This is a genomic window from Mycobacterium sp. (genome assembly GCF_039583805.1).
Lineage (GTDB): Bacteria > Actinomycetota > Actinomycetes > Mycobacteriales > Mycobacteriaceae > Mycobacterium.
The window spans coordinates 1-48189 of record NZ_JAVKSH010000001.1 but is presented as its reverse complement, the minus strand read 5'-3'; the positions used below and the strand labels follow the sequence as shown (position 1 = coordinate 48189).

Genomic DNA, 48189 nt, shown 5'->3' with positions numbered 1-48189 from the left:
CTCGGCGGCTTTGTCGGGCTGGGCTTTGTCGGGCTGGGCTTTCTCGGACTGGGCCGACTCGGCGGCTTTCTCGGGCTGGGCGGCTTTCCTGGCCGGCGCCTTCTTCTTCTTCGGTGTCGCGGCCTCGGTCGTCGGGGTGCCCTCGGCGGCGGCCAGCGCGGCGTTGAACAGCTCCAGCTTGCTCGGCTTGGGCTCGGCGAGCTTCAACCTGCCCTCGGCGCCGGGCAGCCCTTTGAACTTCTGCCAGTCACCGGTGATCTTCAGCAACTTCAGGACGGGTTCGGTGGGCTGAGCGCCGGCGGACAGCCAGTACTGCGCCCGCTCGGAGTCGACCTCGATGAGGCTCGGCTCTTCCTTGGGGTGATAGCGGCCGATGATCTCGATCGCGCGACCGTCGCGCCGGGTCCGGGCGTCGGCGACAGCGATGCGGTACTGCGGGTTGCGGATCTTGCCGAGCCGGGTCAGCTTGATCTTGACAGCCATGAGGCGCTCCTACGGGTGTCACGCTGCAATTCAGCGATCCGGGCGGGATGCCGGGATCCGGTTTTGCCTTGCGTGGGTGACCGCCGGGCAACACTCGAGGGGCGCAGTCGCGCGGCGGACAGCCGCTCATTGTGCCAGAGCACGGTCGGGCGGTGGAAATCCGGCCGCGAGCTGGGCGGCCTGCCTCGCCGAGCGGCACGCCGGCGTGGCGGTCAGCGCCGGGCGGCGCGTCACGGGCGCCGGTCGAAGCACTTGGTCTCGACGCGGCGGCTCATCCGCCAGCCGTCGGCGGTGCGCACGAACTCGTCGTCGTACCACAGCCCCAGCAGCATCGTGGCCGGTGTCGCGCCGCCGAAAACCATTGGGTTGAAGCAGAACGTCCGCGCGGTCGCGGTGTCGCCGTCGACCCGGATCGACGGCAGGCCCAGCATGTGGGCGTAGCTGGCGAAGTTCGGCAACACCTCCGCCAGCCAGGCCTTCACCTGCGGGTAGCGGCCTACGATGCCGTCGAACGCGCTGTAATCGATGTACGCGTCCGGGGTGAACACGGTGTCGAGGTCGTCGAATCGACGCAGATCGATCGCGCTCGAGTAATCCACCAACAGCTGCTGGATTTCCCACCGGTCGGAGATTTCGGCCTGGGTCAACATGCCCGATAGGCTAACCGCCCATGCGGAGGATCCTCGCAGCCGTGGCGGCTCTGCTCGCGGTCATCGGCGGCAGCGCGACGGCCGGGGCCGACACCAGCGTGCAACCCGTCGGCTCGGTGCCCATCCCGGACGGGCCCGCACCGACCTGGATCGTCGCCGATCTGGACAGCGGTCAGGTGTTGGCGGCCCGGGACGCCGACGTGGCCCACCCACCGGCCAGCACGATCAAGGTGCTGCTGGCGTTGGTGGCACTCGACGAGCTGAGCCTGGAGTCCACCGTGGTCGCCGACCAGTCCGACACCGCGGTCGAGTGCAACTGCGTGGGCGTCAAAGCGGGCCGCACCTACACCGCCCGCCAGCTGCTGGACGGCCTGCTGCTGGTCTCGGGCAACGACGCCGCCGACACCCTGGCGCACATGCTGGGCGGTCAACAGGCCACCGTCGCCAAGATGAACGCCAAGGCAGCCGCGCTGGGCGCGACGAGCACCCGGGCGCCCAGCCCGTCGGGCCTGGACGGGCCGGACGGGCCGGGGCTGACCACGCCGCACGACCTTGCGGTCATCTTCCGCGCGGCGCTGGCCAACCCGGTGTTCGCCCAGATCACCGCCGAGCCGTCGGCCCCGTTCCCGGCGGGCCCCGGCGACGACGACCGCCAGATCGTCAACCAGGACGAGTTGCTGTACCGCTATCCCGGTGCCCTCGGCGGCAAGACCGGCTTCACCGACGCGGCGCGCAAGACGTTCGTCGGCGCGGCTGCCCGCGACGGCCGCCGGCTGGTGGTCGCCATGATGTACGGGCTGGTGCACGAGGGCGGGCCGACCTACTGGGACCAGGCCGCCAGCCTGCTCGACTGGGGTTTCGCCCTCCCCCCGCAGTCGGCCGTCGGCACGCTGTAGGACAGCCGGTCATCGGGCCGGGGTCGCCGCGAGGGTGCTCAGCAGCGACATCAGCAGCGGGATGCGCTGCGCCTCGATCTCCGGTTGCGGCAGCACGGCCCGCACCAGCGCCGCCCCGTCGAAGACGTTGGTCATCGTGGCCACCAGAGCGGGGAAGACCTCCTCGGGAAAGCTGTCAGCGCCGGGCAGTGCCCGGGCCGTGTCGTGAATCTTCGAGCCGTACTCGGCAAGGACGTCGCGCAGCGTGGCCCGGAGCTTGTCGTCGGTGCGCGCGGCGACCATCAGCTCGTAGAGCACCGCGTTGGTGTAGTTGCCGCTGATGTCGCCCAGGATGGTCAGCGCCGCTGCCAGATCCGTCCGGCCGGTGGGCAACCGGGCCACCCGTGTGCTGAATTCGTCGAGCTGACGGCGCAGCACCTCGCGCGCGGTGGCCGCCATGAAGTCGCCCACGGTGTCGAAGTGGCGAAACAAGGCGCCGTCGGACACGTTGGCGCGCTTGGTGATTGCTGCCGCAGAGGCGCGCGCGTAGCCCACCTCGGCGATGGTCGCGATGCTGGCGTCGAGCAGTCGCGCAACGGTCTGCTCGCGGCGCTGCCGCTGCGTTCTGGGCATCTCACACACCGACGCCGGCCGGCCGGCGGTCACCGGCCCGCAGGAAACGTCCCGACTTCGCCGTCGTTGCGTAGCCGTCGCGGAACCGGCCGTCGCGGAACACCACCGCGCCGCCCACGCCGGTCGCGACGACGGCGGCGTCGTTGCGGTTCACCATGCGACGCAAGCCCCCGTAGAACGGCACCGGTTCCTCGTGGTAGCCGTCCACCGAGTCGTCGAGTCCCGCGGGATCGATCACCGCGAAGTCCGCCCGGTCGCCGCGGCGCAGCGTGCCGGCGTCGAGTCCGAACCAGTCGGCCACCTCGGCGGTCAGCCGGTATACGGCCCGGTGCAGGCTCAGGAACGGCGCGCCTGCCCGCTCCGCGTCGAGTGTGCGCTTGAGCAGCCGCAGACCGTAGTTGTAGAAGGCCATGTTGCGCAGATGCGCCCCGGCGTCGGAGAACCCCATGTGCACGCTGGGCTCGGCGGCCAGCTTGTCGAGCTGCTTGGTCCGGTGGTTGGCGACGACGGTGGTCCAGCGGACGTTGCGTTCGCCGTTGTCGACGAGCACGTCGAGGAACGCGTCCAGCGGGTGCAGACCGCGTTCGTCGGCGATCTGCCCGAAGCTCTTGCCGACCAGGGCCGTTTCAGGACATTCGACGATCACCGCGTCGTGAAAGTCGCGGTGCCACAACGTCGGGCCCAGCTTCTTGCGGTCGAATTCACGCCGGAACTCCCGGCGGTAGGCCGTGTCGGCCAGTAACGTGTTGCGCTGCAGTTGATCACGCAGATGCAGTGCTGCGGTGCCCGCACCGAACTCCTCGAACACCGGCAGATCGATTCCGTCCGAGTACAACTCGAAGGGCACCGGGAGGTGCTGGAAGCGCACGCTGGCGCCCAGTACGGCGTTGAGCAGCCGAGTGGCCGGACCGAAGACGCCGGCCGCGCCCGGCATCGACTTGGCGTCCGCCGACACCAGCAGGCTCATCCGAACTGGGTCGCGGTGGCCGAAGATCGTGCTGCTGCACAGGAAGAACAGCAGACCCGACAACGGTTTGGCGACGTCGGGGGCGCTCTGCAGAATCCGGCCGCGCCTGCGCAGCACCGCGATCAGCCTGCGCCGCTCGCGCCAGGTGGCGAACGTCGACGGCAGCGCGCGCGAGCGATAGCGTTCGCCGTCGAGCTTGTCGATCGCGGAATCCATTCCCGACATGCCGAGCAGGCCGGCGTCGAGCGCCTGATCCAGCATGGCCGCCATCGCGTCGAGTTCGGCGTCGGTCGGCCGCACGTGGTCGTCGGTGGCGCGGCCCAGCCCCAATACCGCGGTCCGCAGATCCGAATGGCCGAGCAGCGAGCCGACGTTGGGGCCCAGCGGCAGAGCATCAAGGGCCGCAACGTATCCGGCGGGATCAGACCAGCTCTTCTTGGCTTCCAGCGCGCCCAGCACGAACTCGCGCGGCACCGCCTCGACCCGGCTGAACAGGTCGGCGACATCCGCGGAGCCGGCGTAGACCGTCGACAGCGAGCAGTTGCCCAGCAGCACCGTGGTGACACCGTGCCGCACCGATTCGCGCAAGCCGGGATCGAGCAGCACCTCGGCGTCGTAGTGGGTGTGCACGTCGATGAAACCGGGCATGACCCAGCGGCCCGCCGCGTCGATCACCTCGGGGCTGCCGGTCTCGTCCAGCGGCCCGGCCGACACAGCGGACACCACGCCGTCGCGAATGCCCAACGTGCGCACCTGCGGCGGGGCGCCGGTGCCGTCGAACCACAACCCGTCCCGCAGGATCACGTCGTAGGTCATTGATCTCTCCAGTCGGTGGGGATCTCTCCAGTCGGTGGGGATCTCTCCAGTCGGTGGGGATCTCTCCAGTCGGTCGGGGACCACCGCAGCCTACCAAACGTTAGTGAGTGGTCACAATCTTTTTTTCCCGGTCGGCGGCCGGCGCCAGATGCGCCCGGTCAGAACATCCGCCCCCGCAGAACGATCACGTCCGGCCGGTTCAGCACGGCCGCGCCGTGGCGCGGGTCGCCGGTGTAGCACAACAGGTCGGCCGATGCCCCGTGCTCCAGGCCCGGCCGCCCCAGCCAGCGGCGCGCGTCCCAGGACGCCGCGCCCAGCGCCCGGACCGGGCTCATCCCGATGTCCTTGAGAGCCTCGACCTCGTCGGCGATGCGTCCGTGCGCGATCCCCCCGCCGGCGTCGGTGCCGGCGTAGATCGGCACGCCGGCCTCGCGGGCCGCGGCGATGCGCTGCCGGGCCCGGGCATGCAGGGCGCGCATGTGGGCGGCGTAGGTCGGGTAGCGGTCCGCCGAGTCAGCGATCCGGGGGAAATTGTCGACGTTGATCAGGGTGGGAACCACAGCGGTGCCATGGGCCACCATCAGCTCGATGGTGTCGTCGGTGAGCCCGGAACCGTGCTCGATGCAGTCGATGCCAGCGGTGATCAGCCCGGGCAGCGCGTCCTCGCCGAACACGTGTGCGGTGACCCGCGCGCCATGGGCGTGGGCGGTGTCGATCGCCGCACGCAGCACGTCGTCGGGCCACAGCGGAGCCAGATCGCCGACGTCGCGGTCGATCCAGTCGCCGACCAGCTTGACCCAGCCGTCGCCGCGGCGCGCCTGCTCGGCCACCGCCGCCGGAAGCTGGGACTCGTCCTCCACGTCGATCGGCAGGCCGGCAATGTAGCGCTTGGGCCGGGCCAGGTGCCGGCCGGCCCGGATGATGCGCGGCAGATCGTGGTGATCGTCGAGGCTGCGGGTGTCGATCGGCGAGCCGCAGTCGCGCAGCAGCAGGGCCCCGGCGTCGCGTTCGGTTTCGGCCTGCCCGACGGCCGTGTCGAGATCGACCGCGCCGCCCGGGCCGAGTCCGACGTGGCAGTGCGCGTCGACCAGTCCGGGAATGATCCAGCCGCCCGCGAAGACGGTGTCGGCGCCGGCAACCGGTTGCAGGCTGATCTGCCCGTCGGCGATCCACAGGTCGATAGCCGTTCCGTCGGGTAAGCTGCGGCCGCTCAGATGCAGTGCCACGTGGAGCCGAAAGTTACTTGCTACCAGGAAATTTCAGCTGGGAAAGGTCGAAGTCGACCAGCCCGGGCGGAAGTTCGTCGAGGCCCTCGGGCATCTGCGACAGGTCGGGGAAACCGGCCGGCAGCCCGGCCGGGGTGCGCCTGGGTGGCGTCGGCCCGCGCTTCTTGCCCTTTTTGCCTTTGCCGCCCTTCGCTTTTCGCGACGACGACTTGCGCCCGAAACCGGGCAGCCCCATGCCGCCCATCATCGACGACATCATCTTGCGGGCCTCGAAGAAGCGGTCGACGAGCTGGTTGACCTCCGACACGCTGACCCCGGAGCCGTTGGCGATGCGCAGCCGTCGCGAGGCGTTGATGATCTTCGGGTCGGCCCGCTCGGCCGGCGTCATGCCGCGGATGATGGCCTGCAGCCGGTCGAGTTGGCGGTCGTCGACGGCGGCCAGCGCGTCTTTCATCTGGCCGGCGCCGGGCAGCATGCCCAGCAGGTTGCCGATCGGCCCCATCTTGCGGAGGGCGAGCATCTGCTCCAGGAAGTCCTCCAGCGTCAGCTCGCCGGAGCCGATCTTGGCGGCGGCGGCCTCGGCCTGCTTCGCGTCGAAGACCTGCTCGGCCTGCTCGATCAGGCTCAGCACGTCGCCCATGCCCAGGATGCGACTGGCCATCCGGTCCGGGTGGAAGACGTCGAAGTCTTCCAGCTTCTCCCCGGTGGACGCGAAAAGGATTGGCGCACCGGTGACTTCGCGCACCGACAGCGCGGCGCCGCCGCGGGCGTCGCCGTCGAGCTTGGTGAGCACCACCCCGGTGAAGCCGACGCCCTCGCGAAACGCCCCGGCGGTGGTGACGGCGTCCTGGCCGATCATCGCGTCCAGGACGAACAGCACCTCGTCGGGGTCGACGGCCGCGCGGATGGCCGCGGCCTGGGCCATCATCTCGTCGTCGATCCCGAGGCGCCCGGCGGTGTCGACGATCACGACGTCGAAGTGTTTGGCCTTCGCCTCGGCGAGGCCCTGGGCCGCGACGGCGACCGGGTCGCCGGGGCCCGAGTCGGGTGAGGCGCCCGGGTGCGGCGCGAACACCGGGACCCCGGCGCGTTCACCGACGACCCGCAGCTGGTTGACGGCCGCGGGCCGTTGCAGGTCGCAGGCCACCAGCAGCGGCGTGTGGCCCTGGCTGCGCAGCCAGGCGGCCAGCTTGCCGGCCAGCGTGGTCTTGCCGGAGCCTTGCAGGCCGGCCAGCATCACCACGGTCGGCGGTGTCTTGGCGAACGCCAGCGGGCGGGTCTGACCGCCCAGGATGCCGACGAGCTCCTCGTTGACGATCTTGACGACCTGCTGCGCCGGGTTCAGCGCGCCGGACACCTCCGCGCCCTTGGCGCGCTCCTTGACCCGGCCGACGAACCCACGCACCACCGGCAGCGACACGTCGGCTTCCAGCAGCGCCAGCCGAATCTCACGGGTGGTGGCGTCGATGTCGGCGTCGGTCAGCCGGCCCTTGCCGCGCAGCCCCTGCAGGGCACCGGTCAGCCGGTCGGACAGCGATTCGAACACGCCGCCCAGCGTAGTGGCGATCGCAAGCGCGGCGAAGCCGGGCGCCATCGAGCGTCGAAGTTAATAGGTGTCAGCGGCCGGGTTCTTACCTGGGCACTGGGCAATAATGTAATCGGGATGTTAACGAAATCTAACTGTTAATGGCTCGAGTCGGGAATTTTAAAGCGAGATTTCCAACTCCTCACAGGCGGTCTAATTTCGTTAAGATTCCAGGTAGAACCGTTAAAAGACGGTTATCGCACCGCACTCTTGCCCAAAGGTCCGGCAGCCTTGTGGACGTGCAGTCGGGTAGGTCCACTCTGCTACAGCGGGCCACCCAATTTTTCCGACGGGCGTCCTTGTGAGGAGAACTCCATGTCTTTTGTGACCACACGGCCTGAAGCACTGCTCGCAGCCGCGAGCAAGTTGGAAACCATCGGCTCGGCAATGGCCGCCCAGAACGCCGCCGCGGCCGCCACAACCACTGGCGTGATACCCGCGGCCGCCGATCAAGTGTCAGTGCTGCAGGCGTCGCTTTTCTCCGCGTACGGCCACCTGTACCAACATATCAGCGCTAACGCCAAGGTGATTAACGAGATGATCGTGAAGACGCTCGATACCAGCGCGGATTCGTATGACGCCTCCGAAACCGCCAACTCGGCCGCGGCGGATTCGTCCGGTTCAGGCCTCGGCGGACTCCTCGGTTCGCTGTTTGGGTCTAGCTCATCGTCAAGTTCGTCGAGTCTCACGGGGATACTCGGAAACACTGGGCCCTTGGGTTTGTCCGGGAGCCTGGGGAACATGACGAACATTGGAATCGGGAACTTCGCCGCCGGATTTTCCGACATGCTCGCGCTTGCAGGCGGCGGTCTTCTCGATGCTCCCGCGGCGGGCGTCGCCGATTTGGGCGGCTTGGCGGGCATTAGCGGAGCGGCGCTGGCGGGCGAGGTAGGGCCAGCGGGCCCGGCCGGCTTCGGTGCGATGCCGGTGTCGGCGGCAGTGAGTCAGGCGTCGTCGATCGGGGGGTTGTCTGTGCCGCCGAGTTGGGCCGGGGAAGTGGTGCCGGCGTCGAGCACTGCCCCGACGACGCTGGCGGGCGCAGGATCGACCACCGCGGCCCCGCAAAGCACGCCGGTGGCAACCATGCCGGCCGGGATGCCGTCGGTGGCATCGGCCGGACGCGGAGGGTTCGGCTTCGGGGCGCCACGCTACGGCGTCAAGCCCATAGTGATGCCCAAGCCGGCGGTCGGCTAAGCAATCGGACGGCGAGTTAGACAGCGTTGGAATCGGTTACAAGGTTGGAATCGGTTACAAGGTTGGAATCGGTTACAAGGTTGGAATCGGTTACAAGGACGGGATTACAGAAATGGATTTCGGAGCACTACCCCCAGAGATCAACTCCGGACTGATGTACGCGGGCCCGGGATCGGGCCCTATGATGGCCGCCGCGGGAACATGGAACAGCCTGGCCGCCGAGTTGACCACTACTGCGTCTTCGTATGAGTCGGTGATCTCGCAGCTGAACGGCGAGGAGTGGCTGGGGCCGACCTCGGCGTCGATGGCCGCCGCGGTCGCGCCCTACATAGGGTGGATGAACGCCACCGCTGCCGCCGCTCAGCAAGCAGCCAACCAGGCCATGGCTTCTGCGGCCGCTTTTGAGGCCGCGTTTGCGATGACAGTGCCCCCGCCGGTGATCGCCGCCAACAGGGCCGCGCTCGCGGCGCTGGTAGCGGCGAACATCCTGGGGCAGAACACCCCGGCGATTCTGGCCAACGAGGCCATTTACGCAGAGATGTGGGCCCAAGACGCCGCCGCCATGTACGGCTATGCGGCCTCCTCGGCGAGCGCGGGAACATTGCAGCCGTTGAGCTCCCCGGCGCCGATCACCAACCCGTCGGGCATCGCCGCCCAAGCTGCCGCGGTCAGTGGGGCCAGCACGGGCGGCCTGCAGACGGAGCTGTCACAGGTGATCTCCGGCTTACCTCACGCGATGGGAAGCCTCGCCTCACCACTGGCAAGCGCGTCCGGCGCGTCGGGACTCACCGGAGCCCTGAACTCCATAAACAGCTTCTTCGGCATCCCGTTCGTGCAGGAAATCGTCAATAACACCGTGTATAGCGCGGGTTGGTGGATCCCGATGTCCATCAGCTCCGGGGTGACGTTCGGACACGCCTTTGCCGCCATAGCCCCAATATCAGCTGTCGGCGGCGCCGGCACGCTCGGCGCAGGCCTGGCCGGAGGATCGGTTCTGGCCGGTTCGGCGGGGACGGCAGGGCTTGGCGGCCTCGCCGGCGCGCCGGTGTTGGCCGGCCTGGGCTCGGCCTCGTCGATCGGCGGGTTGTCGGTGCCGGCCGGTTGGTCCGCCGCCACCCCGGCGGAGATAGCTCCTGCGACATTGGCGGGCACCGGTTGGACCGCCGCGGCCGACGAAGCAGGTGCAGTGTCCACCGTGCCCGCCGGGGTGGGGATGCCGGTAGGAGCCGCAGCCGGGCGCGGGGGCTTCGGTTTGGGTGCGCCGCGCTACGGCTTCAAGCCGATCGTGATGCCTAAGCAGGTGGTCGTCTGATGCGCGGCGACGCCCAGCGTGACGAATAAGTCCCGCGCGATCGCCTCACTGATAGCGGAGCTGTCCCCGCTGGGCAACTCAACGCAGAACACATCGTCGACCATCAACCCCAGCGTGATGACTTTTGCCCAGACGATGTCGACTCCGGCGCACTCAAGCGCCTTGGAGAGTCGCGCGAGCAGTCCGGCGCGGTCGATGGCGCGGATTTCGACGATCAGCCGGCCAGGCGTGCTGTCGAACCACAAAATTCGCGGCGGGGTATCGGAGCCGTGGACCGGTACTCCGGTCGGCACGTCACCTGGCGGGGTGGGGTGGGGAGCACAGTCGCGCAGCTCCAGCATGCCCAAGACGTCGAGATCGCCGCTCAGCGCGCCGACGAACTGCTGACGCAGCAGGTCGGCGGCGGCCGGCGAACCGAACAGCGGCGACACCACGAATTCGTTGATCGCGACACCGTCGTGAATGTTCACCGAGGCCGAATGCACTCGCAGCGAGTTCAGCGCCAGTACGCCGGCGGCTTTGGACAGCAGGCCGCGTCGGTCCGGGGCGATCATGGCCACGTGATACGTCCGCGAACCGCTGCCGTGTCCTACCTCGACATGCACCCCGCGGTCGGCCACCAGCGAGAGGTATTCGGGGCGGATCGGGTCGGCTTTCGGTAGCGGCTCACCGGCCATCACCAGTCGGCAACGCCGCACCAGGTCGCCCACCAACGACGCCTTCCAGTCGCTCCACACCCCGGGGCCCGTGGCCAACGCATCGGCTTCGGTCAGCGCGTGCAGCACCTCGAGGACAAGCGGATCTCCGTCAAGCGCTGTGGCGACGGCGGCAATCGTTTCCGGCTCGTCGAGGTCTTGGCGAGTGGCCACTTTGGCCAACAACAGGTGGTGTGCCACCAGTTTCGACAGCATCTCGACGTCTGACGGCCACATCCCCAGCCTGCTACCGATTCGAGTGGCCAACTGCGCTCCGATGCGGCTGTGATCGCCTCCCCGGCCCTTCCCGATGTCGTGCAGCAGCGCGGCCACCAACAGCAGATCGGGGCGGGCCACCCGGGTGGTGAAACTGCTTGCCCGGGCCACGGTTTCGACCAGATGACGATCCACCGTCCAGATATGCACGACGTCGTGTGGCGGAAGATCGCGAACGGCGTCCCATTCCGGGAACAGCCGGCCCCACAGCCCGGTGCGGTCGAGCGCCTCGATGATCGCCACCGCGGTCGGGCCGGCGGCAAGCACCACCAGCAAGTCGTCGAGCGCCTCGCCCGGCCACGGCGTGGGCAGGTCGGCTGCGGTCTCGGCCAAACAGCTCAGCGTGGATGCCGCGATGGGCAGCTCGGTCCTGGCCGCGGCGGCGGCCACCCGCAACACCAGAGCGGGATCGCGTTCCGGCCGCGCCCCTGAAAAACCCCTGCGAGCCAACACGATTTCCCCGGCGTACTCGACCACGCCCTCATCCAACGGGCGACGCAACCGAGGCCGTGCGATCGACATGCCGCGCCGCGGCAACGCGTTGGCGGCCGTCCGCAACCCGGCGTCGACGGAAAAGCTGATGGTGCGAGCCGCATCCGACAACTTCCGCGCCAGGTCGTACCGGTCGCCGGCGTCCAGCGCGGCGCTGATCTCGTCGGCATACTGGGCCATCAGCAGGTCATGCCCACGGCCGGAGACGCGATGCAACTCGGTGCGGACGTCGAGCATCGTGACGAAAGCGTCGCGCAGCGAACCTGCTGTCGGGTTTTCCGGCCGGCGGACGGTCAGTCGGTCCGCCAGTCGGTCGGCCAGCTGGGCTGCGGCCAGTGCGTCGAGCAACTGGACGTCCCGCAGGCCGCCGCGGCCGCATTTGAGGTCGGGTTCGGCGCGGTGAGCGATCTCGCCGCTGCGCCGCCAACGCGAATGCGTCGCTTCGACCAGTTCGCCGAACCGGGAAGCGATTCCGGCCCGCCACTGCCCCCGCACGCCGGCGACAAGCGCCGCCGACAGCTGCTCGTCTCCGGCGATGTGGCGTGCGTCCAGCAGCGCCAGGCCGGCCGACATGTCGGCGTCGGCGACCCGCAGAGTCCCCTCGACGGTGCGCACGCTGTGGTCAAGGCGAATGTTGGCGTCCCACAGCGGATACCACAGCTGATCTGCCACGTGCGCGACGACGTCGGCGGGCATGTCGTCGTGCAGCAGCAACAGATCCACGTCGGAGTGCGGCGGCAGTTCGCGACGTCCCAGTGAACCGGTTGCGACGATGGCGAAACCGCGGCCGGACGTGATGCCGATCTCGGCCGCTTTGTCGGCCAGCCAGGATTCGTGCAGCTGTCCCCACGCCTCGCGCAGCCCCGCCGCATCCAGTCGGCCACCACCTTCGGCCAGCAGCGCTTGCCGTGCGGCAACTAAATCCGTTGCGGCACAGTGATTTTCCTCTGCTGGGTAAACCGGCGACCCGGATGAGCTCATCGCAGTTCAGATCGGCACGGCCACGTCATATGGCGTCGGTGCCGCGTTCGCCGGTGCGCACCCGAACAACGGTGTCCACCGGGGTGACCCAGACTTTGCCGTCGCCGATCTTGCCGGTGTGTGCCGCCCGCACGATGCCGTCGAGGACTTTGTCCGCGGCGAAGTCGTCGACCAGAACCTCGATCCGCACCTTCGGCACGAAGTCGACCGAATACTCAGCACCGCGGTACACCTCGGTGTGCCCCTTCTGCCGCCCGTAACCCCGGACCTCGCTGACCGTCATCCCCAGCACGCCGGCGTCCTCAAGGCTGGACTTGATGTCTTCCAGCGTGAACGGCTTGACGATCGCGGTAATCAGCTTCATGTTTTCTTTCCCCTTCACCCGGGAGTGCCAGAACCGAAGTGCCGACGACCGCGAGGTCGTACCCGCTCTCAGCGTGCTGAGCTTCGTCGATACCCGCGGCTTCGTCCTCCGCGCCCAGGCGCAGCCCGATGGTGTACTTCACGGCCAGAGCCAAGATAGCGGTGAGCGCCGCCGAATAGGTAAGAACGCTGAAGGCGCCGATCGACTGCCTCCCCAGTTGAGCGAACCCGCCGCCGTAGAGCAGCCCGGGCGACACGCCGTCGACCCCGGCGATTGCGACGGTCTCCGGCGCCGCGAACAGGCCGACCAGCAGGGTGCCCGCCAGGCCGCCGACCAGATGCACCCCGACCACGTCGAGCGAGTCGTCGAAGCCGAGCCGGTATTTCAGGCTTACCGCCAACGCGCACACGACTCCGGCGACCGCGCCGATCGCCAGTGCGCCCACGACGTTGACCGACGAACACGACGGCGTGATGGCAACCAAGCCGGCCACGATGCCCGACGCCGCGCCCAGCGAGGTGGCGTGCCCGTCCCGGACACGCTCGGTGAGCAACCAGCCGAGCATGGCGGCCGCAGTAGCGATCGTGGTGGTGACGAACGTCGACCCCGCCGCCCCGTTTGCGCTGCCGGCCGAACCGGCGTTGAACCCGTACCAGCCGAACCACAGCAGTCCGGCGCCGAGCATGACGAAGGGCAAATTGTGCGGGCGCATCGGCGTTTTGGGCCAGCCCTGGCGCTTTCCGAGGATGATCGCCAGGATCAGGGCGGCGACGCCGGCGTTGATATGGACGGCGGTCCCCCCGGCGAAGTCGATGGCATGCAGCTTGTTGGCGATCCAGCCGCCGTGGGCCGAGACGACACCGTCGAAGTCGAAGACCCAGTGGGCGACCGGAAAGTAGACGACGGTGACCCACAGTCCGGCGATGAGCATCCAGCTGCCGAACTTCAACCGGTCCGCCACCGCGCCGGAGATCAGCGCCACCGTGATGATCGCGAACATCAGCTGAAACGCCACGAACACGGTTTGCGGCACGCTGCCGGCCAGCGGGATCTCAACCGCCGGGGTCGAGCCGCCCGGACCGGCCGGGACGGCGTTGACACCGATGAGGCCCTTCAGGCCAAAGTATTCGGCCGGGTTGCCGGCGACGTTGCCGACGTCATCGCCGAAGGCCAGCGAATAGCCGTAGAGCACCCACAACACGGTCACCACGCCCATCGCGCTGATGCTCATCATGATCATGTTCAGCACGCTCTTGGCGCGGACCATGCCGCCGTAGAAAAACGCCAGCCCCGGCGTCATCAACAGCACCAGCGTCGAGCTGGTCAGCATCCAGGCGGTGTCGCCGGTGTTCGGCACGCCCATCGTCGGGAAATGCTCCACGCGCGCTGACCTCCTTCGGCGCCAGGCCATTACGGGGCAGGGAACAGCGACCGCCCGGTGCCAAGACCCTGGACAGACCTTGCGCAATGGTTGTTTCCAACGACGGCACCGCCGGATTTCGCCCCGGTTACGGAGCGCTCACGCGGAGCCGGGTCAGCCGAGCAGCGCGTCGACGAAAGCGGCCGGTTCGAACGGCGCGAGGTCGTCGGGCCCCTCCCCGAGCCCGACCATCTTCACCGGCACGCCCAGTTCCTGCTGGACCCGAAACACGATGCCGCCCTTGGCGGTTCCGTCCAGCTTGGTCAGCACCGCACCGGTGATGTCGACCACCTCGGCGAACACCTTCGCCTGCGCCAGCCCGTTCTGACCGATGGTGGCGTCGAGCACCAGCAGCACCTCGTCGACGGCGGCGCGTTTGCTCACCACACGTTTGACCTTGCCGAGTTCGTCCATCAGCCCGGTTTTGGTGTGCAGCCGGCCGGCGGTGTCGATGACGACGACGTCGGCGCCGGCGGCGATGCCCTTGTCGACGGCGTCGAACGCGACCGCGGCAGGGTCGGCGCCCTCTGCTCCGCGCACCACGTCGGCGCCTACCCGGGAGGCCCAGGTCTGCAGTTGGTCGGCGGCGGCGGCCCGGAAGGTGTCGGCGGCGCCCAGCACGACACGGCGGCCGTCGGCGACCAGCACGCGGGCCAGCTTGCCGACGGTGGTGGTCTTGCCGGTTCCGTTCACCCCGACGACCAGCAGCACCGCCGGGTGGTCGGGGTGCGGCAGCGCGCGGACCGAGCGGTCCAGGTCGGGGCGCAGCTCGTTGACCAGCACCTCGCGTAGCACCGCCCGGGCGTCGGCCTGGGTGCGCACGTTTCTGCCGGCCAGTTCGCTGCGCAGCTGCGCGACCACCGACGCCGTCGCCGCCGGACCCAGGTCGGCGACCAGCAGGGTGTCCTCGACGTCCTGCCAGGAGTCCTCGTCGAGGTCACCGCCGCCGAGCAGGCCCAGCATGCTGCGGCCGAGGGTGTTCTGTGATTTCGCGAGCCGGCCGCGCAGCCGTTCCAGCCGGCCCTCCGGTGGCGCGATGGCCTCGATTTCCGTTGTCGCCGTGGCAGTATCGGGTTCGGGCAGTTCGATGTCGGTGATCGTGCGCTTGGGTGCGTCGCGCGGGATGGCCGCGTCATCCCCGACACCGGGAAACCCGGTGGTGTCCAGTCGCTGCGTTTGGGTGAAGGTTTGGGTGAAGGTAATGCCCGACGCGGCGGCGTAGCCGCCGGAGCGGTCGGGGGCCTGCTCGGGCGCCGCCAGGCTGATCCGGCGCGCGCGGTAGCGGACGAGGCCGAAGCTCAGTGCGGTGGCGACCAGCAGTGCGGCGGCGACCGCGATCGCGATCCAGAGACCTTGAGGCACCGCGCCATTGTTCCAGGGTCGCGAGACGCAGCCGAGCGGCCCCTGACACGGGCGGGGTGCGACGCTCTGGCCGAGTGACTGGGCCTCAGGAGTCTCAACAACCACAGCAGTCGCCAGCCGGAGGACACATATCTGCTCCGGGTTGATATCGCGGGCGATATCGCGTTCGCATCGACGCAGGAAACGCCCGCCTGTGATATCGCATGCGCCATCGCTTTGCAGCACCATGTCATGGTCGGGAGCCGGTGCAGGTGTGGCTACCGGTGCTGTTGAGCCATGCCGGTCTATCCCGGTGTGCCGACCAGCTGCTCGACGGCCTGGCCGCGCATCCGCTGCGAGATCACCGCGCTGATGCCGTCGTCGCGCATGGTCACCCCGTACAGCGCGTCGGCCACCTCCATGGTCGGCTTCTGGTGGGTGATGACGATCAGCTGAGACTGCGCCCGCAGCTGCTCGAACAGCCCGAGCAGGCGGCGCAGGTTGACGTCGTCGAGCGCGGCCTCCACCTCGTCCATGATGTAGAACGGCGACGGGCGGGCCCGGAAGATCGCGACCAGCATCGCCACCGCGGTCAGCGCCTTCTCGCCGCCGGACAGCAGCGACAGCCGCTTGATGTTCTTGCCGGGCGGACGGGCCTCGACCTCGATGCCGGTGGTCAGCATGTCGTCGGGGTCGGTGAGCCGCAGCCGGCCTTCCCCGCCCGGGAACAGGGTGGCGAACACCTCGCGGAACTCGCGTTCCACATCGGTGTAGGCGTCGGTGAATACCTGCAGGATGCGGTCGTCGACGTCGGCGATGACGCCGAGCAGGTCCCTGCGGGCGGCCTTGACATCCTCCAGCTGGGTGGACAGGAAGTTGTAGCGCTCCTCCAGGGCGGCGAACTCCTCCAGCGCCAGCGGATTGACCCGGCCCAGTTCGGCCAGCTCCCGTTCGGCTCGCTTGGCGCGGCGCTCCTGGGTGGGCCGGTCGAACGGCATCGGCGTGGGTGCGCTGACCTGTTCGCCGCGTTCGCGGGCCTGTTCGTACTCGGCGACCTCGAGCTCGGTGGGCGGCAACGGCACGTCCGGACCGTATTCGGCGACCAGGTCCGCCGGCGCCATCCCGAACTGTTCGAGCACTGTCTGCTCGAGCTGTTCGAGACGCAGCGCCGCCTGCGCCTTAGCCAGCTCGTCGCGGTGCAGCGACTCGGTGAGCGCGGCGAGTCGGGCGTTCAGCGCGCTCACCTCGTCGCGGACCGCCGCCATCGCGGCGGCGCGTTGCCGGCGTTGCGCGCCCAGCGCGTCGCGGTCGCCCGCGGCGGCGGCGACCACCTGGTCCAGCCTTGCCGCCAGCAGCCGCCCGGAGTCGGCGACCGCGGCGGCGACCGCGGCGGCGTGCTCGCGCGCGGCGCGGGCCTGCTGGGCGCGCAGTCGCGCCTCCCGCTCGGCGGTGGCCGCGCGGCGTAACGAATCCGCCTGCCCGCGAACAACATCGGCACGCTCCTCGGCGGTGCGCACCGCCAGCCGCGCCTCGACCTCGGCGCCGCGCGCGGCCTCCACCCCGGCCCGGGCGGCGTCGATCTCCTGCTGGTCGGCCGGCCCGGCCGCGGAAATCTGCGGCGCCTCGGCGTTATGCAGCCGGGCCTCCAGCTCGCCCAGCTCGTCGAGGGCCGCGGCGCGGCCGGCCTCCAACTCGTTGCGTTGCCCCAGCAGCCTGTGCCACTCCTCCTCGGCGCTGCGCGCGTCCTGGCCGAGCCGCCCCAGCTGCTCGTAGATCGCCGCGATGGCCACGTCGGATTCGTTGAGCGCGGCCAGCGCCTGCTCGGCGGCGTCCTGGCGGGCGGCCTGTTCGGTCAGCGCGCCGGACAGCGCCGCGGCCAGCCGGCCGGCCTGCGCCTCGGCGGCGGCCAGCTCGGCGCGGGCCTTGTCGATCTCGCTGGCGATCTCCAGCGTCGACGGTTTGCGGTCCGACCCGCCGCTGAGCCAGCCGGCGCCCACCAGGTCGCCGTCCAGGGTGACCGCCCGCAGCCGAGGCTGTGCGGCCACCAGGTCCAACGCCGCCGCCAGGTCGGCGACCACCGCGACCCCCGACAGCATCGCTGTCATCGCCCCGCGCAGTCGAGCTGGCACCTCGACGAGGTCTAGGGCCCAGTGGCCGCCGTCGACCGGGGCGCCGGCCGGCGCGTCGTCGGGGGCAGGCCAGTCGCCCAGCACGATGGCGGCGCGGCCGCCGTCGGCCTGCTTGAGTGCGACGACCGCCGAGCGGGCCGCGCCGAAGCTCTCGGCGGCCACCGCGTCGGCGGCCGCACCGAGTGCCGCCGCCAGCGCCGTCTCGTAGCCCGACCGCACCCTGACCAGCTTGGCGATAGTCCCGAAAACCCCCGCATCACGACGGTTTTCGGCCAGCCACGCGGTACCGTCCTTGCGGTCCAGCCCGACGGCCAACGCCTCGATGCGAGACCGCAACGACGCGACCTGGCGTTCGGCGCTGCGCTCGGCGGCCTGCAGTTCGGCGACGCGCTCGTCGGCAAGACGCAACGCCGCCACCATCCGCTCGTGGTGCTCGTCGAGACCGACTTCGCTCTGGTCGAGTTCGCCGACCCGGCCCTGCACCGTCTCGAAATCGGCCCGGGCCTGCTGGGCGCGGGCGGCGGCCCCCTCGATGCGCTGCGACAGCGTGGCAACGCTGTCGTCGATCGACTCGACCCGGGCGCGCATGGTCTCCACCTGGCCGGCCAGCCGGGCCAGGCCCTCGCGCCGGTCGGCCTCGGCGCGGACGGCCGCCAGGTGCGCCTGCTCGGCGTCGGCGGCGCCGCGTTCACGGTGGTCCAGCTCCGCCCGGGCGGCCTCCAGCCGGGTCCGTGCCGCGGCCAGCTCGGTCAGCAGCCACTGCTCGGCGTCGGCCACCCGCTGGGCCTCGGCCTCCAGCGCATCCGGGTCGGCGCCGCCGGTGGCGGCCGGCTCGACATCGAGATGCATCGCCCGCTCGCGGGCGATGCGCACCGTGGCGCTGACTCGTTCGGCGAGTGCGGACAACGCGAACCAGGTCTGCTGCACCGACTCGGCCCGCTGCGCGAGCTCGGCCGACGCCGCCTCGTGGTCGGCGAGCACGTCGGAGGCCACCGCCAGCCGGCCGGCGACCTCGTCATGCTCGCGGCGCAGCGTCGCCTCGACGTCGGCGGTTCCGGCCAGTTCGGCCTGCCGGGTGACGACGTCGGCGGCGGCCAGCCGCAGCCGGGCGTCGCGCAGGTCGGCCTGGATGGTGGCCGCCCGGCGGGCCATGTCGGCCTGCCGGCCCAACGGTTTGAGCTGGCGACGCAGCTCGGTGGTCAGGTCGGTGAGGCGGGCCAGGTTGGCGGCCATCGCGTCCAGTTTGCGGACGGCCTTGTCTTTGCGTTTGCGGTGCTTGAGCACGCCGGCGGCTTCTTCGATGAACGCCCGGCGATCCTCGGGCCGCGACGCCAAGATCTCCTCCAGCTTGCCCTGCCCGACGATGACGTGCATCTCGCGGCCGATCCCGGAGTCGCTCAGCAGCTCCTGGACGTCCATCAAACGGCAACTGGCGCCGTTGATTTCGTATTCGCTGGCGCCGTCGCGGAACATCCGGCGGGTGATCGACACCTCGGCGTACTCGATCGGCAGCGCGTGGTCGGCGTTGTCGACGGTGACGGTGACTTCGGCGCGGCCCAGCGGCGGCCGCGAGCTGGTTCCGGCGAAGATGACGTCTTCCATCTTGCCGCCGCGCAACGTCTTGGCGCCCTGCTCCCCCATCACCCAGGCCAGGGCGTCGACCACGTTGGATTTGCCCGAGCCGTTGGGGCCGACCACGCAGGTGATGCCCGGCTCGAAGCGCAGAGTCGTCGGCGCGGCGAAGGACTTGAAGCCCTTCAACGTCAGACTCTTCAGGTGCACGTGGCGCAGACTACCGCTCGGTGAAGCCGTCGATCGTTTCGCCGCGCTGCGACCAGTCGGCAACGACCTGCAGCCGCCCGTGCACCCGGGCGGTGCGCCGGACGTCAGGTTCGGCCATCGGCGACCTCGGCCATCGGGGACATCGAACGTCTCCTCCAGCAGCGGATAGCGCTCCTGATCGCGGTCGGCGGCACCGGACACCCGGATGGTGGCCGTGTCGTCGTCGCCGAGGCGGCGGGCCAGCGGGTGGTCGGTGGCCATTGCGCTGCACGCCGCGAGCGCGATCTTGAGCAGCTCGCCTGGGGTGAAGACGCCGTCGACGTCCTCGGAGCCGACCAGCACCTGAGCGCCCCGGGAGCTGCGCCCGGTGTCGCGGCGAACCCCGGTGCGTTGTACCCACAGTTGCGTCATGGGCTCATTCTGCGCCGAGATTGAACTCAGGCAGCGAACGTGCGAGCTTAGCGGCCTGCGTGGGTTCAATCTCAGCGGGTCATCGCCGCGGTCGGCGCTGGCAGCGCGGACAGTAGTACGACGAGCGGTTCATGAACTTCTCCCGGCGGATCGCCGCGCCGCACCGCCGGCAGGGCCGGTCGGCCTGGCCGTAGGCGTTCAGCGAGCGGTCGAAGTAGCCGGACTGACCGTTGACGTTGACGTACAGCGAATCGAACGACGTGCCGCCCTGGGCCAACGCGTCACGCATCACATCGGCGGCCGCCGCCAGCACCGCCGCCAGCTGCCGGCGGGTCAGCCTGGCCGCGATGCGGGAGCCGTGCAGCTGCGCCCGCCACAGCGCCTCGTCGGCGTAGATGTTGCCGATCCCCGACACCACCGTCTGGTCGAGCAGCTGGCGTTTGATCTCGGAATGCTTGCGGCGCAACACGTTGACCACGGCGTCCGCGTCGAAGCGCGAGTCCAGCGGATCGCGGGCCAGGTGCGCGACCGGCGCCGGCAGCACGCTGCCGTCGACGGTGACCAGATCGGCCAGCAGCCACCCGCCGAAGGTGCGCTGGTCGACGAAGCTCAGCGCGGTGCCGTCGTCGAGCAGGGCGGCGATGCGCACATGGTCGGCGCGGGGAACGGGGCCGAGCAGCATCTGCCCGCTCATCCCGAGGTGGACCACCAGCGCCTCATCCCCGAGGACCAGCCACAGGTACTTGCCGCGCCGGCCGGTGCCGCTGATCCGCGCGCCCAGCAGCCGTGCCGTCAGGTCGGCGGGGCCGGCTTGGTGGCGGCGCACCGCGCGCAGGTGGTGCACCCGCACCGCGGTGATGGTCTTGCCGGCCACGTGCGCGGCCAGGCCGCGCCGCACCACCTCGACCTCGGGCAGCTCGGGCATCTAGCCGGGCGTTCCCCCGGTCAGGGCGCTGTCCAGGGTGGTGTAGGCCGCGGCCGCGGCCTTCTGCTCGGCTTCCTTTTTGGATCGGCCCACCCCGGACCCGTATTCGGTGTCGTTGACGACGACGGCGGCGGTGAACTCCTTGTCGTGGTCCGGGCCGGTCGAGGTGACCAGGTATGACGGTGCGCCCAGGCCGCGGGCGGCGGTCAGCTCCTGCAGGCTGGTCTTCCAGTCCAGGCCGGCGCCCAGCGTGGGCGCGGTCTCGAGCAGCGAGCCGAACAATCGGAGAATGACTCCGCGGGTGACCTCCATGCCGTGGTGCAGGTAGATCGCGCCCAGCAGAGACTCCATCCCGTCGGCAAGGATGCTGGACTTGTCGAATCCGCCGGTGTTGACCTCGCCCCGCCCCAGCAGCAGGTGCGCGCCGAGTCCGTCGTCGGTCAGGCCGCGGGCGACGTCGGCCAGAGCCGTGGTGTTGACGACGCTCGCACGCAGCTTGGCCAGGTCCCCCTCGGAGCGGTCCGGGTGGCGGCGAAAAAGCTCGTCGGTGATGGTCAGCCCGAGGACCGCGTCGCCGAGGAACTCCAACCGCTCGTTGGTGGGCAGGCCGCCGTGCTCGTAGGCGTAGCTGCGGTGCGTCAACGCCATGGTGAACAACTCGTCGGGCAGGTCGACGCCGAGCGCGTCGAGAAGGTCGCTCACGTCGGTGACCCGGGCTGGGGTGGCACCATCCCGGCGAGCCGGGCCCAGCGCGGGTCGATGTGGTCGTGGCGATGCCCGGGCTCGGCGGCGGCCAACGCCACCCCGCAGTCCAGGCACAGCCCCGGGCAGTCCGCCCGGCACACCGGCGCGAACGGCAGCTCCAGTCCGACCGCGTCGATGATGGGCTGCTCGAGGTCGACGACGTCGTCGACGACCCGGCCGAGCTCGTCGGCGTCGGTGGCGCTGTCGGCGAGGGCGCTGTCGGCGAGGGCGCTGTCGGGGTAGGCGAACAGTTCGGTGAGACCGACCTGCACGCGCCCGATGATCGGCGTCAGACACCGGGCGCACTCACCGGCGGTGGGCGCGTCCAGCGTCCCGGTCACCAGCACACCTTCAGACACCGACTCGACCCGAAGGTCCAACTCCAACGGGGAACCGGGCTCGATCGCGATCAGGTCCAGCCCGATCCGGGACGGGCTGGGCACCGTTTCGCGTACCGAGAACGTCGCTCCCGGCCGTCGCCCCAACCGGCTGATCGTGACCGTCAACGGCGAACGCGCGGTGGGGCCGTGCTGCCGTGGCATGCCCGCAATTCTACGGGCGGCCCGTCCTGCGCTTAACGCGTCGCATAGTCGTGGGTGCCGGCCGCGGTGCGCAGCTGGTGGCGCCCGCGGTTCACCGAGCGCAGCGTCCCGTTGAGGAACTCCTCGAACTCGGCCAGCTTGGAGTCGACGTAGATGTCGCATTCGCCGCGCAGCCGGTCGGCTTCGGCGTGCGCCGAGTCGATGAGTCGGGTGGCTTCGGCGGTGGCCGAGTTCACGATCTCGGTCTGCGACACCAGGCGCTGTTGCTCTTTGATGCCTTCTTGGACGGCTTTCTCGTAGGAGATGTTGCCGTTCTCGACGAGCCGGTCGCTTTCGGCCTTGGCGCGCCCGGTGGTGGCTTCGTAGTCGCGTTTGGCCGCCGCCGCGATGCGGGCCGCCTCGTCGCGCGCCTCGGCGACCATCTGCTGGCTGTGCTGGTGAGCCTCGGCGACCATCCGGTCGGCCTGTGACTTGGCGTCGGACAACAACCGGTCGGCTTCGACGCGGGCGTGGTTGAGCAGCGACTCTGCCTCCGTGGTCGCCGAGGACACCATGGAGTCGGCATGCATCTTGGCGTCGTGCAGCAGCGAGTCGCGGGTGTCCAGCACGTCCTGCGCGTCGTCCAGTTCGCCGGGAATGGCATCCTTGATGTCATCGATCAGCTCGAGCACGTCGCCGCGGGGCACCACACATCCGGCCGTCATCGGCACGCCGCGGGCTTCCTCGACAATGGCGCCCAGTTCGTCGAGCGCTTCAAAAACTCGGTACACGGCTTGCACCTCTCCGGCATCGTTGTTGTTACCAGTGTGCCTGGTGTTACGTCTGTGACCGTGCTGCGCTGTCGGTGTGTCGGACTTTTCGGCAATGCGGTGCCACGCACCTGCACACGTGGCGTCATTATGTCAGTTTGAGCGAAATGTCGGTTTGAGCGAATAGCGGGCAATCGTCGTGCGTCGTGGCGGCGCCACACACGCCGGCACAGGGAGGTTCTCATGGTGGACGACGCACTGAACGCCATCGGTCACGCGCTGGCCCTCGCCGGATCGATGACCTGGGAAATTCTGTGGGCACTGATCCTGGGCTTCGCCCTGTCGGCGGTGGTGCAGGCCGTGGTGCGTCGCTCGGCGATCGTGGCCGTGCTGGGCGACGACCGGCCGCGCACCCTGGCGGTCGCGGCCGCGTTGGGAGCGGCGTCGTCGTCGTGCTCCTATGCCGCGGTGGCACTGGCGCGGTCGCTGTTTCGCAAGGGCGCCGACTTCACCGCCGCCATGGCGTTCGAGATCGGCTCCACCAATCTCGTGGTGGAGCTCGGAATCATCCTGGCCCTGCTGATGGGCTGGCAGTTCACCGCCGCCGAGTTCGTCGGCGGACCGCTGATGATCGTCGTACTGGCCGTCTTGTTCCGGACGTTCGTGCGTCCGGGGCTCGTCGACGCCGCGCGCCGGCAGGCCGAGCGCGGACTTGCCGGGTCGATGGAAGGGCATGCGGCCATGGACATGTCGATCGCCGAGGGCGGTTCGTTTTGGCGACGACTGCTGTCGCGGCAGGGGTCGACGTCCGTCTCGCACGTGTTCGTCATGGAATGGTCGGCAATCGTGCGCGATCTGGCCATCGGGTTGTTGACGGCCGGCGCGATCGCGGCGTGGGTACCCGAATCATTCTGGCAGCGCTTCTTTTTCGTCCATCACCCGGTATTGTCGGCGCTCTGGGGTCCTCTAGTGGGACCGCTGGTGGCCATGGCCTCGTTCGTCTGCTCTATCGGCAATGTGCCGCTGGCCGCGGTGCTGTGGAACGGCGGGATCAGCTTCGGCGGCGTGATCGCGTTCATCTTCGCCGACCTGCTGATCCTGCCGATCCTGAACATCTACCGGAAGTACTACGGCACCACGATGATGCTGACGCTGCTGGGCAGCTTCTACGCCGCCATGGTCGCCGCGGGCTATCTCGTCGAATTACTCTTCGGCACAGCGCACCTCATACCGAACCAACGCCGGGAGATCGTCATGAGCGCCGGAATCTCCTGGAACTACACCACCTGGCTCAATATCGTCTTTCTTGTCGTCGGGGCGCTGCTGGTCGTCCGGTTCGTCACCACGGGCGGCATGCCGATGCTGCGCATGATGGGTGGCGCACCCGGCCAGCACGACGGACACGGCTCGTGCCACGTCGACTAGCGGCGGGTCGGATCCCCGATCCGGCCGCCGGCAGTACCCTTCCCGCAACACCATCGTCGTATCCCACTGCTGAAGGAGGCGCCGTGACCGCGCGCTCCGAGTCCGCGCAGGACAACTACCCCCAACCATCCGGCGGCCACCCGCCCCCTGCCGACATCGGTCGACTGCTGTTGCGCTGCCCCGACCGCCCCGGACTGATCGCGGCGGTGAGCGCCTTTTTGGCCAAGGCCGGCGCCAACATCATCTCCCTGGATCAGCACTCCACCGCGCCGGAGGGCGGAACATTCCTGCAACGTGCGATCTTTCATCTGCCCGGCCTGACGGCCGCCATCGACGACCTGGACCAGGAATTCGCGGGCACCCTGGCCGGCCAGTTCGCCATCGATTACCGGTTCACCGAGGCCGCCAAACCCAAGCGGGTGGCGATCATGGCGTCCAAGGACGACCACTGCCTGTTGGATCTGTTGTGGCGCAACCGTCGTGGTGAACTCGAAATGTCGGTGGTGATGGTGATCGCCAACCATCCCGACCTGGCCGATCACGTGCGCCCGTTCGGGGTGCCGTTCGTCCATCTCCCCGCCACCCGCGACACCCGCGCCGACGCCGAACAGCGGCAGCTTCAGCTGCTCCGCGGCAACGTGGATCTGGTCGTGCTGGCCCGCTACATGCAAATACTGAGCCCGGAGTTCCTCGACGCGGTGGGCTGTCCGCTGATCAACATCCATCATTCGTTCCTGCCGGCCTTCATCGGCGCGGCCCCGTACAAGCGGGCCCGCGAACGCGGCGTCAAACTGGTCGGCGCGACCGCCCACTACGTGACCGAGGTCCTCGACGAGGGGCCGATCATCGAGCAGGATGTGGTGCGGGTCAACCACACCCACACCGTCGACGACCTGGTGCGTCTCGGCGCCGACGTCGAGCGGGCGGTGCTGTCCCGTGCGGTGCACTGGCACTGCCAGGACCGCATCATCGTGCACGACAACCAGACGGTTGTTTTCTGAGACTTCTAGCTCAGTGATCAGGGCCCGCCCATCGACGCGACCTCCTCGGCCGGCGACGAGGACACGAACGAACACTGCGGCGTGGGTCACGGACCGCCGCCCAGAAGTCCGCCTCCTCGCCGCACAGTTGATCGAGCAGGATGTGCGCCCACATGTGCCCGCCGTAAGTGGTCCGGTTCGGCGGATGCGAGATGGGGGTCCAACCGTCGGCGCCTCAGGAATGCAACTTCTCCCGCAGCCGGCGATTCACCGGCTCGGGCAACAGATGTGACACGTCACCGCCGAGCATCGCGACCTCTTTGGCCAGCGACGACGACACGAACGAATACTGCGGCGTGGTCGCCACGAAGAACGTGTCCACGCCGGCGATATGCTTGTTCATCTGCGCCATCTGCAGCTCGTATTCGAAGTCGGTGCCGGTGCGCAGACCCTTGACGATCGCGGTCATCCCCCGGGACCGCACGAAGTCGACCACCAGACCTTCTCCGGCCTCCACCCGCAGGTTCGGCAGGTGGGCAGTCGACTCGTTGATCATCGCGATCCGCTCGTCGAGGTCGAACATGCCGGCCTTGTTGGGATTGACCAGGATTGCCACGACGACTTCGTCGAACTGGGCCGCGGCACGCTCGAAGACGTCGACGTGGCCCAACGTCACCGGGTCGAACGACCCCGGGCACACCGCGCCGCTCATGACCGACGACGCTACACGGTGCCGCAGCCGTGTTCGGCCAGCTCCAACCGGGTGTCGCCGTACTCGCGGGCCGACCACGTGTACCAGCCGGCCGGCCAGGTCAGCGGCGCGCGGCCGGCCGGACGCTCGACGGCCGCGACGGCGCCCGCGCGTACCCAGCCGTAAACGCTCAGCGCGGCCAGAACGGCCTCGACTTCGGCGGCGTCCACGTCGTAGGGCGGGTCGACCAGCACGAGGTCCACGGCAGAGGGGGTTCCCGCCGCCAGGACCGCTGCCGCGGTGCCCCGGCGCAGCGTGGCACCGGGCAGACCCAATGCCGCGATGTTGCGGGCGATGACAGCGCAGGCCCGTCGATCGGCTTCGACGAACAGCGCCGACACGGCGCCCCGGGACAGCGCCTCGAGACCCAGCGCGCCCGAACCGGCGTAGAGGTCCAGCACCGCCATCCCGGTCAGGTCGAGCCGGGCGGTCACCACGTTGAACAGCGACTCGCGCACCCGATCGGTGGTGGGCCGGACACCCCGCGGCGGGACCGCGATGCGGCGTCCCCCGGCGACGCCGCCGACGATCCGAACCATAAGCGCCGCTCCTCCCCATCGCTTCGCACTGCATCGTCGCCGGCGCGGTCAGCTCACCACCACCAGCAGGTCTCCGCCCTCCACCTGGGCGGTGGCCGACACCGCCACCCGTGCCACGGTGCCGTCGGCGGGCGCGGTGATCGGGGCCTCCATCTTCATGGCCTCGATGGTGGCGACGGTCTGGCCGGCGCGGACCTGGTCGCCGGCGGCGACGCTCACGGTGACCACCCCGGCGAACGGCGCCGCGATCTGGCCGGGAGCGCCCCGGTCGGCTTTCTCGGCGGCCGGCACCGTCTCGGCAATGCTGCGGTCACGCACCTCGACGGGTCGCAGCTGACCGTTGATGATGCACATCACCGTCCGCATACCGCGTTCGTCGGGCTCGGAGATGGCCTCCAACCCGATCAGCAACTCGACCCCGGGTTCCAGCGTCACCCGGTGCTCGTCACCCTGGCGCAGGCCGTAGAAGAACTGGTTGGCCGACAGCTGCGACGTGTCGCCGAAAGCCTCCCGGTGTTCCTCGAATTCCTTCGTGGGGCTTGGGAACAACAACCGGTTGAGGGTCGCCTGCCGGGTGGTGCCGGCCGAGGCCAGCGCGGCCTCGTCGCCGGCGGAGAGCTGCGGCGCCGGCTTGGCCTCCGCACGGCCCGCCAGCGCCGCGGTGCGCAGCGGCTCGGGCCAGCCTCCCGGCGGATCACCCAGCTCGCCGCGCAGAAACCCCAGCACCGATTCGGGGATGTCGAATCGTGCGGGGTCCGAGGCGAATTCGTCAGGACTGATGCCGGCGCCGACGAACGCCAGCGCCAGATCGCCGACCACCTTCGACGACGGTGTCACCTTGACCGGTCGGCCCAGCAGCCGGTTGGCCGCGGCGTAGGCGTCCTCGACGTCTTCGAACCGGTCACCCAGCCCCAGCGCGATGGCCTGCTGGCGCAGGTTGGACAGCTGCCCGCCGGGAATCTCGTGGTGGTACACCCGCCCCGTCGGCCCGGCCAGCCCGGATTCGAACGGCCCGTACACTTTTCGCAGCGCCTCCCAATACGGCTCCAAACCGCACACCGCCGCCAGTGACAACCCGGTGTCGAAGTCGGTGTGCGCCGCGGCGGCCACGATCGAGCTCAGCGCGGGCTGGCTGGTGGTTCCGGCCAACGGTGCGGCGGCCCCGTCGACCGCGTCCGCTCCGGCGTGCCAGGCCGCCACGTAAGTCGCGAGCTGGCCGCCCGGCGTGTCGTGGGTGTGCACGTGCACCGGCAGGTCGAACCGGCTACGCAGCGCGCCGATCAGCTGCCGCGCCGCCTGCGGCCGCAACAGCCCGGCCATGTCTTTGATGCACAGCACGTGCGCACCGGCGTCGACGATCTGCTCGGCGAGTGTGAGGTAGTAGTCCAGCGTGTAGAGGCGCTCGTCGGGGTCGGACAGATCGCCGGTGTAGCACATCGCGACTTCGGCTATCGCAGAACCGGTTTCCCGTACCGCGTCGATGGCCGGGCGCATCGAGTCGACGTTGTTCAGCGCGTCGAAGATCCGGAAGATGTCGATCCCGGTCGCCGTGGCCTCCGCCACGAACGCCGACGTCACCACCTCGGGATAGGGCGTGTACCCGACGGTGTTGCGGCCCCGCAGCAGCATCTGCAGGCAGATGTTGGGCAGCGCCTCGCGCAGCGCGGCCAGCCGCTCCCAGGGATCCTCCTTCAAAAACCGCAGCGCCACATCGTATGTCGCCCCGCCCCAGCACTCCATCGACAACAGCTGCGGGGTGAGCCGGGCGATGTGGGGCGCCACCATCAGCATGCCGCTGGTCCGCACCCGGGTGGCCAGCAGCGACTGGTGCGCGTCGCGGAAGGTCGTCTCGGTGACACCGACAGCCGCCGACGTCCTCAGCCAGCGCGCGAAGCCGTCCGGACCCAGCTGCATCAACCGCTGCCTGGACCCGTGCGGCGGCGCCGCCGACAGGTCGATGTCGGGCAGCTTGTCCTGCGGGTACACCGCCGACGGCCGCGAGCCGTGCGGCTTGTTGACGGTGACATCGGCCAGGTAGTTCAGGATCTTGGTGCCGCGGTCGGCCGAGGATCGCGCCGTCAACAGCTGCGGCCTCTCCTCGATGAACGACGTGGTGATCCGCCCGGCCGCGAAATCGGGATCGTCCAAAACCGCTTGCAGGAACGGGATATTCGTCGCGACACCGCGGATCCGAAACTCGGCGACCCCGCGCCGCGCCCGGGTGACCGCAGTGGCGAAGTCGCGGCCCCGGCAGGTCATCTTGACCAGCATCGAGTCGAAGTGCGCGCTGACCTCGGCGCCGAGGTTGGTGCTGTCGTCCAGCCGGATGCCCGCACCGCCGGGCGTGCGGTAGGCCGTGATCCGGCCGGTGTCGGGCCGGAACCCGTTGGCCGGGTCCTCGGTGGTGATCCGGCACTGCAGCGCCGCGCCGTGCGGCGTGATCGCTTCCTGCGGCAAACCCAAGTCCGCGAGGGTCTCGCCGGCGGCGATGCGCAGTTGCGACGCCACCAGGTCGACGTCGGTGATCTCCTCGGTGACGGTGTGCTCGACCTGGATGCGCGGGTTCATCTCGATGAACATGTGCTCGCCGCGCTCGTCGAGCAGAAACTCCACGGTGCCCGCGCAGCTGTAGCCGATGTGGCGGGCGAACGCGACCGCGTCGTCGCAGATTCGCTGGCGCAGTTGCGGATTCAGGTTCGGTGCGGGCGCCAGCTCGATGACCTTCTGATGGCGGCGCTGCAGGCTGCAGTCCCGCTCGTAGAGGTGGATCACGTTGCCCTGCGCGTCGGCCAGGATCTGCACCTCGATGTGGCGCGGGTTGACGACCGCCTGCTCGAGATAGACGGTCGGATCCCCGAACGCCGACTCGGCCTCGCGGCTGGCTGCTTCGATCGCGTCCGGCAGCGCCGCGGGCTCGGTGACCCGCCGCATGCCGCGGCCCCCACCACCAGCGACGGCCTTGACGAACAACGGGAACGCCAGGTCGGACGCGGCGGCCACCAACTCGTCCACCGAGACCGACGGCGTCGAGGACGTCAACACCGGCAGGCCGGCCTCGCGTGCCGCGGCGATCGCCCGGGATTTGTTGCCGGCCAGCTTGAGCACCGCGGCATCGGGGCCCACGAACGTGATCCCGGCCGCCGCGCAGGCGTCGGCCAGTTCCGGATTCTCCGACAAGAACCCGTATCCGGGATAGACGGCGTCGGCCCCGGCGCGACGGGCGGTGCCGACGATCTCGTCGACCGACAGGTACGCCCGGACCGGGTGCCCGATCTCGCCGATCTGGTAGGACTCATCGGCCTTGAGCCGGTGCACCGAGTTGCGGTCCTCGTAGGGGTAGACGGCGACGGTGGCGATGCCCAGTTCGTAGGCGGCGCGAAACGCGCGGACCGCGATCTCTCCGCGATTGGCCACCAGCACTTTGGAGATCACGCGGCAACCCTACCTACACGCCTACCTATACCAGCGTCGACCAGTAGTCCCAGAACCGGGACAGGATCAGCAGGAGGACCCCGGTGAACCACAAGGTGACGATCGACCACCGGTACCGATAGAGCTCGCGTGCCACGACGCTACCGCCGAGCGCCGGGCGCAGCGCGATCGACGCGACGACCACCAGCAGCGGAACGGCGACCGCCCACACCGCCATGCAGTACGGGCACAGCGCCCCGATCCGGTACAGGCTCTGAAAGATCAGCCAGTGCACTAACCCGACGCCGGCCAGCGTCCCCACCGCCAATCCCATCCAATACCACTGCGGCAGCGCCACTTTCGCGACGGTCAACACACCGGTGACCACGACCACAGTGAACGCCGCGATGCCGATCAGCGGATTGGGCACGCCCAGCACGGCGGCCTGCGGCGTCGTCATCACCGAGCCGCAGGACACCACCGGGTTGAGGTTGCACGACGGCACGTAGGACGAGTTGAGCGCGATCTTGATCTTCTCGACCGTCAGCGCCACCGACGCGACCAGGCCGACCGCCCCGGCGATCAGCACCCACCACGCGCTGGGCGACGACACAACGGGCGCGCTGCGCGGCTCCGAATCCTGTTCGGCGGGTTGGGCCGACGCCGCAACGGTCACGACGGCGGCGGAGTGACCGCCGAGTCCAGGCCCGGCACGTTGCCGACGATTTCCTTGATCTTGGCGACCAGCGCCTCCGGCGTCGACGGGCTGTAGTCCTGGCCGTTGATGCGGACCGTCGGGGTGGCGTGCACGTTGACCGCCGCCGCCATGCCGTCCACCATCGGCAGGTACTTGCCGCTGTCGACGCAGCCCGGCACCGTGCCCGCCGCGCCCGCCTCACGGGCGATCTCGATGAGCCGCGCGTTGTCGGGGAAGGTGGTGCCGATCTCGCTGGGCTGGATCGCCGTGCTGAACAACGCGGCGTGGAAGCGCAGGAACGCGTCGACGGACTCGTCGGCCACGCAGTAGGCCGCGGCGCCCGCTCGCGACGAGTAGTCGTGGTTTCGCGGGCTGTTCAGGATGCCCACCATGTAGTAGTCGGCCGCGATGGCGCCGCTGTCGACGAGCTTGGACACCGTCGGCCCGAACGTCCGCTCGAAGTTCCCGCACGCCGGGCACAGGAAGTCCTCGTAGAACGACACCGTGGCCTTGGGATCCTTGCCGCCGTCGCCGGTGACCAGCTTGCTCGACGTCACCCGGATCGCTCGCCCCGCGGCCTCGCCCCTGGTCTTGTGGTTGTGGGAGATCACGATGTAGCCGAGCAGCGCGACGGCGAAGACCACCACGACCGCGGTCAGCCCGATCCGCATCGCCAGGTCTCGGCGGCTGCCGCCGACTTTGGGGTCATAGCCCACGGGACGTTTCGATTTGTTGGCCACGGGGTCAGCGTACCGGCCGACTCAGACCCGGCTGAGGTGCGCACGCAGAGCCGAGGTCAGCTCCGCGGTGGCCAGCGCACTTCCGCCGCCGAGCGGGAACAGGTTGGCGAACGCGTGGGTCAGCGAGCCCATGCGGCGCAGGTCGACGACGTTGCCGGCGGCCCGCAACGCCGCCGCGTAGCGCTCACCCTCGTCGCGCAGCGGGTCGAAACCGGCGACGGCGATCAGCGCGGGCGGCAGGCCGGACAGGTCGTCGGCCAGCAGCGGCGACACCCGCGGGTCGGCGGGGTCGATATCGGAGGTGCCGACGTACTGGTCGGTGTACCAGTCCATGTCGTGTTTGGTCAGCAGGAAGCCGTCGGCGAACAGCGTGCGAGACCGGGTCTGGGCGGTGCAGTCGGTGACCGGGTAGATCAGCCACTGCACGGCCGGCATCGGGCCGCCGTCGTCGCGCGCCAACTGCGACACGACCGCCGCCAGGTTGCCGCCGGCGCTGTCCCCGCCCACCGCGACCGTGCCGGGCAGCGCCCCCAGCTCGGCGGCGTGCTCGTGCGCCCAGCGGAAGGCCGCGTAGGCGTCGTCGGCAGCCGCCGGAGCCGGGTGCTCCGGGGCCAGCCGGTAGTCGATCGCCAGCACGTGGACGCCGGCGTCACGGCAGGTCAGCCGGCACAGCTGATCGTGGGTGTCCAGGTCGCCGATCACCCAACCGCCGCCGTGATAGAACACCAGCATCGGCGCTGGGTCGGCGCCGGCCGGGCGGTAATGCCGGGCCGGGATGTCGCCGGCAGGCCCCGGCAGCGCGATGTCGCCGACCGCGACGTGGATCTGCGGGCCGGGCAGCGCCTGGCAGGTAAGCCGAATCTGGGCCCGCGAGGCGACGGGGTCGTCGTCGATGACCAGGCCGGTGATGCCGGCGGCGCGCTGCGCGGCCAGCGTCACCTGCAGTGTGGTGTCCAGCGTGTTGCCGTCGAGGGTGACCGACCGGCCGCCGCACAGCAGCCGCTTGGCGCCGGCCGGGAGCCGGGGAATGAGCTTGAGGCCGGCGCCGGTGGCGAGCTCCTGCACACGGCCGGGCAGGCGGACCGGGCCGCGGCGTGCCCCTCTCCGCGGTGCCGTCCCGGCTGGCAGACTGCGTGTCATGGCTGCTCCCCTCGTCACGCTCAATGACGGTAATGCGATCCCCGCGGTCGGATTCGGCGTTTTCCTGATTCCACCCGCGGACACCGAGCAGGCAGTGAGCGCCGCCCTGCGCGCCGGCTACCGCCATATCGACACCGCGGCGGCCTACCGCAACGAGCGGGCGACCGGACGGGCGGTCGCCCAGTCGGGCGTGCCCCGCGACGAACTCTACGTGGTGACCAAACTGTGGAACGCCGACCAAGGCTACGACAGCACCCAGGCGGCGTTCGACGCCAGCATGGACCGCCTCGGCCTGGACTACCTCGACCTATACCTGATCCACTGGCCGATGCCGCAGAAGGGCACCTTCGTCGACACCTTCACGGCGTTCGCCCACCTGCGCGAACAGGGCCGAATCCGGTCCATCGGGGTGAGCAACTTCGAACCCGAGCACCTGCAGGTGCTCATCGACACCACCGGGATCGTGCCCGCTGTCAACCAGGTCGAGCTGCATCCGCGGCTGCCGCAAACCGAGTTGCGTGCCGTGCACGCGCGGCTGGGCATCGCGACGGAGGCCTGGGGACCGCTCGGTCAGGGGTCGCTGCTGACCGACCCGGTTGTCACCGCAGTCGCCGCAGCGTGCGGGCGAACACCTGCCCAGACTCTGATCAGGTGGCACCTTCAGCTCGGAAACATCGTGATCCCCAAATCAGTGCACCCCGAGCGGATAGCGAGTAACTTCGACGTGTTCGATTTCGAACTCGACGCCGAGCAGATGGCGGCGATCTCCTCGCTCGACGACGGAACCCGCCTCGGTCCCGACCCACGAACCTTCGACTTCACAGGCAGGTGAGCTGATGCCGAGCGCCGCTATCCCCTCAGTCCGTTCCGTCGCGCTCAACGACGAGAACACCATGCCGGTGCTGGGCCTCAGCGTGGCCGAGTTGTCCGAGGCCGAGGCGCAGCACGCGGTGTCGGCGGCACTGGAGCTCGGCTGCCGGTTGATCGACACCGCGGCGGCATACGGCAACGAGGCCGCCGTCGGCCGGGCGATCGCCGCCTCGGGGATTTCGCGCGCCGAGCTGTTCGTCACCACCAAGCTGGCGGTCGCCGACCAGGGCTTCACCAACACGCAGCAGGCCTGCCGGGCCAGCCTGGAACGGCTGGGCCTGGACTACGTCGACTTGTACCTGGTCGACTGGCCGGCGCCGCGGCTAGGCGAGTACGTCAACAGCTTCGGCGGCGCGATCCAGTGCCGGGGCGACGGCCTGGCCCGCTCGATCGGGGTGGCCAACTTCACCGACGAGCACCTGGCGAACGTCATCGACCTCGCGTTCGTCACCCCCGCGGTCAACCAGATCGAGCTGCACCCGCTGCTCAACCAGGCCGCGCTGCGCGAAGCCCACGCACAGCACAACGTCGTCACCCAGGCCCACACCCCGCTCGGCGGTGGCCGCCTGCTGGATCACCCGACGGTGAGCGCACTGGCCGCCGAATACGCCAGGACGCCCGCTCAGGTGCTGATCCGGTGGAACCTGCAGCTGGGCAATGCCGTCGTGTTCCGCTCGGGTGAACCGGAGCGCATCGCCGGCAACCTCGACGTGTTCGATTTCGAGCTGGCCGCCGAGCACATGGATGCGCTGGACGGTCTCAACGACGGCACCCGGGTGCGCGCGGACCCGCTGACCTACACCGGCGCCTGAGGCGACCGGGCAGCGGCGCTACCCGGTCGGGCAGGTGGCCGCGGCCCGGCGCAGGACCTCCGCCGACGCCTCGTCGACCGGCAGCGAGTAACCGCGCAGCACCTCGATGTACTGCATGCTGTACTGGCACCAGAACGCAGTGTTGGGCGGCATCCATCGCGCGGCCTGCGCGTCCCCCTTGTCCTGGTTGGCCGGTCCCGACACCGCCAACAGGTTGGCCGGGTCGTTGGCGAAACGCACCCGCTCGGAAAACGGCCAGTCGTAGGCGCCCATGTCCCACGCCAAAGCGAGCGCGACGATGTGGTCGATCTGCACCGCCTCGCCGACCTTCGCGCCGCGCTGGAAGTCGATCGTGGCGTTGGTGTACGGGTCGTGCAGGATGCCCGTCGCGACGGCGTCGGGGCAGCGCTTGATCGACACGTAGGTCTTGTCGACGAGGTCGCGATTGAGGATGTCGTCGCGGGTGTCGCAGCCGTTGTGCCCGCCGGGTGCGTCGTTGTCGTCAGTCCACGCCTCGCCGAACGCGGAGCGGCGGTAGTCGTAGCGGTGGATCCGCTTCGGCACCACCACGATCCCGGCCAGCACGTCGGCTCCGGGTGCCACCGTCGGCACGTCGGCGCGCGCGGCGAACTCTTCGGTGCGGTCGTGCGCCGACGACGCCACCACCTGGTGGGCGACCACCACGGCGAGCACGGCGACCGCCGACAACCACAGCAGCGTTCTGCGGCTCATGACCTGTCGCTTCTCATGACCTGTCGCTTCTCATGACCTGTCGCTTCTCATGACTTGTCGAGGTATTCGATGCGTTCGGTGCTGGTGAACGGCGCCGCCAGCCGGGTGAACCCGACGTGCGACGGATCCTGTACGTAGACATCCTCGCACAGTTCGCGGGCTGTTTCGATCACCTCACGGTGATCGGCCAGCGACAGCAGCCGCAACGTGATCGCACGACCAGACTGGTTGCGGCCCAACACATCCCCTTCTCGACGCTCCGCAAGGTCCAAGTCTGCCAGAGCGAACCCGTCGAGCGTGCCGGCGACCGCGCCCAGCCGCCGGCCCGCCCGCGACCCCGGCGAGACCCCGCTGGCCAGCAGGCACAAGCTGGCCTCGGGGCCGCGCCCGATCCGCCCCCGCAGCTGATGCAACTGGCTGATCCCGAACCGGTCAGCGTCCATCACCAGCATCACCGTCGCGTTGGGCACGTCGACACCGACTTCGATGACGCTGGTGCACACCAGGACGTCGATCCGGCCGGCGCGGAACGCCGTCATCACGGCATCCTTCTCGTCGGCCGGCAACCGGCCGTGCATCAGGCCCAGTCGCAGGCCGGCCAGTTCGCGCCGGCCCAGCCGGCCGAACAGGTCGACCGCCGTCGCCGAGGGTTGTGCACCCTCCTCGAACTGTCCCGCGGCGGTCTCGGCTTGGTCGTTCTCGTCGATGCGGGGCGCCACCACGTAGGCCTGGCGCCCGTTGCGCACCTCTTCGACGATGCGCCGCCAGGCCCGGTCCAGCCACGCCGGCTTGTCTTTGACGAAGATCGTGGTCGTGGTGATCGGCTGGCGCCCACGCGGAAGTTCGCGCAGCGTCGCGGTTTCCAGGTCGCCGTAGACGGTGAGCGCGACGGTGCGCGGAATCGGGGTAGCGGTCATCACCAGCAGATGCGGGGTGACGCCGTCGGGGGCCTTGGCGCGCAACTGATCCCGCTGCTCGACGCCGAAACGGTGCTGCTCGTCGACCACGACCATGCCCAGCCGTCGGAACTCGACGGCGTCGTGCAGCAGCGCGTGGGTGCCGACGACGATGCCGGCCCGCCCGCTGGTGATCTCGGCGCGGACCTGTTTCTTCTGCGCCGCCGACATCGAGCCCGTCAGCAGCTCCACCTGGGTGGCGTCCTCAGCGCCGCCAAGCCGGCCGCCCATCGCCAGCGGGCCCAGCACGTCGCGAATAGACTGGACATGTTGTGCGGCAAGCACTTCCGTCGGCGCCAACAGGGCGCACTGGTAACCCGCGTCGACCATCTGCAGCATCGCCAGCACCGCGACGATGGTCTTGCCCGAGCCGACCTCCCCCTGTAGCAGCCGGTTCATCGGGCGGTTGGCCGCGATCTCACCGGTCAGCGTTTCGAGCACGTCGCGCTGCCCGTCGGTCAGGTCGAACGGCAACCGCCGCACCAGCATCGCCGCCAGCCCGTCGCAACGCCGCGGTGCCGCCGGCCCGGATTGCGACAATTCGCCGTGCCGGCGCGTCACCAGCGCCCACTGCAGGCCGACAGCCTCGTCGAACGTCAGCCGCTCCCGGGCCCGCCGCCGCTCCTCGGCGCCCTCGGCGAGGTGGATGGCGCGCAGCGCCTCGTCTTCGGAGACCAGGCGGTAGTGCCGAAGCAGCGATTCCGGCAACGGGTCGGCGATCGGGTCGAGCACCTCGAGCACCTGGCGCACGCACGCGTAGATGTCCCAGCTCTGCAGTTTGGTGCTGGCCGGATAGATCGGGTAGCAGGCCCGTTCGAACGCGCTCAGTCGCACGTCGCCGCTGACCGCCCGCGATGCCTTGGCGATGTTGCGCAGCGAACTGCTGCCGTGGTTCTTGCCGTCCCGCGGGTCCAGGACGAGGAAGTCGGGGTGGGTCAGCTGCATGACGCCCCGGAAATACCCGACCTCCCCGGACAGCATGACGCGAGTTCCGACGGGGAGCTGATCCTCGAACCACTTCTTGGCGTGAAAGAACGTGGCGGTCACCTTGTTTCGCCCCGAACCGAGGGTGATGACCAGATACCTTTCCTTGGGGCGGGTTTTCATCGGATGTCCTGCGGCGCTGGTGATCTTGTCGACGAGCGTGACGTGCTCCCCGACAGGGGGCCGCTCGTCGTCGGCGCCGCGCACCGTGGTGCCCTCGACGTAGCTGCGCGGGTAGTGCCGCAGCAGACCTTCGACGGTCCGGATGCCGAACACGTCGTCGAGCGACTCGGCGGCTTCGGCGCCCACGATGAAGTCCAGCCGGTCGTCCAACGCCACCATGGCTACTCGACCCCGATCAGCACCGCGTCGCCGCGATGACCGGTGCGATAGGTCACCAGCTCGATGCCGGCATGCTCGTCGTGGATGTGCCGTTCCAGTGCGGCGCCCACCGCGCCGACCCCGGCGCCATCGCCGATCAGGACCGTCACCAGCTCACCGCCGGCGGCCAGCAGCAGATCCAGCAGTCCGGTGGCGGCCGAGGTGATGTCAGGGGCCACAATCAGCACCTCGTCGGCGGCGATGCCCAGCCCGTCTCCGGGCGCACACGGTCCGGCGAACGTCAGCGCCGTCTCCGACGCGACGCGCACCGACCCGTGTCGGGTCGCGCCGGCGGCGCGGGCCATGGTGTAGCCGTCGTCGACGGCCTGCCGGCCCGGTTCGTGCACGGCGAGCGCCGCCAACCCCTGCACCATCGACCCGGTCGGCAGCGGCACCACATCGATGCCCCAGCCGATGGCCGCCGTGCAGCCCGCCACCAGTTCTTCGGCGGGCACGTAGCCGTTGGGCAACACCATCACCTGGGCGGCGCCGGTGTCGACCAGCCCGCGCAGCAACTGCTGGGCGCTGACCCCGGCGGCGTCCGGGTCGGGCCGCAGCACACAGGCGCCCTCCCCGGCGAACAGTTCGGCGGCGCCGTCGCCGTCGACTACCGCCAGCACCGCCCGTTCGGCCGTCCAGCTGCCCGGCGGCAGCCCGCTGACGTGGCCCGTCAGCGCCGAGATCTGGATGCGGGTGGGCCGCCCGGCCACCAGCCCCGCCTCGACCGCGGCCCCGGCGTCGTCGGTGTGCACATGCACCGAGTAGCCGCCGGCCGCGCCGGACGACGCGGTCGCGATGGCCACCGAGTCGCCCAGCCGGGTGAGCCGCTTGCGCAGCGCCTCGGCGCCGGCGGCGTCGCAGTCACCGAGCAGATACATCACCTCGAACGGCGCCGGCCGGCCGGCGGCGCCGTTCGAGGTGATGTCGACCGGCGTCTGGCGCGTCGGCGCCCGGTACACCGGGCGGGCGGGAGCGTGCCCGGTCAGCGTCGAGCACAGCGCGTCGAGCAGCACCAGCAGACCGCGGCCGCCGGCGTCGACCACGCCCGCGTCTGCCAGCACCGCGAGCTGCTGCGGGGTTTTATCCAGCGCGATCACGGCGGCGTCACCGGCCGCGGCGACGGCCGTGGCCAACCCGCCGCCGCCGCGTGCGCACTGCTCGACGGCGCCGGCCGCGGCCCGCAGCACCGAGACGATCGTGCCGGGCACCTCCCGGCCGCCCATCGAGGCGACGACCAAGCCCACGGCGTGGCGCAGCCCGTCCCCGAGCGTCGCCGCGTCGATGGTGTCCAGGCCACCCCCGGACTCGGCGGCCGCGGTGGCGGTGATGTCGGCGATGCCACGCAGGATCTGCGACAAGATCACCCCGGAGTTGCCGCGCGCCCCGTTGAGCGCGCCGGTCGACAGAGCGGCCGCCACCCGGGCCACGTCACCGGCGGCGGCGACGGTGTTGGCCTCGGCAAGCGCGGAGCGCATGGTGAACAGCATGTTCACCCCGGTGTCGGAGTCAGCGACCGGGAACACGTTGAGCCGGTTGATCTCGTCGAGATGGGTGATCAGGTCCCCGACGGCGGTGTGCGCCCAGTCGCGCAGCGCGGACGCGGTCAGCAGGCGACCCGGTGTGTGCACGCGCCACCTCCTGGTCCACCTCTTCGATGGGCGTTCGATGGGCGCCAGCCTAAAGCGTGTGGGCGACAGCGCCGGTCCAGGTCCGGCGGCTGTGCGTCGTTTTGGCGGTTGCCGCCGACGACGGCTATCCTGACCAAGTCGTCGGGCCACCCGTTCGGTTGTCGGCCTTCGAGCTTCGAGGAGTTTTCACATGGCCGCCGTGTGCGATATCTGCGGGAAGAGCCCCGGATTCGGCAAGTCGGTGTCGCACTCGCACCGCAGGACCAGCCGCCGGTGGGATCCCAACGTCCAGACCGTGCACGCGGTCACCCGCCCGGGCGGCAACAAGCTGCGGCTCAACGTCTGCACGTCGTGCATCAAGGCCGGCAAGGTCGCCCGCGGCTGACCTCAGGGGACTGGCGGGCAGCCGCCGGCATGCGCCAAGATGCAAGGGTGCGGTGCGAAGTTGCCCGAGAAGCGCTGTCGGCACGGTTGGACGGCGAGCATCACCATGCCTCGGCGCCCCGGGTCGACGCCCATCTGAAGACCTGCGGCGCGTGCCGCAGCTGGCTGATCGGCACCGCGGTGCAGACACGCCGGTTCGCCGCTGCCGACATCGGCCAGGCCCCTGACCTGGCCGACAGGATCATGGCGGCCGTCGCCGGCGCGCCGGCCGGGCCGCGCCCCTGGCAGGGGTTCGGCTATCGGCGGTGGGCGCTGATCGTCGTGGGTGCATTGCAGGTGGCCGTGGCGGTGGCGCAGATCGTCGGGGTCGACTTCGGCATGGTGTCCGGCTCGGGGCATGGCGCGATGACCGGGGAGCATCTGCTGCACGAGTCCACCGCGTGGTTGCTGGCGCTGGGCGCGGCCATGATCGCCGCGGGCATCTGGCCCGCGGTGTCGGTGGGCGTGGCGGCGATCGTTGCCGCGTTTTCGCTGGTTCTTGCGGGCTATGTGACGCTCGACGCGCTGCACGGCCAGGTGACCGCCGCACGCATGGCAAGTCACCTGCCCATCCTGGTCGGACTGGTGTGCGCGGTGCTGGTGGCGCAGCAGCGGGGCGGCGCGCGCAGGCCGCACGACATCAGCGCCGGACCCGCCGACCTGCCGCTGCCCCCGGACGTCTCGCGCGGTCGGCGCCGCCGGCACCTGCGGCCGATCAACCGCTCCGCGGCCTGAGCAGCGCGCCTCACGCGAACTATGACCACTCGTCGTAGCGAGGCCGGATCCGCGTTAAGGTCGGAGGTCATGACCGCGGGTAGCGACGACGACGCCGTCACCGCACTCGCGCTGTCGGCCGCGCGCGGGAACACCCGGGCCCTGGAGGATTTCATCAGGGCCACCCAGCACGACGTCTGGCGGTTCGTCGCCTACCTGGCCGACCGGCGCAGCGCCGACGACCTGACCCAGGAGACCTACCTGCGGGCGATCGGCGCCATCCGCGGGTTCGCCGGCCGCTCCAGCGCCCGGACCTGGCTGCTGGCCATCGCACGTCGCGTCGTCGCCGACCACATTCGCCGCGCGCAGTCGCGGCCCCGCATCGCCGACGGCGCCGATCCGGTGCGCATGTGCGACCGGGTTCTCTCCGCTCGCGGTTTCGAGGACATTGTCGAGGTGACGATGCTGATCGCCGGCCTCACCACCGATCAGCGCGAAGCGCTGTTGCTGACGCAGTTCCTGGGCCTGTCCTACGCCGATGCCGCGGCGGTGTGCAGCTGTCCCGTCGGCACCATCCGCTCGCGGGTGGCCCGTGCCCGCGATGCGCTGCTGGCCGACGCGTCCAGCGACGACCTGACCGGGTGACGGTTGGCGCTCAGGGCAGCCGCCAGTCGATCGGCTCGGCACCCACGGCGGTCAACGAGTCGTTGGCGCGGCTGAACGGCCGGGACCCGAAAAAACCCCGCGCCGCCGACAGCGGCGAAGGATGCGGTGATTCGATTGTGCTGCAGGAATTTTCGGACAACATCGGTTCGAGTGTCGACGCGTCCCGACCCCACAGGATGGCCACCATGGGTTGCTTGCGGCCCGCCAGCGCGCGAATGGCACATTCGGTGACGGTCTCCCAGCCCTTGCCCCGGTGCGACGCCGGGTTGCCCGGCTGCACGGTGAGCACCCGGTTGAGCAGCATCACCCCGCGCTGCGCCCACGGCGTCAGATCGCCGCAGGACGGCGCCGGATAGCCCAGGTCGGTGGTGTACTCGGCGAAGATGTTCTCCAGGCTGCGCGGCAGCGGCCGCACGTCGGGCGCCACCGAGAAGCTCAGGCCCACCGCATGACCGGGGGTCGGATACGGGTCCTGCCCGACGATCAGCACGCGGACCTGTTCGAAAGGAAACGTGAACGCGCGCAACACGTTCGGGCCAACAGGCAGGTAGCTTCGGCCGGCGGCGATCTCGGCTCGCAGAAATTGCCCCAGCTGCGCCACCTGCTCCGCGACCGGCTGCAATGCCCGCGCCCACCCGTCCTCGACCAGTTCGTGCAGCGGACGCGCGGTCATGTCGCGCTACCCTACCGACCCGAACGCGTCCCAGCCCGCGGATCCGCGCCACGGCGAGCCGTCGAGGAGCACGCGTGCCGGCCCGTCGAGCACCCGCCCGATGACCCGCCATCCGGCCGGAACCGCGCCGGGAAACGCGGCCACCAGGGCGTGGTCCTCGCCCCCGCCGAGCACCCACTGCCACGGGTCGCAGCCGGCCGCACCGGCGGCCGCACGCAACGCGTCGCGATCGGCCGCCAGCGCGTCGCTGCTCAGGTCGACGCCCACCCCGGACGCGTCGGCCAGGTGCCGCAGGTCGCCCACCAGTCCGTCGGAGACGTCGATCATCGCCTGGGCCCCGGCCGCGGCGGCAGCCCGGCCCTGCCCGTAGGGCGGATGCGGCACCAGATGACGCCGCCGCAAGTGGTCGAATCCATCGATACCGTTGTGCCACAGCGCATATCCAGCTGCCGAGCAGCCCAGTTCGCCGGCGGCGGCGATCACCGCGCCGGGGCGCGCCCCGGCGCGCAGCACCGGCGCCCGGCCGGCCAGATCGCCGAGCACCGTCACCGACACCACCCACTGCGGGCAGGCGACCAGGTCGCCGCCGACGATTCCCGCTCCCAGGCCGGCGCCGACCCGCCCGGCCTCCGCCCACATCCCGTCGGCGAGCGCAGTGACGTGGGCGGCCGGTGTCTGCGGCGGGGCGCCGAAGCCGACGACGAACGCGGTGGGCCGGGCGCCCATCGCCTCGACGTCGGCGGCGTTCTGGGCGACGGCCTTGCGCCCCACGTCGTGCGGTGTCGACCAGTCCAGCCGGAAGTGGCGGTCTTGCACGAGCATGTCCGTCGACACCACGACGCGGCCGTCGCCGGCGCGGACCACGGCGGCGTCGTCGCCCGGACCCAGCTCGACCGCCGCGGGCTGGTGCCGGCCCGCGATCAGCCGGTCGATCACGCCGAACTCGCCCAGGTCGGCGAGCGTCGGACGGCTGTTCACATTCGCCTCACATTCGCCTCCATGTCGGCGGGTCGCACACGACCCACGGTAGGTTGTCCTGCGCCGACTCCGGGAGTGTAGGCACGACCGAGCTGGAGGTGACCGTGGCCGACTCCGAGGCGCTGCCGCGCGCGGCGCTGATCGCGGCGCTGGCGCTGGCCGTCGGCGCGATCGGCGCCGTCCTGGCGGTCGCGGCGCTGCACCATCCACGCCCGCAACCCGTCGTGGTCGCGGCGATGCCCGCACCCGGTGCGCAGGACCAGACATGCCGGGCGCTCATGGCGGCGCTGCCGGAGCGGCTCGGCGACTACCAGCGCGCCGCCCTTGCGGCGCCGGCGCCGGCCGGCACCGCGGCGTGGCGCACCGGCGGCGGCGGCGAACCGGTGGTGCTGCGGTGCGGACTCGACCGTCCGGCCGGCTTCGTGGTGGGTTCGCCGACCCTGGTCGTCGGGTCGGTGCAGTGGTTCGACGAGGCGGACCGCGCGGACCGGGCCGCGAGCAGCACGTGGTACACCGTCGACCGGCCGGTGTACGTGGTGCTGACCCTGCCGGCGGGCTCCGGGCCGACCCCGATTCAGCAGCTCTCCGAGGTGATCGAGCAGACCGTCGCGGCGGTGCCGATCGATCCGGCCCCGCCGCGCTGACGGGCCGGGCCCAGGGCAGGCCGGGTCCAGGGCAGGCCGGGCCCAGTGCAGGCCGGGCTCAGGGCAGGCCGGCCCCGCGGGCCAGCGCCGTGTCGACCATCGTTGCCAGCAGGGTCGGGTAATCCAGGCCGCTGGCCGCCCACATCCGCGGGAACATCGAGATCGCGGTGAACCCGGGCATCGTGTTGATCTCGTTGACCACCGGCCCATCCTCGGTGAGGAAGAAGTCCACCCGGGCCAGGCCCGCGCAGTCGATGGCGCCGAACGCCCGGATCGCCAGCCGTCGCACCTCCGCGCTGACGTCGTCGTCGACCTTGGCGGGCACGTCGAGCTCGGCGGCGGCGTCGAGGTATTTGGCGGCGAAGTCGTAGAAGGAGTCCTCGCGGCCCCGAACCCCGGCCACCCGGATCTCCCCGACCGTGCTGGCGTGCACGGTTCCGTCGGGGAATTCCAGCACCCCGCACTCCAGCTCCCGCCCGGTGATCGCGGACTCGACGATCACCTTCGGGTCGTGCCGGCGGGCCGCGGTGACGGCCGCGGGCAGCCCGTCCCAGCTGCTCACCCGGCTGACGCCGATCGACGACCCGCCGCGCGCCGGTTTGACGAACACCGGCAGCCCGAGCCGGTCCCGCTGGGCGGCGTCGAGCGTGGGCTGCGACGGCCGCAGCACGACGTGGTCGCCGACCGGAAGCCCCGCCGCCGTCAGCAGTTTCTTGGTGAACTCCTTGTCCATCCCCACCGCGCTGGCCAGCACCCCCGCGCCGACGTAGGGCACACCGGCGATGTCGAGCAGGCCCTGGACGGTGCCGTCCTCGCCGTAGCGGCCGTGCAGCACCGGGAACACCACATCCACCGACGCCAGCACCTCGCCGCCGCCGCGTGACAGCGACACCAACTGGCCTGCCCGCCGCGGGTCGGGCGGCAGGACCAGCTCGGTTCCCGATCCGGGTCGCACCCCCGGCAGCTGCCGGTTGGTGATGGCCAGCGCGTCGGGGTCGGCGTCGGTGAGCACCCAACAGCCATCCGGGGTGATGCCCACCGCGACCACCTCGAACCGCCGCGGGTCCAGGTTGCGCATGATGCTGCCCGCCGAGACGCAGGAGATCGCGTGCTCGTTGCTGCGCCCGCCGAAGACGACGGCGACGCGGATACGGCCGGGTGCGCTCACAACCTAGAGAGGCTACCGGGTTTCGGCGGCGGCGCCGGCTGCCGCGCTGTGGCCTGCGGCGTTGCTCAATGCGGGCTCACTCGGGCTTGGTGCCGCGTCCCAGCAGCAGCAGCATCGCCTCGGCGACGGACAGACCGCGGTGGCAGACCCGGTGCACGGCGTCGGTGAGCGGCATCTCGACGTCGTAACTGGACGCCAGCGCCAGCACCGACTCGCAGGACGGCACGCCCTCCACGACGTGGCCGTCCCACGTTCGCAGCGCCGACTCCATCGTCTCGCCGCGGCCCAGGCGTTCGCCGAAGGAGCGGTTGCGCGACCGGGGCGAGGTGCAGGTGGCCACCAGGTCGCCCACCCCCGCCAGGCCCGCCAGCGTGGCCGCTTTGGCGCCGAGCGCGATGCCGAGCCGCATGATCTCCGCCAGCCCGCGGGTGATGATCGCCGCCGCGGTGTTCTCGCCGAAACCCACCCCGGCCGCCATCCCGCAGGCCAGCGCGATGACGTTCTTGCAGGCGCCGCCGACCTCGGCTCCGATCACGTCGGCGTTGGTGTAGGGCCGGAAGTACGCGGTGTTGAGCATGCGCTGCAGCGCGACCGCCCGGCCGGAGTCGCCGCAGGCGACCACGGTGGCGGCGGGCTGCTCGGCGGCGATCTCGCTGGCCAGGTTGGGCCCGGAGACCACCGCCACCTGCCCGGGGTCGACGCCGGTCACCGCGACGATGACCTGGCTCATCCGCATCAGGGTGCCCAGCTCGATGCCTTTTGCGACGCTCACCAGGGTCGCCCCGTCGGCGAACGACCCGTTCCACTGCCCGAGGCTGGCCCGCATCGTCTGGGCGGGCACACTCAGCAACACCGTCGACGCGCCGCCGAGCGCCTCACCGGCGTCGCCGGTGGCGCGGACTCCCGCGGGCAACCGCACGCCCGGCAGGTAGTCGGCGTTGAGACGGGTGGCGTTGAGTTGCGCGGCAAGGTCTGACCGCCGGGCCCACAGCCGGACGTCGCTGCCGGCGTCGGCCAGCACCTTGGCCAGCGCGGTCCCCCAGGCGCCGGCGCCCATCACGGCCACCGCGCTGTCCGTGTCGATCATGCACCCCCTTGCCGGTGGCCGCGGCCGGGCCACCCGCCGGCGCTTCAGCGTAGTCCGGGCGGACGGGTCGCCCCCCGCGAACTGTGCGGGTCGTGCGACGCAGAACCACACCGGCACGCTTTGGCAGGATGGCCGCATGAGCGGTGACGTCGGCTTGCTCATCGCCGTCAAGCGGCTGGCCGCCGCCAAGACCAGGCTGTCGCCGCTGTTCTCCGCGTCGACCCGGGAGAGTGTGGTGCTGGCCATGCTGGCCGACACGCTGACCGCGGCCGCGGGCGTGCGGGCGCTGCGCGGCATCACCGTCATCACGCCCGACGCCGCCGCCGCGGCCGAGGCGGCCCGGCTCGGCGCCGACGTGCTGCCCGACCCGACACCGGAGGGCCACCCCGACCCGTTGAACAACGCGCTGGCGGCCGCCGCGCGCCAGATGTCGCAGTCGCTGGCCAATATCGTCGTGCTGCAGGGAGATTTACCGGCGCTGCAGACACCGGAGCTCGCCGAGGCGATCGTCGCCGCGCGCCGCCACCAGCGCAGCTTCGTCGCGGACAGGCCCGGCACCGGAACCACCGCCCTGTGCGCGTTCGGAGTGGGGCTCGACCCGCGATTCGGGCCGGATTCGGCGGCGCGGCATCGGCATTCGGGGGCGATCGAGCTGACCGGGGCGTGGCCCGGCCTGCGCTGCGACATCGACACCCCCGACGACCTGGCCGCCGCTCGCCGCCTCGGCGTGGGCCCGGCGACCAGCCGGGCGATCCGACAGGCCAATTGACGTCAGGTGAACAACGCGCAGACGGCGACGCCGTGTCGGTCGAGCGCTGGCAGCACCGCCGTCGATAAGCCATGATCGCAAGATGACCGAGACCGAAGCCAGGGAGATCGCCGCAACCACAGTCGACGACGAGGCGGCCTGGCGCCCGGGTGACTCGACGCCGGCGGCGCCGCCCGCCGCGACCGCGGCGGAGACCGACGACGAACTGCCCGAGCACCGCTACCTCAACCGCGAGCTGAGCTGGCTGGACTTCAACGCCCGCGTGCTCGCACTGGCCGACGACACCTCGTTGCCGTTGCTGGAGCGGGCCAAGTTCCTGGCGATCTTCGCCTCCAACCTCGACGAGTTCTACATGGTCCGGGTCGCCGGCCTCAAACGCCGCGACGAGATGGGCCTGTCGGTGCGTTCCGCGGACGGCCTGACACCGCGCGAACAGCTGCGCCGGATCGGCGAGCAGACCCAGCAGATCGCCGGCCGGCACGCGCACGTCTTCCTCGACTCGGTGCGCCCCGCCCTGGCCGGGGAGGGAATCCACGTCGTCACGTGGGCCGACCTGAACGAGCACGAACGCACGCGGCTGTCGGACTACTTTCACGAGCAGGTCTTCCCGGTGCTGACGCCGTTGGCGGTCGATCCCGCTCACCCGTTCCCGTTCGTCAGCGGCTTGAGCCTGAACCTGGCGGTCACCGTGCGGCGACCCGACGACGGCGGCCAGCACTTCGCCCGGGTGAAGGTGCCCGACAACGTCGACCGGTTCGTCGAGCTCAGCGGCGCCGACAGTGCCGACGGGCAGCCGGAGGTCCGCTTCCTGCCGACGGAGGAACTCATTGCGGCGTTTCTGCCGGTGCTGTTTCCCGGTTTGGAGATCGTCGAGCACCACGTGTTCCGCATCACCCGCAACGCCGACTTCGAGGTCGAAGAGGACCGCGACGAGGACCTGCTGCAGGCCCTGGAGCGGGAGCTGGCGCGGCGGCGGTTCGGCTCGCCGGTGCGACTGGAAGTCGGCGACGACATGACCGAGAACATGCTGGAGCTGTTGCTGCGCGAACTCGACGTGCACCCCGGTGACGTCATCGAAGTGCCGGGGCTGCTCGACCTGTCGTCGCTGTGGCAGATCTACGACGTGGACCGGCCGGCGCTGAAGGACCGGCCGTTCGTGCCGGCGACGCCGCCCGCCTTCGCCGAACGCGAAACCCCCAAGAGCATCTTCGCCACGCTGCGCGAAGGCGACGTGCTGGTGCACCACCCCTACGATTCGTTCTCCACCAGCGTGCAGCGGTTCATCGAGCAGGCTGCCGCCGATCCCACCGTGCTGGCCATCAAGCAGACCCTGTACCGCACGTCGGGTGACTCGCCGATCGTGCGGGCGCTGATCGACGCCGCCGACGCCGGGAAGCAGGTGGTGGCGCTGGTCGAAATCAAGGCCCGCTTCGACGAGCAAGCCAACATCCGGTGGGCCCGCGCGCTGGAGCAGGCGGGCGTGCACGTGGTCTACGGGCTCGTCGGGCTCAAGACGCACTGCAAGACCGCGTTGGTGGTGCGCCGCGAGGGGTCGACGATCCGGCGGTATTGCCATGTGGGGACCGGCAATTACAACGGCAAGACGGCGCGGCTGTACGAGGACACCGGCCTGCTGACCGCCGATCCGGATATCGGCGCCGACCTGACCGACCTGTTCAATTCGCTGACCGGCTATTCACGCAAGTCGTCCTACCGCAACCTGTTGGTGGCCCCGCACGGAATTCGCTCGGGCATCATCGAACGCGTCGAACGTGAAATCGCCGCTCACCGTCACGACGGCGACGGCCGAATCCGGCTCAAAATGAACGCTCTGGTCGACGAGCAGGTCATCGATGCGCTCTACCATGCATCACAGGAGGGTGTGCGCGTCGAGGTGGTGGTGCGCGGAATTTGTGCGCTGCGGCCCGGCGCGCAGGGTCTGTCCGAAAACATCGCCGCGCGATCGATTCTCGGCCGTTTCCTTGAGCACTCGCGGATCATCCACTTCCGTGCCATCGACGAGTTCTGGATGGGCAGTGCGGACATGATGCATCGCAACCTCGACCGGCGGGTCGAGGTGATGGTTCAAGTCAAAGACCCGCGACTGACCGCACAGCTCGACGACATATTCGAGTCCGCGCTCGATCCGGCGACCCGGTGCTGGGAGTTGGGGCCGGATGGGCAGTGGACCGCGTCGCCGCAGGCCGGCCACACCGTGCGCGATCATCAGGTCTCGTTGATGGAGCGGCACCGCAGCCCTTGACTCCCGTTGCATTCTCGACCGTCCGGCCATCCGGCCCAGCGGCCCCGAATTGACCTGCAGGAGTGAGGGTGTCAGCTGTTGCGGTCCGAGTGGTGGGTAGTTGTCGGTGGTGTGCTGTAGGAACAGAGGTATGAATTTGGCGGTGTGGGCGCAGCGCAACGGTGTT

The 48189-nt window shown here is 70.1% G+C and carries 41 protein-coding genes and 1 pseudogene; 13 read left to right on the top strand and 29 right to left on the bottom strand.

Annotated elements, in window-relative coordinates; translation table 11 throughout:
- Together rpsP and ABDW21_RS00205 are read right to left on the bottom strand one after the other, a co-directional pair.
- The coding region (gene rpsP, locus ABDW21_RS00210) for a 30S ribosomal protein S16 (RefSeq protein WP_343709900.1) at positions 1-483 on the bottom strand (483 nt) is incomplete at its 3' end.
- Positions 484-713: 230 nt separating this feature from the next.
- Entirely contained in the window at positions 714-1133 is a 420-nt protein-coding gene (locus tag ABDW21_RS00205) for a nuclear transport factor 2 family protein (RefSeq protein ID WP_343599306.1), read from the bottom strand.
- A 20-nt stretch (positions 1134-1153) separates the two neighbouring features.
- Here ABDW21_RS00205 and ABDW21_RS00200 point away from each other — a divergent pair, with 20 nt between their 5' ends.
- On the top strand, positions 1154-2029 hold the full coding sequence (locus ABDW21_RS00200) for a D-alanyl-D-alanine carboxypeptidase family protein (RefSeq protein ID WP_343599308.1): 876 nt from the start codon (positions 1154-1156) through the stop codon (positions 2027-2029).
- A 9-nt stretch (positions 2030-2038) separates the two neighbouring features.
- Here ABDW21_RS00200 and ABDW21_RS00195 read toward each other — a convergent pair whose 3' ends face one another.
- From ABDW21_RS00195 to ffh, 4 genes are all read right to left on the bottom strand, one after another.
- A complete protein-coding gene (locus ABDW21_RS00195) occupies positions 2039-2641 on the bottom strand; it encodes a TetR/AcrR family transcriptional regulator (protein ID WP_343599310.1) in 603 nt (200 codons plus the stop codon).
- 1 nt (position 2642) lies between these two features.
- Positions 2643-4424, bottom strand: a complete 1782-nt coding sequence (locus tag ABDW21_RS00190) for an amidohydrolase family protein (protein ID WP_343599312.1) — start codon at positions 4422-4424, stop codon at positions 2643-2645.
- Positions 4425-4582: 158 nt separating this feature from the next.
- Positions 4583-5650: an amidohydrolase family protein gene (locus ABDW21_RS00185; protein ID WP_343599314.1), complete on the bottom strand. Its 1068-nt coding sequence runs from the start codon at positions 5648-5650 to the stop codon at positions 4583-4585.
- 13 nt (positions 5651-5663) lie between these two features.
- A complete protein-coding gene (gene ffh / locus ABDW21_RS00180; protein WP_343599316.1) occupies positions 5664-7196 on the bottom strand; it encodes a signal recognition particle protein in 1533 nt (510 codons plus the stop codon).
- Positions 7197-7550: 354 nt separating this feature from the next.
- Between ffh and ABDW21_RS00175 the strand changes: the two genes are divergently transcribed.
- Positions 7551-8429 carry a PE domain-containing protein gene (locus ABDW21_RS00175; RefSeq protein ID WP_343599318.1) on the top strand — a complete coding sequence of 293 codons (879 nt, stop codon included), beginning with the start codon at positions 7551-7553 and terminating at the stop codon, positions 8427-8429.
- 112 nt (positions 8430-8541) lie between these two features.
- Complete coding sequence (locus ABDW21_RS00170; protein WP_343709899.1) at positions 8542-9741, top strand: PPE family protein; 1200 nt, start codon at positions 8542-8544, stop codon at positions 9739-9741.
- Here ABDW21_RS00170 and ABDW21_RS00165 read toward each other — a convergent pair.
- The 10 genes and pseudogenes from ABDW21_RS00165 to sepIVA form a co-directional block, all read right to left on the bottom strand.
- Positions 9696-12185, bottom strand: coding sequence for a [protein-PII] uridylyltransferase (locus ABDW21_RS00165; protein ID WP_343599322.1), 2490 nt, complete (start codon positions 12183-12185; stop codon positions 9696-9698). The genes ABDW21_RS00170 and ABDW21_RS00165 overlap by 46 nt on opposite strands.
- A gap of 25 nt (positions 12186-12210) precedes the next feature.
- Complete coding sequence (locus tag ABDW21_RS00160; protein WP_343599323.1) at positions 12211-12549, bottom strand: P-II family nitrogen regulator; 339 nt, start codon at positions 12547-12549, stop codon at positions 12211-12213.
- On the bottom strand, positions 12488-13930 hold the full coding sequence (locus tag ABDW21_RS00155; RefSeq protein ID WP_343599325.1) for an ammonium transporter: 1443 nt from the start codon (positions 13928-13930) through the stop codon (positions 12488-12490). Before ABDW21_RS00155 ends, ABDW21_RS00160 begins: the two co-directional genes overlap by 62 nt.
- A 153-nt stretch (positions 13931-14083) precedes the next feature.
- Positions 14084-15331 (bottom strand): signal recognition particle-docking protein FtsY, encoded by a 1248-nt coding sequence (gene ftsY / locus ABDW21_RS00150; protein WP_343599327.1) that lies wholly within the window; start codon positions 15329-15331, stop codon positions 14084-14086.
- A gap of 284 nt (positions 15332-15615) precedes the next feature.
- Positions 15616-19221, bottom strand: coding sequence for a chromosome segregation protein SMC (gene smc / locus ABDW21_RS00145; protein ID WP_343599359.1), 3606 nt, complete (start codon positions 19219-19221; stop codon positions 15616-15618).
- 138 nt (positions 19222-19359) lie between these two features.
- Positions 19360-19632 (bottom strand): annotated as a pseudogene (locus tag ABDW21_RS00140) (OsmC family peroxiredoxin); the annotation flags it as partial.
- A gap of 79 nt (positions 19633-19711) precedes the next feature.
- The gene (gene mutM, locus ABDW21_RS00135; protein WP_343599329.1) at positions 19712-20557 is read right to left on the bottom strand and encodes a bifunctional DNA-formamidopyrimidine glycosylase/DNA-(apurinic or apyrimidinic site) lyase; all 846 of its coding nucleotides are present in this window, start codon (positions 20555-20557) and stop codon (positions 19712-19714) included.
- Positions 20558-21259: a ribonuclease III gene (rnc, locus tag ABDW21_RS00130; RefSeq protein WP_343599331.1), complete on the bottom strand. Its 702-nt coding sequence runs from the start codon at positions 21257-21259 to the stop codon at positions 20558-20560.
- Positions 21256-21843: a DUF177 domain-containing protein gene (locus ABDW21_RS00125; RefSeq protein WP_343599333.1), complete on the bottom strand. Its 588-nt coding sequence runs from the start codon at positions 21841-21843 to the stop codon at positions 21256-21258. Before ABDW21_RS00125 ends, rnc begins: the two co-directional genes overlap by 4 nt.
- Positions 21844-21875: 32 nt before the next feature.
- A complete protein-coding gene (gene sepIVA / locus ABDW21_RS00120) occupies positions 21876-22613 on the bottom strand; it encodes a cell division protein SepIVA (protein WP_343599335.1) in 738 nt (245 codons plus the stop codon).
- Between the two features lie 222 nt (positions 22614-22835).
- Here sepIVA and ABDW21_RS00115 point away from each other — a divergent pair, with 222 nt between their 5' ends.
- Both ABDW21_RS00115 and purU read left to right on the top strand, forming a co-directional pair.
- Positions 22836-24017 (top strand): permease, encoded by a 1182-nt coding sequence (locus ABDW21_RS00115; protein WP_343599337.1) that lies wholly within the window; start codon positions 22836-22838, stop codon positions 24015-24017.
- Positions 24018-24100: 83 nt separating this feature from the next.
- Positions 24101-25018, top strand: a complete 918-nt coding sequence (gene purU, locus ABDW21_RS00110; RefSeq protein WP_343599339.1) for a formyltetrahydrofolate deformylase — start codon at positions 24101-24103, stop codon at positions 25016-25018.
- A 214-nt stretch (positions 25019-25232) separates the two neighbouring features.
- Here purU and coaD read toward each other — a convergent pair whose 3' ends face one another.
- Genes coaD through ABDW21_RS00080 form a run of 6 tightly spaced genes read right to left on the bottom strand, consistent with a single transcriptional unit; the run spans position 25233 to position 32275 of the window.
- Positions 25233-25709 carry a pantetheine-phosphate adenylyltransferase gene (coaD, locus tag ABDW21_RS00105; RefSeq protein ID WP_343599340.1) on the bottom strand — a complete coding sequence of 159 codons (477 nt, stop codon included), beginning with the start codon at positions 25707-25709 and terminating at the stop codon, positions 25233-25235.
- 11 nt (positions 25710-25720) lie between these two features.
- Positions 25721-26287, bottom strand: coding sequence for a 16S rRNA (guanine(966)-N(2))-methyltransferase RsmD (gene rsmD / locus ABDW21_RS00100; protein WP_343599341.1), 567 nt, complete (start codon positions 26285-26287; stop codon positions 25721-25723).
- A 48-nt stretch (positions 26288-26335) separates the two neighbouring features.
- Positions 26336-29719: a pyruvate carboxylase gene (locus tag ABDW21_RS00095; RefSeq protein ID WP_343599342.1), complete on the bottom strand. Its 3384-nt coding sequence runs from the start codon at positions 29717-29719 to the stop codon at positions 26336-26338.
- 25 nt (positions 29720-29744) lie between these two features.
- Complete coding sequence (locus tag ABDW21_RS00090) at positions 29745-30374, bottom strand: vitamin K epoxide reductase family protein (protein WP_343599343.1); 630 nt, start codon at positions 30372-30374, stop codon at positions 29745-29747.
- A complete protein-coding gene (locus ABDW21_RS00085) occupies positions 30371-31135 on the bottom strand; it encodes a DsbA family protein (protein ID WP_343599344.1) in 765 nt (254 codons plus the stop codon). Before ABDW21_RS00085 ends, ABDW21_RS00090 begins: the two co-directional genes overlap by 4 nt.
- A gap of 21 nt (positions 31136-31156) precedes the next feature.
- Complete coding sequence (locus ABDW21_RS00080; protein WP_343599345.1) at positions 31157-32275, bottom strand: alpha/beta hydrolase; 1119 nt, start codon at positions 32273-32275, stop codon at positions 31157-31159.
- On the opposite strand from ABDW21_RS00080, the gene ABDW21_RS00075 reads away from it, so the two are divergent.
- Positions 32274-33107, top strand: coding sequence for an aldo/keto reductase (locus tag ABDW21_RS00075; RefSeq protein WP_343599346.1), 834 nt, complete (start codon positions 32274-32276; stop codon positions 33105-33107). The genes ABDW21_RS00080 and ABDW21_RS00075 overlap by 2 nt on opposite strands.
- Positions 33108-33111: 4 nt before the next feature.
- Positions 33112-33957: an aldo/keto reductase gene (locus tag ABDW21_RS00070; RefSeq protein ID WP_343599347.1), complete on the top strand. Its 846-nt coding sequence runs from the start codon at positions 33112-33114 to the stop codon at positions 33955-33957.
- An 18-nt stretch (positions 33958-33975) separates the two neighbouring features.
- On the opposite strand, the gene ABDW21_RS00065 is transcribed toward ABDW21_RS00070, so the two are convergent.
- The 3 genes from ABDW21_RS00065 to ABDW21_RS00055 are packed head-to-tail and all read right to left on the bottom strand — an operon-like array spanning position 33976 to position 38638.
- Entirely contained in the window at positions 33976-34689 is a 714-nt protein-coding gene (locus tag ABDW21_RS00065; protein ID WP_343599348.1) for an HNH endonuclease family protein, read from the bottom strand.
- 47 nt (positions 34690-34736) lie between these two features.
- A complete protein-coding gene (gene recG, locus ABDW21_RS00060; RefSeq protein WP_343599350.1) occupies positions 34737-36971 on the bottom strand; it encodes an ATP-dependent DNA helicase RecG in 2235 nt (744 codons plus the stop codon).
- A gap of 2 nt (positions 36972-36973) precedes the next feature.
- Positions 36974-38638 carry a DAK2 domain-containing protein gene (locus ABDW21_RS00055; RefSeq protein ID WP_343599351.1) on the bottom strand — a complete coding sequence of 555 codons (1665 nt, stop codon included), beginning with the start codon at positions 38636-38638 and terminating at the stop codon, positions 36974-36976.
- Positions 38639-38828: 190 nt separating this feature from the next.
- On the opposite strand from ABDW21_RS00055, the gene rpmB reads away from it, so the two are divergent.
- The 3 genes from rpmB to sigC all read left to right on the top strand — a co-directional run bounded on the left by rpmB (position 38829) and on the right by sigC (position 40420).
- Positions 38829-39023, top strand: a complete 195-nt coding sequence (gene rpmB / locus ABDW21_RS00050) for a 50S ribosomal protein L28 (RefSeq protein WP_343599352.1) — start codon at positions 38829-38831, stop codon at positions 39021-39023.
- A 47-nt stretch (positions 39024-39070) separates the two neighbouring features.
- A complete protein-coding gene (locus ABDW21_RS00045) occupies positions 39071-39796 on the top strand; it encodes a DUF2275 domain-containing protein (protein ID WP_343599353.1) in 726 nt (241 codons plus the stop codon).
- A gap of 69 nt (positions 39797-39865) precedes the next feature.
- Positions 39866-40420, top strand: a complete 555-nt coding sequence (gene sigC / locus ABDW21_RS00040; protein WP_343599354.1) for an RNA polymerase sigma factor SigC — start codon at positions 39866-39868, stop codon at positions 40418-40420.
- Positions 40421-40430: 10 nt separating this feature from the next.
- On the opposite strand, the gene ABDW21_RS00035 is transcribed toward sigC, so the two are convergent.
- Positions 40431-41114, bottom strand: a complete 684-nt coding sequence (locus tag ABDW21_RS00035) for a uracil-DNA glycosylase (RefSeq protein WP_343599355.1) — start codon at positions 41112-41114, stop codon at positions 40431-40433.
- A 6-nt stretch (positions 41115-41120) separates the two neighbouring features.
- Complete coding sequence (locus ABDW21_RS00030) at positions 41121-42092, bottom strand: thiamine-phosphate kinase (protein ID WP_343599356.1); 972 nt, start codon at positions 42090-42092, stop codon at positions 41121-41123.
- Between the two features lie 98 nt (positions 42093-42190).
- Between ABDW21_RS00030 and ABDW21_RS00025 the strand changes: the two genes are divergently transcribed.
- On the top strand, positions 42191-42736 hold the full coding sequence (locus ABDW21_RS00025; protein WP_343599357.1) for a DUF3515 domain-containing protein: 546 nt from the start codon (positions 42191-42193) through the stop codon (positions 42734-42736).
- Positions 42737-42794: 58 nt separating this feature from the next.
- On the opposite strand, the gene ABDW21_RS00020 is transcribed toward ABDW21_RS00025, so the two are convergent.
- Together ABDW21_RS00020 and ABDW21_RS00015 are read right to left on the bottom strand one after the other, a co-directional pair.
- Positions 42795-43904, bottom strand: a complete 1110-nt coding sequence (locus tag ABDW21_RS00020; RefSeq protein WP_343709898.1) for a D-alanine--D-alanine ligase family protein — start codon at positions 43902-43904, stop codon at positions 42795-42797.
- A 76-nt stretch (positions 43905-43980) separates the two neighbouring features.
- Positions 43981-44991 (bottom strand): NAD(P)H-dependent glycerol-3-phosphate dehydrogenase, encoded by a 1011-nt coding sequence (locus ABDW21_RS00015; protein WP_343709897.1) that lies wholly within the window; start codon positions 44989-44991, stop codon positions 43981-43983.
- 136 nt (positions 44992-45127) lie between these two features.
- Between ABDW21_RS00015 and cofC the strand changes: the two genes are divergently transcribed.
- Positions 45128-45760, top strand: coding sequence for a 2-phospho-L-lactate guanylyltransferase (gene cofC, locus ABDW21_RS00010; protein WP_343603231.1), 633 nt, complete (start codon positions 45128-45130; stop codon positions 45758-45760).
- Positions 45761-45842: 82 nt separating this feature from the next.
- Positions 45843-48023, top strand: coding sequence for an RNA degradosome polyphosphate kinase (locus ABDW21_RS00005; protein ID WP_343603232.1), 2181 nt, complete (start codon positions 45843-45845; stop codon positions 48021-48023).
- The last annotated feature ends 166 nt before the right edge of the window (positions 48024-48189 follow it).

Excerpts from the sequence above, each read along its gene's own strand:
- ABDW21_RS00205 (WP_343599306.1), bottom strand. The coding sequence starts at position 1,133 with ATGTTGACCCAGGCCGAAATCTCCGACCGGTGGGAAATCCAGCAGCTG.
- ABDW21_RS00200 (WP_343599308.1), top strand. The coding sequence starts at position 1,154 with ATGCGGAGGATCCTCGCAGCCGTGGCGGCTCTGCTCGCGGTCATCGGC.
- ABDW21_RS00195 (WP_343599310.1), bottom strand. The coding sequence starts at position 2,641 with ATGCCCAGAACGCAGCGGCAGCGCCGCGAGCAGACCGTTGCGCGACTG.
- ABDW21_RS00190 (WP_343599312.1), bottom strand. The coding sequence starts at position 4,424 with ATGACCTACGACGTGATCCTGCGGGACGGGTTGTGGTTCGACGGCACC.
- ABDW21_RS00175 (WP_343599318.1), top strand. The coding sequence starts at position 7,551 with ATGTCTTTTGTGACCACACGGCCTGAAGCACTGCTCGCAGCCGCGAGC.
- ABDW21_RS00170 (WP_343709899.1), top strand. The coding sequence starts at position 8,542 with ATGGATTTCGGAGCACTACCCCCAGAGATCAACTCCGGACTGATGTAC.
- ABDW21_RS00165 (WP_343599322.1), bottom strand. The coding sequence starts at position 12,185 with ATGAGCTCATCCGGGTCGCCGGTTTACCCAGCAGAGGAAAATCACTGT.
- ABDW21_RS00160 (WP_343599323.1), bottom strand. The coding sequence starts at position 12,549 with ATGAAGCTGATTACCGCGATCGTCAAGCCGTTCACGCTGGAAGACATC.
- mutM (WP_343599329.1), bottom strand. The coding sequence starts at position 20,557 with ATGCCCGAGCTGCCCGAGGTCGAGGTGGTGCGGCGCGGCCTGGCCGCG.
- ABDW21_RS00125 (WP_343599333.1), bottom strand. The coding sequence starts at position 21,843 with ATGCCACGGCAGCACGGCCCCACCGCGCGTTCGCCGTTGACGGTCACG.
- ABDW21_RS00115 (WP_343599337.1), top strand. The coding sequence starts at position 22,836 with ATGGTGGACGACGCACTGAACGCCATCGGTCACGCGCTGGCCCTCGCC.
- coaD (WP_343599340.1), bottom strand. The coding sequence starts at position 25,709 with ATGAGCGGCGCGGTGTGCCCGGGGTCGTTCGACCCGGTGACGTTGGGC.
- rsmD (WP_343599341.1), bottom strand. The coding sequence starts at position 26,287 with ATGGTTCGGATCGTCGGCGGCGTCGCCGGGGGACGCCGCATCGCGGTC.
- ABDW21_RS00075 (WP_343599346.1), top strand. The coding sequence starts at position 32,274 with ATGGCTGCTCCCCTCGTCACGCTCAATGACGGTAATGCGATCCCCGCG.
- ABDW21_RS00080 (WP_343599345.1), bottom strand. The coding sequence starts at position 32,275 with ATGACACGCAGTCTGCCAGCCGGGACGGCACCGCGGAGAGGGGCACGC.
- ABDW21_RS00070 (WP_343599347.1), top strand. The coding sequence starts at position 33,112 with ATGCCGAGCGCCGCTATCCCCTCAGTCCGTTCCGTCGCGCTCAACGAC.
- ABDW21_RS00065 (WP_343599348.1), bottom strand. The coding sequence starts at position 34,689 with ATGAGCCGCAGAACGCTGCTGTGGTTGTCGGCGGTCGCCGTGCTCGCC.
- recG (WP_343599350.1), bottom strand. The coding sequence starts at position 36,971 with ATGGTGGCGTTGGACGACCGGCTGGACTTCATCGTGGGCGCCGAAGCC.
- rpmB (WP_343599352.1), top strand. The coding sequence starts at position 38,829 with ATGGCCGCCGTGTGCGATATCTGCGGGAAGAGCCCCGGATTCGGCAAG.
- sigC (WP_343599354.1), top strand. The coding sequence starts at position 39,866 with ATGACCGCGGGTAGCGACGACGACGCCGTCACCGCACTCGCGCTGTCG.
- ABDW21_RS00035 (WP_343599355.1), bottom strand. The coding sequence starts at position 41,114 with ATGACCGCGCGTCCGCTGCACGAACTGGTCGAGGACGGGTGGGCGCGG.
- ABDW21_RS00015 (WP_343709897.1), bottom strand. The coding sequence starts at position 44,991 with ATGATCGACACGGACAGCGCGGTGGCCGTGATGGGCGCCGGCGCCTGG.
- cofC (WP_343603231.1), top strand. The coding sequence starts at position 45,128 with ATGAGCGGTGACGTCGGCTTGCTCATCGCCGTCAAGCGGCTGGCCGCC.
- ABDW21_RS00005 (WP_343603232.1), top strand. The coding sequence starts at position 45,843 with ATGACCGAGACCGAAGCCAGGGAGATCGCCGCAACCACAGTCGACGAC.